Origin of the sequence: Kluyvera genomosp. 1 (genome assembly GCF_001266615.1) — a bacterium.
GTDB classification, from domain to species: Bacteria; Pseudomonadota; Gammaproteobacteria; order Enterobacterales; family Enterobacteriaceae; genus Kluyvera; species Kluyvera cryocrescens_A.
In genome coordinates, this window is record NZ_LGHZ01000003.1 from 57,672 (window position 1) to 112,330 (window position 54,659).

The window sequence follows — 54,659 nt, forward strand, 5'->3', positions numbered from 1 at the left end:
CGGTGGCGCACCTGCAGGTGGCGGCCAGCAGCAGCAGGGCGGTTGGGGTCAGCCTCAGCAGCCACAGGGCGGCAACCAGTTCAGCGGCGGCGCGCAGTCTCGTCCGCAGCAACAGTCCGCTCCGGCACCGTCTAACGAACCACCAATGGACTTCGACGACGATATCCCATTCTAAGATTAGTGCTTCGCTAATTTAGACGATGAAAACCCTGCCTTGGCAGGGTTTTTTTACTTATTCCTTCCAACGATCTTCGCACCATGAACCCCCATCAGCACCGTTTCGGTGCGCGAATTGCCTGCTTTAAAAAAACATCATAAGTAGTGATTTCCCGTAACATTAAGATAAATAAAGAAAATGATATCTGGCACGGTTTGTGCCTACATTGATGTATACACTCATGTAGGCAAGGTGACCGGCAATGACTCAGTACCAATCAGCAAAATGTATGCAGGGGATGGCTGTTGCGCCGCATGCACTGGCGGCAGAAAGTGCAGTGGCAGTGTTACGCGAGGGTGGCAACGCCATTGAAGCGATGGTCGCTGCGGCTGCTACCATTGCCGTGGTTTATCCCCATATGAATGGTATTGGTGGAGACGGTTTCTGGTTGATTTCTACGCCGGGGCAGGAGCCAGTGGCCATTCAGGCCTGCGGGTTTGCAGCAGAAAAAGCGAATATCGATTATTACCGTCAGGCGGGCTACACGCAGATCCCCGTACGCGGGCCGCTGGCAGCAAACACCGTGGCTGGAACGGTGTCCGGTTGGGAACGGGCGCTGTCATGGGCTGAGGAGAATACGGCGAATGCGCCGCTTCCTTTACCGCGTCTGTTAAAAGACGCCATTCACTATGCGCGCCACGGCGTACCGGTATCGCCAGGGCTGCATCAACAAATCAACTCGCGGTTGGATCAGTTGCGTCAACACCCAGGCTTTTGCGGCCTGTTTGCCCCAACGGGCGAAGCGCTGGATGTGAATGAGCTACTGCTGCAACCCGCGCTGGCAAATACGCTTGAGCGATTGGCGACCAACGGATTAGCGGATTTTTACCACGGTGAAACGGCACGCCTGATGAGCGCAGAACTTGAAGCCACCGGTAGCCCATTACGCTTTAACGATTTCGACCGTTTCCGTGCCGAGCAGGTCAAACCGCTGTCGCTGCATACGGATGTCGGCACGGTATACAACCTGCCTCCACCCTCACAGGGGCTGGTGTCGTTGCTGATTACCGGCATCATCGAGCAGCAACGCAAAAAGGGCGCGATTACCGATGAGGCCGACTTTATTCATCAGTGCGTGGAGGCCACCAAGCTGGCGTTTAATCTGCGCGACAGCCATATCACCGATCCGGCCCATATGACGATTGACCCGCAGTCCCTGCTGACAGCCGACAGTATTATCGAACTTAGCGCGGAAATAGCGCCTGACAGCGCGTTGCCATGGGGTAAAGGGCGTGGTCCTGCGGACACCATCTGGATGGGCGTCATTGATAGCTCGGGAACCGCCGTGAGTTTTATCCAGAGCATTTACCACGAGTTTGGTAGTGCGCTTATTCTGTCGGACAGCGGGGTCATCTGGCAAAACCGCGGCAGCAGTTTCTCGCTGGATCCGAATGCGACTAACCCACTTCAGCCGGGACGCCTGCCGTTTCATACCCTCAATCCCGCACTGGCGCGCCTCGCAGACGGTGGAGTGCTGGTTTACGGCAGCATGGGCGGCGACGGGCAGCCGCAAACGCTGGCGGCGCTCTTCGACCGTATTGTCTATCAGAAGATGACGCCACAGGCGGCCATCACCGCGCCACGCTGGCTTCTTGGCCGCACCTGGGGCGAAAGCAGTGACACTCTCAAGATCGAAAGCCGTCATAGAGCGGCGACTACCGACACCCTCAAACAGTACGGCCATGACGTCGAGATTTACCCTCCTTATGACGACCTCATGGGGCATGCCGGAGCCATCCTTCGGCATTGCAACGGCATGCTGGAAGGCGGCAGCGACCCACGCAGCGACGGCGGCGTAGCTCGCTGGTAGCCCCAGCTTTTTCCAAAAGAAACATTGCAGGAATGATGAGGTGCGCGATGCGCACCCGCTTTCTGGCGACTTTTTTTCGTCTATTGGAGCGTAATATGACCGTTCTTAGAGAACCTTTGGTAGCACCAAAATTTGGCAAATGGACGCAGTTGATCCTCGGTCTTATCTGCATGGCATCCATCTCCAGCCCGCAGTACGTCTGGACGTTGTTAACTAAACCGCTGACTGAAAAACTGGGCGTGGGATTACCAGAACTGCAGGTGACGTTCTCATTGCTGATTATTTTGCAGACCTTTTTCTCGCCCTTCCAGGGGCGGTTGGTGGAGCGCTTTGGCCCACGGCTGTTGATCTCCATCGGTACGGTCATGGCAGGGTTAAGCTGGGTGCTTTCCGCGCATATTAACGGCCTGATGGCGCTGTATCTGGTGTATGGCTGTATTGGTGGCCTGGGCACCGGGATTGTCTATATTGGCGTGGTGGGGCTGATGGTGAAGTGGTTCCCGCAAAACCGGGGTTTCGCGGCGGGCGCCGTGGCGGCGGGTTACGGAATGGGGGCGATATTAACCACTTTCCCCATCGCCATTTCGCTGGGCAGCTATGGCCTTGAGCAGACGATGACCGTGTTTGGTCTTATTTTTGCCGCCGTCGGCCTGCTGGCGAGCCAGGGGCTAAGCCTGCCGCCGAGTATGGCGGCGATGCCGGTCAGCCGCAAAGTGGCGCAAAGTACCCGCCAGTTTAATTCGCGGGAAATGCTGCGCCAGCCGCTGTTTTGGCTGATGTTCGCCATGATGGCGATGATGTCTACCTCCGGACTGATGGTGACGTCGCAGATGGCGGTGTTTGCTGAAGATTTTGGTATCAGCAAAGCGGTGGTCTTTGGTATGGCGGCGCTGCCGCTGGCGCTAACCATCGATCGTTTTACCAATGGCTTAACGCGCCCGCTGTTTGGCTTTATCTCTGACCGTTATGGCCGTGAAAAAACCATGTTCATCGCCTTTGCGCTGGAAGGTTGCGCCATGATGCTGTGGCTGGCCTGCCGTGAAGATCCGCTGCTGTTCGTGCTGCTTTCCGGCGTGGTGTTCTTCGGCTGGGGCGAGATTTTCTCCCTGTTCCCGTCCACCTTAACCGATACCTTTGGCAGCGAGCATGCCGCTTCTAACTACGGCTGGCTGTATATTTCACAGGGTATTGGTTCGATTTTCGGCGGCCCGCTGGCGGCGCTGCTGTACCAACACACGCAGGGGTGGCACGTGGTCTTTGGCTGTGCGATAGCCCTTGATTTCATCACTGCCGGGCTGGCACTGTGTGTATTAAAACCCTGGCGTGCGCGGTTTATCCGCCAACATAGCTAATAGCGGAGTTATCCATGACGGCAATGACATCTGAACCCACGCCGCTGCTGGCGCATTCGGAACGTGTGTACCTGCAGCTGCGGCAGGAAATTTATCAGTTCGTTCTCCTGCCTGGCGATCGCTTTACCGAGGTGGACATTGCCCGTCGCCTGGGATGCTCCCGCACGCCGGTGCGTGAAGCGCTGCTACTGCTGCAAAATGAAGGTCTGGTACGGCGCTGCTTGCGTAACGGCTGGGAGGTTTTCCCGATTGATTTCGATGTGTACGAGGATCTCTATGAAACGCGGGCGCTGATTGAAGTCAATTCGGTCAGGAGCCTATGCAGCTCGACATCACCGAAGGTTAATCGGGATGTGCTGGCGAGTCTTAAGGCTATCTGGCAGGTTGCCCCTGAAACCCAACTGCTGGAGTGTGACAATATCGCCTCATTAGATGAGCAGTTTCATCTTGCCCTGACCGAGGCGGCGGGTAATCGGGAGTTGGCCAATATCCTGACCAATATAACCAACCGTATCCGCATCATGCGTCGGCTCGATTTTGAGTATGAAACGCGAATCGCGCAAACCTACAAGGAGCACGCGGAGTTGCTGGGGGCGATTGAACAGCGGGATGAGGAAAAAGCGGTCGCGCTGATTTCTGCGCATATCAAAGATGCGTACAAAGGCGCCAGCACTATTACGCTACGGCGTTTGCAGGGGGTGAGGGTTAAAAACATACGCTAGCGTTTACCTGACGGCGCAGCGTATCGGCCCATCAGGTTTTCATATCAACCGCCGGAATGATCGGCGGTTTCCCCGTGATCGCCCGCTTACGGTTCAGCTCGTCGAGAACGAGTCGGTAGGCGATGTAGTATTTATAAATATTACTGACATAACTCACCGTTTCGCCGCCAATTCTCTCGGCTGCGAGGTTTTCAACGTTGCCAAACCAGATATTGGGGTTAAATCCGCGTTTTTGAGTTTCGGCCCGCAGTCGGGCAATGCGTGTAGGCCCCGCATTGTAAGAGGCGAACGTGAATAGAACCTTATCCAGCTGCGTCATCGGTTCATCGGCGTAGTAGCGGTCGATCATCCAGCGCATATATTTCACCCCAGCGTGGATGTTTGGGTCGAGCTGTTTGATATCGCCAACCTGTAGCTCTTTGCCGGTTTTCGGCATCACCTGCATCACGCCAATCGCGCCAACATGGCTACGCACCGACTGGTCAAGCCTTGACTCTTGATAGCCCTGGGCGGCCATCAGCAACCAGTCGACGTCGTAGCGATCGCCATATTTTCTGAATATTTCGACCATTTTCAGCAGTTTGCGCCGCTCTTTTTCGGCAGCGGCGTTTTTGACATAGTCGGCGTTCTTCAGATAGCGCAGCAGCAGTGTGTTGCCCAGCAGGCTACCCTGGCGGTGGTCTTTCACAAAGTGATTGAGTTCAGCCAGTAGCTGCGGGTTATCTTTGCGTACCGCCCAGGCAATGCTGCCATCGTCGCGGAGCGCTATTTCTTCATGCACTTCGATTTTAGGGAATACTTGTTTCCAGAACAGTGCCTTATGGCGGTCAACCACGGTGAGCGGGATAAGCCCGGCGCTAAGCATTTCCAGCAGGTCTTCATCCTCCAGCGCTTCAGGGGCAAGCTTGATAATGACTGGAGGGCGTTTCTCTTTGGCTAACCGTGCATTCAGCGCCAGCAGGCTCTCGTAGTAGCTAGATGAGCGGCGGACGAACACGGTTTTACCGGCGAGATCGCTCACCTTTTTCACTTTTGGTGAGCCAGGGCCGGAGATCACCAGCTCTTTAATCCCGGTATACAGGGGATTGGTGAAGGTCGCTTCCTGTTGGCGCGTGGACGTAACGGTCAGATTGGCAGCGGCGATATCGCCTTTTCCCTCGTTAAGCGCGGTAAAAAGCGCATCGCGCGCCACCGGGACGAAGATAATGCGAATCTTTAGATGGCGTTGTTTGAGTTTTTTGTCGTTAGCCAGTTGGGTATTAAGGCTGCGTTCGAAGGCGATAAAAATATCGTGGGTGGCCCCGCGCTGCTGGCCCTTATTGATAAAAAAGAACGTCTTGCTGTAGGTGGTAAGAACACGGATGACCCTTCGATCAAGCATGCCGGGGAGGTCACCTTTCCACGGCTGCATGAGGTTTTCGGTATTCAACTCCAGCGTGTCGGATGTCTCTTCTTTTGTTGGCGCGGCATAGGCCGGTAAAGCCAGCAGCAGGGCAGTAAGACAGGGGATAATCAAGCGATGAAAAGGGATGGCATTCATGATGCGACACTCCGCAGGGCGCATCCATTAATTTTAGTCGAGCGGAACTAAAAAGCCTGGGGTTGGCAGGGCTTTTTCTCGTGGGATTCAGGCAATAAAAAACCCCGATAAATCGGGGCTTATGCACGGTGGTCGGCGCTTAGTACATCGCGACAGGCCATTCCGGTGGGGCGTGGCTCATCACTTCAACCATCACATCTTTGATATTGTTTAAAATGGTTGAAATATCGACCAGCGTAATGCCCAGCAAACCGGTGGCAAACCAGCAGGCCGCCGCGACACCCAACATACCGCTGATGACCGCCAGCCCGGCGTAGTCTGATTTACGAAGTTGAATTTTCAGGGTACTGGCGATAAACATCAGTACCGCGCTGGTTAACGGCCAGCGTAACAGCGCGACGCCCGCGGTGATGGAAACCATGAAACCTTATCCTCAGAGATAAACAAGACATTGCCCTGACAGCGCATTGTTTATTGAGGCCCGAGGCGCTCTGGCTATCTGAAGGCATGCAAAGTGAGATGAAACGCTGTTTCTGTTTCATTCTATTTTGTGAACTATATCACGTTTGATGCTTTATTCACCAGAGGCAGGTGCAGGATTTTTGTCAACAGATTAACCACTATAATGAAGTGGTTAATGTCGCCGCGCATGAGGGCGGCGACAAGGTATTGATTCTGTTAGGCAGAGATTTGGTGACGATAGTCCGTTGGCGTACGGTCGAACTCACGACGGAACACGCGGGAAAACGTCTGCTGTGAGACATAGCCCAGATCCATGGCGATATCAAAGATCGGCCGCTGGGTCGTACGTAGCGCCTCGGCCGCCAGCAGCAGGCGTCGTTGGCGAATATAATCCCCCAGCGTCTGATGCATCACGGTGCGGAACATGCGCTGCAGGTACCACTTCGAATAGCCGGACTTTTTCGCCACGATATCGATATTAAGCGGTTGCTCGATATGTTCATCAATCCATTCAATTAACGTCTGAATAATTTCCCGATGGGACATAAGGCTCTCCCCGTTGTCTATTTTTGCGTCGATTTCTGTTCTGCTGGCGAGTATAATTCCTCAAGTTAACTTGAGGTAAAGCGGATTATGGAAAAAAAATCAACGCGCATAAAAACGTTGCTTTCACCCGGCGACGTAGCGAAACGAACTGGTGTTGCGGTGTCGGCGTTACATTTTTATGAGAGCAAAGGGCTTATTCGCAGCACAAGAAATAGCGGTAATCAGCGGCGCTATAAGCGTGATGTTTTGCGCTACGTGGCGATCATCAAAATCGCCCAGCGGCTGGGTATTCCGCTGTCGACCATCGGCGATTCTTTTAGCGTTCTGCCAGAAAACCATACTTTGGGGCCGAAAGACTGGAAGCATTTCACTACCCAATGGCGCGAGGAGTTGGATAAGCGTATTCATGCCATGGAAGCATTGCGCGATCAGCTCAACGGCTGCATCGGCTGCGGCTGCATGTCGCTGCGCGACTGTCCGTTGCGTAACCCTGGCGATAAGTTGGGCGAAGAAGGCACCGGCGCGCGTCTGTTAGAAGATGAATAACCCGCCGCGATCCCCGTCCGGGGATTGCGACATTTTTGCCATAGAATTGTTGCCAGATTGCGCATTCACGATAACGTTTGCGCATGGCTTGACCATTTCTTCATCGGCAATCGTTAATTTTGATTAAGCAGGGCAAACTTCTGTTGAAAAAGGGGGTGTAAAAGCCAGATAATCGTTTGCCTCGAATTTTCGGACGCATCTTACGTCGAAAATGACCTGGCTCACCTCATGGCGCAACCGCGCAAATGAGGAATTCCGATTCTCGTTTTGTCTGCGCGGAGTTAATCGTTTGCTTTTTTGTGGCTCCCCTATTGCCGCAATGTAGCACATGGAGATGACGCTTAGCTGAAAGTGGATGTTCCACCACGCAGACCAACGAATGATAAAAACTCTCAGGGGATGTTTTCTATGTCTACGCCTTCAGCGCGTACCGGCGGTTCGTTAGACGCCTGGTTTAAAATTTCTGCACGTGGTAGCTCCGTTCGTCAGGAGGTTGTCGCCGGTCTTACGACCTTCCTGGCGATGGTTTACTCGGTGATCGTGGTGCCTGGAATGCTGGGTAAAGCCGGTTTCCCGCCAGCGGCAGTGTTCGTGGCGACCTGTCTGGTTGCCGGTGTGGGGTCTATCGTGATGGGGCTGTGGGCGAACCTGCCTTTGGCCATTGGCTGCGCCATTTCACTGACCGCTTTCACCGCCTTTAGCCTGGTGTTGGGCCAGCAGATCAGTATACCGGTAGCCCTGGGCGCCGTATTCCTGATGGGTGTGCTGTTCACCGTTATCTCGGCTTCCGGGATTCGTAGCTGGATTTTGCGCAATTTGCCGCAGGGCATTGCGCACGGTACCGGCATCGGTATCGGCCTGTTCCTGCTGCTGATTGCGGCAAACGGCGTGGGCATGGTGGTTAAGAACCCAATCGACGGTCTGCCGGTGGCGCTGGGTCAGTTCGACAGCTTCCCGGTGATCATGACCCTGATTGGTCTGGCGATGATTATCGGCCTGGAAAAAATGAAGGTTCCCGGCGGTATTCTGCTGACCATCATCGGTGTCTCTATTGTTGGCCTGATTTTCGACCCGAACGTGCACTTCTCCGGTATCTTTGCGATGCCTTCTCTGAGCGATGAGAACGGGCATTCGCTGATTGGTAGCCTGGATATCATGGGTGCGCTGAACCCAGTGGTTCTGCCAAGCGTACTGGCGCTGGTGATGACCGCGGTGTTTGACGCCACCGGGACTATCCGTGCGGTAGCCGGGCAGGCCAACCTGCTGGATAAAGACGGCCAGATCATCAACGGCGGCAAAGCGTTGACCACCGACTCCCTGAGCAGCGTGTTCTCGGCGGTGGTGGGTGCGGCTCCGGCCGCGGTCTATATTGAATCCGCAGCGGGTACGGCGGCAGGCGGCAAAACCGGCTTAACCGCCGTGACCGTGGGCGTCCTGTTCCTGCTGATTCTGTTCCTCTCCCCGCTGTCTTATCTGGTCCCAGGCTACGCCACCGCTCCTGCGCTGATGTACGTGGGTCTGCTGATGCTGAGCAACGTGGCACGTATCGACTTCAACGACTTCGTTGATGCGATGTCTGGCCTTATCACCGCGGTGATGATCGTGCTGACCTGTAACATCGTGACCGGCATCATGATTGGCTTCGCGACGCTGGTTATCGGCCGTGTGGTTTCCGGTGAATGGCGTAAGCTGAACATCGGTACCGTGGTTATTGCGGCGGCGCTGGTCATCTTCTACGCGGGCGGTTGGGCGATTTAATCGCACATCCGTCGTCAAAAAACCCGCCCGTTGGCGGGTTTTTTGTCTGTGCTACCTGGCTGGACTTTTTTTCCATTTTCAGCCGCACCTCGTTTCCTTTTGCGTTACTCTGGTAGCCGTATAATAAGAAGCACGACGCTTCATGTTTTGAATAATAAGACAACGCAGTAAACAGGGAACGCATGGAAATATTCTTCACCATACTCATCATGACCCTCGTGGTTTCGCTGTCTGGGGTGGTCACGCGCGTACTGCCATTCCAGGTCCCACTTCCGTTAATGCAAATTGCTATCGGTGCGATGCTCGCATGGCCGACTTTTGGTTTGCATGTTGAATTCGACCCCGAACTGTTCCTCGTGCTGTTCATCCCGCCGCTGCTATTTGCCGACGGCTGGAAGACACCGACGCGCGAATTTATCGAGCACGGCAGGGAGATCCTCGGGCTAGCGCTGGCATTGGTGCTGGTGACTGTCGTGGGGATTGGCTTCCTGATTTACTGGATAGTCCCAGGTATCCCGCTTATCCCTGCGTTTGCGCTGGCGGCGGTGCTGTCACCGACCGATGCGGTCGCGCTCTCCGGTATTGTTGGGGAGGGGCGGATACCGAAAAAAATCATGGGCATTTTGCAGGGCGAAGCGTTGATGAACGACGCCTCCGGCCTGGTATCGCTGAAATTTGCCGTCGCGGTGGCGATGGGGACCATGGTCTTTACCGTTGGCGGTGCCACGGTGGAGTTCCTGAAAGTCGCCATTGGCGGCATCCTGGCGGGCTTTGTGGTCAGCTGGCTGTACGGGCGCTCAATGCGTTTCCTCAGCCGCTGGGGCGGCGATGAGCCGGCCACGCAGATTGTGCTGCTGTTCCTGCTGCCGTTTGCCTCGTATCTGATTGCTGAACATATTGGCGTATCCGGTATCCTGGCGGCCGTTGCGGCGGGGATGACCATCACCCGTTCCGGCGTGATGCGTACCGCCCCGCTGGCGATGCGCCTGCGCGCCAACAGCACCTGGGCGATGCTCGAGTTTGTGTTTAACGGCATGGTGTTCCTGCTGTTGGGCCTGCAGCTGCCGGATATTCTTCAGAGTTCGCTGGTGGCGGCTGAAGCCGATCCGAACGTGGAAACCTGGATGCTGTTTACCGATATCATCTTGATTTACGCGGCACTGATGCTGGTGCGTTTTGGCTGGCTGTGGACGATGCGCAAGTTAAGCCAGCGTTTCCTGAAAAAGAAACCGATGGAGTTTGGCTCCTGGACTACGCGTGAGCTGCTGATTTCTTCCGTTGCCGGGGTGCGCGGGGCAATTACCCTTGCCGGTGTGCTCTCTATTCCGCTGCTGTTACCGTCCGGCGACGTGTTCCCGGCGCGCTATGAGCTGGTGTTTCTTGCCGCTGGGGTGATTCTGTTCTCGCTGTTTGTTGGCGTGATTGCGCTGCCAATTCTGCTGCGTCATATCGAGTCGACCGACAATGTCCAGCAGCGCAAAGAAGAGCGGCTGGCGCGTGCGGCGACGGCGGACGTGGCGATTGTCGCTATCCAGAAAATGGAAGAGCGTCTGGCGGCAGATACCGATGAGAATATCGACAACCAGCTGCTGACCGAAGTCAGTTCGCGCGTCATCGGTAACCTGCGCCGTCGAGTGGATGGGCGTAATGATGTGGAAACATCGATGCTGGAAGAGCAGCTGGAGCGCCGCTTCCGTCTTGCCGCATTACGTTCTGAACGCGGTGAGCTTTATCACCTGCGCGCCACGCGGCAGATCAGCAACGAGACCTTGCAGAAGCTGCTGCATGACCTCGACCTGCTGGAAGCGCTGCTGATTGAAGATGCGTAGCCAACGGCTGATGTCGCGCCCACCGTGGCGCGACGGTTGTCCGGGTGAGGCCGTGATGCCGACCCCGGGCATCACTCCGGCAGCGTAAATCCCTCGCAGCACTTCAGCCATGCCTGGGCGCTGTGCGACATATACACTCCTTCTCGCCAAATCATCCCCAACTGCCAGCGCAGTTCGCTTTCTAGCGGCAGCCAGCGCAGGGTTTTTGCATCTAAACGTCGACAGATAGGCTCCGGTAAAATGGCGACGCCGACTCCCGCCTGCACCATGGCGGCGAGAAAATCCCATTGCCCGCTACGAACCGCGATCCGTGGTTTAACATCGTGACGCGCAAACAGCTGCATTAACTGACGGCTGAGGGCGAAATCTTCGTTATAAATCAATAGCGGATGGGCCGCTAACTGCTGTGGTGACACCGAGGTTTGCTCTAGCCAATCGCCGGAACGTGGCACCAGCACGCACAGTGGGTGGCTGAACAGCGGTCGGGTGGTGAGCATGCTCTCTTCTTCCACCGGCAGCGCGGTCATCGCTAAATCCAGTTCGCCGTTAATCACCGCCTGCTGCACGGTCAGGCCGCCAAACTCGGAAATCTTAAGCTCTACGCCGGGGTAGCGCTGGCGAAACAGGCCAATGGGTCCTGCCATTAGCATACCGACCATCGGTGGGATTCCCAGCCGCAGCACGCCTTTATTGAGGTGATTGATATCGCTGAGTTCAGCTTCCAACTGCCGGAATTCATCAAGAATCGCTAGCCCGCGCTCGAACACGACCTGCCCGGTATCGGTCATTAACAGCTTACGACCGTCGCGAATGAGCAGGGTGCAGTTCAGCTCATCTTCCAGATTTTTGAGCATCTTGCTGATGGTCGGTTGCGTCACAAAAAGCTTCTCCGCGGCGCGGGTAAAGCTCTGCTGACGCACAACTTCGACAAAGTAGCGCAGCGTTCTTATGTCCATGATTATGCCTCTAAACTATGCTACCGATGAGTTTAATTCATTTCTGTCATCATCGTTGCCTCACTATACTGTGCGCCTGTGATTTTTTCTGGACATCCCTCCATGGCCGAGGCCTTAGGGCGCGTAGTGCCCTCCGTTTTAAACCGTCTGCAAATTCCGGTACAGGTGCTGCTGTACGCCGGGCTGTTTGTTTTTGCTGAATATCTGGTGAGCTGGCTGAATCTGCCGCTGCCCGCCAACCTTGTGGGCATGATCCTGCTGCTGGCGCTGATTGTCTGCCATATCGTGCCGCTGAAATGGGTCCGCGCGGGGTCGCGCTGGTTACTGGCGGAAATGCTGCTGTTCTTCGTTCCGGCGGTGGTCGCCGTGGTGAACTACGCACAGTTGCTGATGATTGACGGCTGGCGGATTTTCCTGGTGATTGCGTTAAGCACGATGATGGTGCTGGGCGCGACCGCCTGGGTGGTCGACAAAGTCTATCGCTACGAAATGAAACGGATGCGCCATGACTAACTTTCAGCTCAGCGTCGCGTGTCTGGTGATTACGCTGGTGCTCTATTTTGCCAACAAGCGCCTGTATCGCCGTTTTCGTAAATTGCCGCTGATGCCGCTGGTACTGACGCCGGTGCTGTTGGTGCTGCTACTGGTGTTCGGCCATATCTCCTATCAGAACTATATGGGCGAGGCGCACTGGTTGCTGTGGTTGTTGGGGCCTGCAACCATCGCTTTTGCCGTACCGGTCTACGACAATCTGGCGATTATCAAACGCCACTGGATGTCACTTTCCGCCGGGGTGATTACTGCCACGGTGGTCGCAGTGACCAGCTCAGTGTGGCTGGCGCGGCTGTTTACCCTGCCGGATGAGATCCAGCGAAGCCTGGCGGTGCGCTCTATCACCACACCGTTTGCGCTGGCGGCGGCAAAATCCCTCGGCGGTCAGCCGGAGCTGGTGGCGCTGTTCGTGGTGGTGACCGGGGTGTTCGGCATGGCCATTGGTGACGTGCTGTTTCTGCGGTTATCGATTCGCGAAGGAATGGCCAAAGGCGCCGGTTTTGGTGCCGCATCGCACGGTGCCGGGACGGCGCGTTCGTATGAGTTAGGCCCGCAGGAAGGCGTGGTGGCCAGTCTGGTGATGATGCTTTCCGGCGTAGTCATGGTGCTGGTCGCGCCGATGGTTGGCTGGCTGATGTTTTAGGCCGTGGCTGGGTCGGCGCAAGGCGACCCAGCACTGAACGGCTTAACGATTCAAACGGCGAACAATACGCTCTACCTGCTGACGGAAATCGGCGGCAACCTGGGCGATAGGCCTGCCCTGATCAAGTTTCTCGCGGGCGGACATAAACTGATCGACTACCTGCAAATCCTCAATGTATGGCGTCGCGACCACGGTGGTGGGCAGCGATTGCGCCTGTCTTAAACCCGCAACAACCGGATCGTGAGGGTCAATCACCCCTTTCGCTGTTAACAGCGTTTCGGCGGTTTTACTCAATGGAATACCGCGCTCAAGACCCAGCGCTTCGATAGCCTGCGGATCGTTGAGCAGGAAATTCACCAGCATGGCCGCTTCTTGCGGATGCTTCGTCGACTTCGCCACCGAGAACATCTGTGCCGTCTTGAAGTAGACGCCGGACTCCGTTACGCCGGGCTGCATGATGTAATCCCCGAGCACCAGTTTGGCCGGTGGCGTGAGATTGTTGATATACATGCGGATAGAGATATTCCACGTAAAGGTCCCACCCCATTCGCCGTTAATCCACGGCTTCATTTCGTAAAGGTTACCTTTGCCGTAAGAGGAGAGTGTTTTCGGCGACGGTACCACGTGGTCATCGCTCAGACGTTTCACAAAGCGGAATGCCTCTTCCCATTGCGCATCGCTCCACGTAAATTTGCCGCGGCTGTCGAACATCGGTTTCTGGTATTTCTGCATCATGTAGGCGTTGAGCAGCAGGATGACGTCCTGATCGACCATGCTGTAGGGATAGTACGGATTCCCCAGTTTTTGCTGGAAGCTTTTTCCGGCCGCGAAAAGTTCATCCCAGGTTTTCGGATACGCCAGCCCGGCCTTTTTCCAGGAAACGTCGTTGTAGTAAAACACCGGGGCGTTGACCGAAATGGGCAGGCCGTTGAGCTTGCCGTTGATAGTGGTGGATTGCAAATCTTTGGCCTGATATTGGCTCAAATCCAGCTCATTTTTGAGTTTATTCAGATCGTAATAGCCCTCGCCATTTTTGGAAAAAACAATCAGCCACGGCCAGTTGGTTTGCATGACGTCCGGCTCGGTACCGCTGGCCATTTGGGTCGTCAGGCGTGAAAGATGCCCATCCCAGCCGGTGTATTCGGCTTTTACTTTGATATCGGGATGCGCCTTCTCAAAGGCCTCCAGCGCTTTCAGCGTCGCCTGGTGGCGGCTGTTGCCACCCCACCACGACATACGGAGTTCTACGGACTGTTGTGCCCAGGCAGAGGTACACGAAAGTAATAATGATGCGATGACACCTGATGCGATTTTATTCATTACATGTCTCCGGAAAGAGGCAGAAATAGTGTTATTAAACAGGTGAGTAACGGCATAATACTGACCATCTTTTCCGGCGCGGCTTCCCGCCGCGCCGGAACGAAGGGCTTAGCGTTTCGCCAGGCGGGAAACCAGTTCGAACTCCTTAAAATTCACCGGGCGCTGCTGCTGCATGGAAATATTGCCTGCAATCCCGGTGAGAATGGACATCGCACCGGCGCGGTGGTCGGCGGCGCGCTGCAACGGGTCGTTGCCCGGTTCACCGAATAAATCCGCCAGCATGGCGTTGTCGCCGCCGCCGTGGCCGCCTTCTCCAAGGTTGAATTGGGCTTCCCACGGCTCGGCAAACATTGGGAAGACGGTGATATCACACTGCTCCAGGCTGCCTTCGTTTTCGCGTTCACCGCCGGCGTTAACGTAGGATTTCTCGACGATTTTCATCTCCAGACGGCCTTCGGTGCCGTTAAACACCACGTTCAGCCCTTCCCATGGCAGATAGGCGTTCAGCGAGTAGGAAAGCTGGACCTGGTTTTGGTATTTCACCAGCACCGACAGGGTGTCTTCGATGGTGATACCGTCGCTAAACACGCTTTGATCGCGGAAATAGTTGTCTTCATGCTCGGCATCAAGATACAGCGCTTTGAGCTGTTCGTTGCCTGCCATATTCAGCGCGAAAGGATCGTTTTGGGCTTCGGCATAACCGTGGGTTCGCGGATAGAACTGCGATACGCCACGTTTTTCCGCATTCTCTTTGCCGTAAAATTGCAGACTACCTTCGGCGTAAACGCGCTCCGGATAACTGCCCAGCCAGAAGTTCATCAGATCGAAATGGTGGGTCGATTTGTGCACCAGCAGGCCGCCGCTATTGCGTTTTTCACGGTGCCAGCGACGGAAATAGTCCGCGCCGTGCTCGGTGTTGAGCAGCCACTCAAAGTGAACGGATGTGACATTGCCAATTGCGCCCTGCATCAGCAGTTCGCGCACTTTGCTGTGGTGCGGCGCATAGCGATAGTTGAAGGCCACGCGCACGGTGTGCCCGGTTTCTTCGATGGCGTCGAGAATACGCAGAGCGCGTTTTTCGTCGATAGTCATTGGTTTTTCGGTGATCACGTCGCAGCCAGCCTGCAGCGCCCGGACGATGTAATCATCGTGGGTACGGTCCATGGTGGTAACAATGATGATATCCGGGCGAGTTTCGCGGATCATCTCTTCAAACTGCGCCGCTTTCCAGGTGGAAACCGGTTCGGCACCTTCTTTCTGCAGCAGCTTATTGGCGTAATTCATTCGGGTCTGGTTGGTATCACAAAACGCGACCATTTTGGCATTATCACGCCAGGTTCCACCAATGGCGGAAATATATAAACCTGCACGACCTCCAGTACCGACCAGAGCATATTTTTTCATGGCATCCTCGATTAAGATATAAATTCAAATATCAGCAAGGCGACGCAATGAAACGTATTCCGCATCAATTGATGGAGCTGAATAGCACTTTTATTTGGCACTGGCCCTGGTTTATTCAGGGCGTTAAAAGCGCGAAACAGCACGGTTTCACCGGCATCATCCTGCACCAACAGGAACTGCTGTCTTTTCTTGCTACGCCCTCGCCGTTAAGCCAAAAACTCAACGTCGAGAACCTGATTCATCAACAAAATTACGCACTGCAATATTTAAAACGTGTCGACCAATATCTGGCGGAAAATAATTTATCGTTTTGGCTGCAGGGCGAAGCCGCGCCGAGCGACGATATAATTAAGCGTAAATTTCCCGAACTGACTTTCGATGAAAAAAGTTCGCCTGATTTCTGGCAGCATTTTTATGCTGCGATATTGCATCCGCTACTTCACTCGCTGCCACATCTCAGCGGCTTGATTCTGAGCCTGACCACCCCGGACTTTCAGACCGCCCGCTGGCAGCAAAGCCTGCACGATGTCTGGAGCCTGCTGCGCGCCCAGGGTAAAAAGCTGGTGCTGCGTGACTATATTGATGACAGCTGGCCCCGGCAGCAGCTTTCTAACCTGCTGGCGACCCTGCCCGACGATGTCCGCGCGTCGGTCAAAGCCACAGAGCTGGACTATCATCCCGGTTTTGCTAATCACCCGCACATTGCTACGTTGCCGGGGCATAAAAAGTGGATCGAGTACGATCTCTTTGGCACCGGCTACGGCTGGACCGCGCTGCCGTGTTACCTGGCCGATGAGATCCGCGGCCGGTTAAGCTGGGCGCTGAGTGCCGCTGAAAACGAAATTGAAGCCATCACCTCTCGCGTGAGCTGGCAGTGGTTGCCCGATAGCCGTGTGATGGACTCCGCCAACGCCGTTAACCTTTTCGGACTCTCCGCGGCCAACCAGACTGCAGAAGAGTCTCAGCCTTCCGCCTTTGAACGCTGGGCGGAGAATCAGCAGCTCGGCTTTCGCTCACAGCAGGACAAACACCAGCTGTCGGCTATCGTGCACGGTAGCTACGACTGGCTGTGCAAAACGCCGAACTTCCTTGGCCGCCGGTTGCACTATCAAAGCCAGATCCCGGAAAGCGTGGCTCAAGCCCAGCAGCTTTTGCACATGGACACTCGCAGCGCAAACTGGATGCATGCCTGGCAACCGCTGATGCCAACCGACGATCCCGTGTTGGGCAAAGAGCAGCGCGAGCGGGTGGTGCTGGAAAAAGAAGCCGCCTGTTTTTTAGCCTCGCACACGGTACAAAACCTGCGTGAGCTGATGCCGCGTATTACCTGTCCAAACGACTCGCTGGAGATCCTGCTGGCCGCCTGGCGCAGCGCGGAGGTCTACAGCCAGATGTTTTCCCGCGTCGCTGCTGCGATGACCGATGTTTTGTGGATCGATCGCTACGGCCCGCAAAGTCTGCCCGCGAATGTACTGCAAACGCACCAGCAGCAGATGTTGCGCTACTCCGACACACTGGAGCGCTGGCTGGTCAATCCGCCGGCCAGAGGCCCGCTGTTTTTGCCGCTGCTGCTAAGCCCGGAGCGCTTGACTCGTTTTGCCAACAGCCTGAGCAAGTCGCTGTGAATAAAGAATAAAAACTGCGGTGGGGATTGTCTGCAAACGTCGTAGAGGTAAAACCGAGGATGGGTGTGAAAAGCGAAAAAGCGTGATTGCCTTCGCGAATCACAGATAAACCCTGTGATGCGCGTCGGCTTTTATCATTTTGATGACGTGATAAACATCACCTGAAGGGACAAAAAATGTGATCCCCGACCGGCGGTCGGGGAGGGGATTTTAGTGTGCACGGCCCTGGTCGATGCCCAGACCGGTCTGCGAGCGGATAAACTGCGCGCGGAACTGGTCACGTTCGAGGTTGCCCGCTTCAGAGTTATCGGTCGCAGAGAAGAACCAGATACCGATAAAGGCGACGGCGATAGAGAACAGCGCCGGATATTCATACGGGAAAATCGCCTTTTCGTGGCCGAGGATGGTGACCCAAATGGTTGGGCCAAGGATCATCAGCACCACCGCTGTCAGCAGGCCCAGCCAGCCACCAACCATCGCCCCACGCGTGGTCAGCTTCGACCAGTACATGGAGAGCAGAATGATCGGGAAGTTACAGCTTGCTGCGATAGAGAACGCCAGACCCACCATGAAGGCGATGTTCTGATTCTCAAACAGAATGCCCAGCAAAATGGCAACCACGCCCAGCACCAGCACGGTGATTTTGGAAACCTTCAGCTCCTCACGTTCGGTAGCACCTTTCTTAAACACGTTAGCGTAGAGATCGTGAGATACCGCCGAAGCCCCTGCCAGCGTCAGACCCGCGACCACCGCCAGGATGGTGGCGAAGGCGACTGCAGAGATAAAGCCGAGGAACAGGTTGCCGCCGACCGCATCGGCCAGGTGTACTGCCGCCATGTTGTTGCCACCGATAAGCGCGCCCGCCGCATCTTTAAACTGCGGATTTGCGCCGACCAGCATGATGGCACCAAAGCCGATGATAAAGGTCAGGATGTAGAAGTAACCCATAAATCCGGTGGCGTAGAACACGCTCTTACGCGCTTCTTTGGCGTCACTTACGGTGAAGAAACGCATCAGAATGTGCGGCAGACCGGCAGTACCGAACATCAGGCCAAGACCGAGCGACAGCGCGGATATTGGATCTTTCACCAGCCCCCCAGGGCTCATGATGGCCGCCCCTTTCGGGTGAACCGCCATTGCTTCGGTGAACAGGTTATTGAAGCTAAAGCCGACGTGCTTCATCACCATGAAGGCCATAAAGCTTGCGCCGAACAGCAGCAGAACCGCTTTGATAATCTGTACCCACGTGGTGGCGAGCATGCCGCCAAACAGCACGTACATCACCATCAGCACGCCAACCAGGACCACGGCGACGTGGTAGTTGAGGCCAAACAGCAGCTCGATAAGTTTACCGGCACCCACCATCTGGGCAATCAGGTAAAGCGCCACCACCACCAGTGAACCACAGGCGGAAAGCACGCGAATCGGTCCCTGTTTGAGGCGATAGGACGCCACATCGGCAAAGGTGTAGCGGCCGAGGTTACGCAGACGTTCGGCAATCAGGAACAGAATGATTGGCCAGCCGACCAGGAAGCCGAGCGAGTAAATCAGCCCGTCGTAGCCGGAGGTGTAGACCAGCGCGGAGATGCCAAGGAACGACGCGGCCGACATAAAGTCACCGGCGATCGCCAGGCCGTTCTGGAAACCGGTTATGTTGCCACCCGCGGTGTAGTAGTCGCTGCGTGAGCGAACCCGCTTGGAGGCCCAGTAGGTGATGTAGAGCGTCAGAAGGACGAAAATCAGGAACATGATAATCGCCTGCCAGTTGGTCGGCTGGCGTTCTACGTGACCGCTTATCGCGTCTGCCGCGTTGGCCGCTAAAGGAAGTGTGGCGGCGAGCGCCGTCAGGACTTTCTTCATGATGCTTTTACCTCGCGCAGTACGGCCTTGTTCAGGCGATCAAATTCGCTGTTAGCCCGCCAGACGTAAATGCCGGTCAGGATAAAGGAGATAACGATAATGCCAATCCCGATTGGGATACCACGCGTGACGCTAGTGCCCGGGTGCAGCGGCGTGCCAAGCCAGCCCGGGGCAAAAGCGATGAGTAAAATAAAACCGACGTAAACCACTAACATGATCAGCGATAAGAAGGTGGCAAGCCGTTGCCGTTTTTCAACCAGCTCCCTGAAATGCGCACTATCTTCTATCTGCTGACAAATTTGATCATTCATCACAGAGTCTCCAGAGGTTCTTATTGGTAGTGTTTTTTGTGCAAATCAGAACACCGTACGCTTCCTTCTTCCGAGGGAAGAAGGATAGGGCGAGGGGCGGTGTACGGTAATGACACCCTCACCCCGGCCCTCTCCCGGTAACAGGAGAGGGGGAAGTCTTCGCTTATGACGGCATCGCGATGGACTGCTTCTCTTCCAGCAGTTTATCCACCACGCCCGGATCGGCGAGCGTTGAGGTATCGCCCAGATTGCTGGTGTCGCCCGCGGCGATCTTGCGCAGAATGCGGCGCATGATTTTGCCTGAACGGGTTTTTGGCAGCGAATCGGTCCAGTGCAGCACGTCTGGCGTCGCCAGTGGCCCAATCTCTTTACGCACCCAGTTACGCACCTCGGTGTAGAGCGCAGGGGTTGGCTCTTCACCGTGGTTCAGCGTGACGTAGGCGTAAATCGCCTGGCCTTTGATGCTGTGCGGAATCCCGACAACCGCGGCTTCGGCAATCTTCGGATGGGAAACCAACGCTGATTCAATTTCCGCTGTGCCTAAACGGTGGCCGGAGACGTTCAGCACGTCATCGACGCGGCCGGTTATCCAGTAATAGCCATCTTCGTCACGACGCGCGCCGTCGCCGCTGAAGTACATGTTTTTGAAGGTGGAGAAGTAGGTCTGCTCAAAGCGTTCGTGATCGCCAAACAGCGTACGCGCCTGGCCCGGCCAGGAGTCGGTGATGACCAGGTTGCCCTCGGTAGCGCCTTCCTGCGGATGGCCTTCATTATCGACCAGCGCTGGCTGCACGCCGAAGAACGGACGGCTGGCGGAGCCGGCTTTGAGCTCAATGGCACCCGGCAGCGGGGTGATCATGAAACCGCCGGTTTCGGTCTGCCACCAGGTATCCATCACTGGGCACTTTTCGTTGCCGATTTTCTGCCAGTACCATTCCCAGGCTTCCGGGTTGATCGGTTCGCCAACGGAGCCAAGAATACGCAGGGAGGAACGATCGGTTCCGGTGATGGCTTTATCGCCTTCGGCCATCAGCGCACGAATAGCCGTCGGCGCGGTATAGAGAATGTTAACTTTATGTTTATCAACGACCTGACACATACGTGCTGGGGTTGGCCAGTTTGGCACGCCTTCAAACATCAGCGTCGTCGCGCCGCAGGCCAGCGGGCCGTACAGCAGATAGCTGTGTCCGGTAACCCAGCCCACATCGGCGGTACACCAGTAGATGTCGCCCGGATGGTAGTCGAAGACATATTTAAAGGTGGTGGCGGCATACACCAGATAGCCGCCGGTGGTGTGCAATACCCCTTTCGGCTTGCCGGTCGAACCGGAGGTATAGAGGATAAACAGCGGGTCTTCTGCGTTCATCTCTTCCGGTTGATGCTGGTCGCTGGCCTTCTCTTGCAGGTCGTGCCACCACAGGTCGCGACCTTCTTGCCAGTCAATTTTTCCGCCGGTACGCTTGAGCACAACGACGTTTTCGATGGTTTTAACGTTCGGGTTTTTCAACGCGTCGTCGACGTTTTTCTTCAGCGGCACGTTACGGCCAGCGCGGACGCCTTCATCAGACGTGATCACCAGACGCGCGCTGGAGTCGATGATACGGCCAGCAACGGCTTCCGGTGAGAAGCCGCCAAAGATAACGGAATGGATAGCACCAATGCGGGCGCAGGCTAGCATTGCTACGGCTGCTTCCGGCACCATTGGCATATAGATAGCGACCACGTCGCCTTTCTTCACGCCCAGAGAGAGCAGGGTGTTTGAGAAACGGCAAACATCACGATGCAGTTCACGATAGGTAATGTGCTTGCTTTGGGTGGCATCGTCGCCTTCCCAGATGATAGCGGTCTGATCGCCGCGTTCGTGTAGATGGCGGTCAAGACAGTTGGCGGCCAGGTTCAGGGTGCCGTCTTCGTACCATTTAATTGAGACGTTACCCGGTGCGAAAGAGGTGTTTTTAACTTTGGTGTAAGGCCGCATCCAGTCGAGGATTTTGCCCTCTTCAGCCCAAAATGCATCAGGGTTGGTGACGGACTGCTGGTATTTGGTCTTGTATTGTTCCGGGTTAATCAGGCAGCGTTCTGCAATATTTGCAGGAATAGAGTGTTTGTGAATTTGGCTCATGCTTTTTTTCTCCATGTAAGATGTTAATAATATGTCTCATAAAAGTTAATAACAGAGGGAGAAGAAGCTTTGTTTACTATTTGCGCGGCAGATCACGCAATAGTGGAATTGTTCAAATAACGTTCATTTGATTCTTTGAACAGAAATAATTGCGGAAAGGGATTTATAGAATTCGGCGGAAATTTTTTGTTTTTATAACAAAAACTTATAAATAATTATTGGTAGAAATTAGTAGTAATATCAAATTTTGTGGTGAAAAGCCCTGTTCTGAAAGGGTTGCACGAGACACCGTACAGATGATACTGATACTGCGCGTTAAAAACCTCTAAAAGTAAACGCAACACAAATCACCCCCTTTCAAATGGATACCATTCCCGTTCGGTATGGTATTTTTCATTGAGGAAGTCTGCAGTTATGAAAAAAACACGAATCAGCCTTGCGTGGCAAATTCTCATTGCCCTGGTGCTAGGTATTATTCTGGGTAGTTATCTTCATTATCATAGCGATAGCCGCGAATGGCTGGTTATGAATCTTCTGTCTCCTGCTGGCGATATTTTCATCCATCTGATTAAAATGATCGTCGTGCCGATTGTTATTTCAACGCTGGTCGTGGGAATAGCGGGTGTCGGTGACGCAAAACAGCTTGGGCGAATTGGTGCTAAAACCATTCTTTATTTCGAAGTGATCACCACGGTAGCGATTATTATCGGTATTACCATGGCGAATGTCTTCCAGCCTGGGTCAGGGATCGATATGTCACAGCTGGCGACGGTGGACATTTCGAAATACCAAAGCACGACCGCCGAAGTACAAAGCCATGCCCACGGGTTGATGGGAACTATCCTGTCGCTGGTGCCGACCAACATCATCGCGTCGATGGCCAAAGGCGATATGCTGCCGATTATCTTCTTCTCGGTACTGTTCGGCCTCGGCCTCTCTTCGCTGCCTGCGACACACCGCGAGCCCCTGGTCACGGTATTCCGTTCTATTTCAGAAACCATGTTTAAAGTGACCCATATGGTCATGCGCTACGCACCGGTTGGGGTATTCGCGCTGATTGCCGTGACGGTGGCAAACTTTGGTTTTGCTTCCCTGTGGCCGCTGGCGAAGTTAGTGCTGTTGGTTCACTTTGCGATTCTGTTCTTCGCGCTGGTGGTGCTGGGTATTGTGGCGCGCATCTGCGGGTTGAGCATCTGGATCCTGATTCGCATCCTCAAAGACGAGCTGATTTTGGCGTATTCCACCGCCAGCTCCGAGAGCGTGCTGCCGCGTATTATTGAGAAGATGGAAGCCTATGGTGCGCCGGCGTCGATCACCAGCTTTGTGGTGCCAACCGGCTACTCCTTTAACCTCGATGGTTCTACGCTGTACCAGAGTATTGCAGCTATCTTTATTGCCCAGCTGTACGGTATCGACCTGTCTATCTGGCAGGAAATCGTGCTGGTGCTGACGTTGATGGTGACCTCGAAAGGTATCGCGGGCGTACCAGGCGTCTCCTTCGTGGTACTGCTGGCGACGCTGGGCAGCGTAGGGATTCCACTGGAAGGCCTGGCGTTTATCGCCGGCGTTGACCGTATCCTTGATATGGCACGTACCGCGCTGAACGTGGTGGGTAATGCGCTAGCGGTGCTGGTCATTGCCAAGTGGGAACACAAGTTCGACGTTAAAAAAGCGCGCGCCTATGAGCGCGAGATGCTCGGCAAGTTTGATAAAACGGCCGATCAATAATAGAAAGAAAAACAACGCCGGGATTTCCCGGCGTTGTTGTTTTGGGGAGGGGGAGCAGCGAATATTTACTCTGCGCTCGCCTTATCAAATTCTTCGCAGCCAGTATCAAACCCTTCGGTACAGCTCAGATTCAGCCACTGTAGCGCCTTCTGTTTGTTTGGTGCAATAAAGCCTTTCTCACCGTTCAGGAACATCATGCCGGCCCAGTGTTCGGCATAGCCGGTACGCGACAGCGCCGAACTGTTTTTGAAATAATCCGTCGCCTTTTCATCATCTTCTTTCACGCCGATTCCGTTGGCGTAAATCAGCCCCAGCAGCATTTGCGCATCAACGGCAAAATCGCTTTCCGCGTTGGTGGATGCCTGCTCGAGCAGGGTTACCGCGCGTGGATAGTCGGTTTGCCCCGACTGACTATTGATAAGAATACGCGCAAGGATGACTTCGCCTGCTCGGCTACCCGCCTTTGCGGCTTTCTCCGCCAGCGTTTTGGCCGCCGGATAATCGAGATCCACCGGGTTGGTAATTTTAATCTGCGCCAGCAGTGCGCAGGCATCCGCATCACCGCTGTCGGCGGATTTCTGCGCCCAGAATTCGGCTTTGCTCAAATCGCCCGAACTAAACCAGGTATCCGCCAGATAGTACTGCGCACGAGCATCTCCGGCTTCTGCGGCTTTTAAATATTGGCTACCCGGTTCTTCCGCATGGGCGAACAGCGCAACCAACCATAGCAATGCAAAAATGTGTTTCATTTTATTGTGTAGGTGACCGAGGAAGTGGGCAGTATAAAGATAAAGCGAGGATAAAAAAACGCCTCCGAATGGAGGCGTTGAAACGAGTCCGCTTAGCCGATTGCGCTTTCGCGCAAACTGGCCTTCAGCTTCGTATACTCATCAATCACATACTGCTCGGCGGCGCGTTGGTCGGCAATCGGCTCAACGTTGACGGCGCAGTACTTGTACTCAGGCGTTTTGGTAATCGGACTCAGGTTCTCGGTTACCAGCTCATTACATGCACCAATCCACCACTGGTAGGTCATGTAAATCGCTCCTTTGTTTGGACGATCGCTCACAGCTGCACGAGTGATGACTTTGCCCTTACGGGAGTTCACCCACACCAGCGCTTCATCTTCAATGCCTAAACGGGCGGCATCGGCGGTGTTGATCTGGGCATAGCCCGGTTCGTCCGCCAGCGCGGCCAGCGCTGCACAGTTGCCGGTCATGGAGCGGCAAGAGTAGTGGCCGACTTCACGGACCGTCGACAGTACCATCGGGTACTCTTCGGTCAGTTTGTCGATAGGCGCAACCCAGTCACAGGTGAAGAACTGCGCCAGGCCGTTCGGGGTGTCAAACTTCTCTTTAAAGAGGTAAGACGTCCCCTGGTCAGCGTCAGACTCATCGCGACATGGCCACATGACATAGCCCAGTTCGCCCATTTTGTCGTAGGTGGCACCGTAGAAGTCAGGGCACAATCCGCGCAACTCATCCCAGATTTCCTGGGTGTTGTTGTAGTGCATTTTGTAGCCCATACGGGTGGCGATTTCACTGATGATCTGCCAGTCCGTTTTCAGGTCCCACTTCGGCTCAACGGCTTTAAAGAAGCGCTGGAAGCCACGGTCAGCGGCGGTAAAGACGCCTTCATGCTCGCCCCAGGAGGTAGACGGTAAAATAACGTCTGCGGCCGCAGCGGTTTTGGTCATGAAGATATCCTGGACGATAACCAGTTCCAGATCTTCGAAGCCTTTACGAACCGCAGAGAGTTCGGCATCGGTCTGTAACGGGTCTTCACCCATGATGTACGCCGCGCGCACTTCGCCATGCGCCGCACGGTGCGGCAGCTCGCTAATGCGATAGCCGGTGTGCTCAGGCAGACTGTCGACGCCCCAGGCTTTGGCGAACTTCTCGCGGTTTTCCGGGAACTTCACGTACTGATAGCCTGGATAGGTATCCGGCAGCGCACCCATATCACACGCGCCCTGAACGTTGTTCTGGCCGCGGACTGGGTTAACGCCAACGCTTGGCTTACCGAGGTTACCGGTGAGCATCGCGAGACTGGTCAGTGAACGCACGGTTTCCACGCCCTGATAGAACTGGGTAACACCCATGCCCCATAGGATGGCGGCGTTGTTTGCCGAGGCATACATACGGGCGGCCTGGCGGATTTCCTGCGCGCTAACGCCGGTAATCGCTTCGACGGACTCCGGCGTATAGCCTTCGACAATCTTACGGTACTCTTCATAACCTTCAGTACGGGCAGCGACAAACGCTTTGTCGTACAGGTTTTCTTCAATAATGACGTGCCCCATGGCGTTGAGCAGCGCGATATTCGAGCCATTTTTCAACGCGAGGTGCATGTCAGCAATGCGCGCGGTTTCAATTTTGCGCGGATCGCAGACGATGATTTTCGCCCCGTTACGTTTAGCGTTAATCACGTGATTCGCCACGATAGGGTGGGAATCCGCCGGGTTGTACCCGAAAATAAACACTAAATCGGTATTATCAATTTCGTTAATCGCATTACTCATTGCGCCGTTACCGACCGATTGGTGCAGACCTGCAACCGAAGGGCCGTGTCAGACACGAGCGCAGCAGTCAACGTTATTGGTACCAATAACGGCGCGCGCAAATTTTTGCATTACATAGTTGGTTTCATTACCCGTCCCGCGTGAGGAACCGGTAGTCTGAATAGCATCTGGGCCGTATTTCGCTTTGATCGCGCTTAAGCGGTCAGCAACGTAATTTAGCGCTTCATCCCAGGAAACGGATTCCAGTTTGCCGCCGCGTTGGCGACGGATCATTGGGGTCTTCAGGCGCGGGGTCAGGATCTGGGTATCGTTAATGAAGTCCCAGCCATAATAGCCCTTCAGACACAGAGTACCCTGGTTGGTTTTCCCCTGCGCCGCCTCAGCCCGGACGATTTTACCGTTATCGACCACCAGGTTGATTTTGCAACCTGATGCGCAATACGGGCAAACCGTGACGACTTTTTTCATCGGTCTCGCTCCAGTTAATCAAATCGCGCATACGCGCTGTCGCCCTCAGTATGCATCTTTTATGCCACTTTTTTATTGTGGGCATTCCCTGATGTTACGGGCAAAATTTGGTCAAAACCCTGACGAAAAACAGGCCATCGTCATATTTGACGTGTCGAAATGATAAGCCGCGTGACATTTATCACGCGGCGAGAGGATTAATGAGAGGACACCGGAGCCTGATAACCGCCGCCGAGCGTTTTGATGAGCTGAATACTTTGCACAACGCGTTGCGTATCCAGTACCAGCAGCGACATTTGCTCAGAAAGTACCGGTAGACGAGATTCAGTGGCCTGTAACCGGCTACCGAGCCCCCGATGAAAGGCCGCTTCGGCAGCGTTTTGGCCAAATTGGCTGGCCTCGACACGCTCAGCCTGCATTTCTCGCTCTTCGTTCAGCGTTTGCAGGCGTGTACCGTTTATTGCCACATCACGCACGGCATCCAGTACCGACTGGTTATAGCGCTCAATCAGCATATTGCTGGTGGCGCGGATGTTTTTCAGGTTGGCGTTCAGACGACCGCCGTCGAACAACGGCAGGCGGAGGCCGGGGATAAAGTTAATCTGCTTGCTGGGGCCTTTGAACAGATCGTCTATATGAATAGCGTCCAAACCGAAGAACACTTTGATGTCGAAGCTGGGATAAAACAGCGCTTTTGCGGCATCAACCTGATCGAGCGAAGCCTGCACGTACCAGCGCATCGCCTGCAGATCGGGGCGGCGGGCGAGCAGATCGTAGGAGAGCGTGGCAGGAATCCCCGTCTGAACCTGCGGCAGTGCGACCGGTTTGATCTCTGCCAGTTCGTTACCGTTGGCACCAATGAGTGCGCGCAGCGACTCGCGCGTCTCTTTGATTTGCCCTGTGGCGGCGGCAATTTGTTTTTCTACCGCCAGCATTTGCGCCCGAGCGCCGTGGTAAGGCACTTTAGCCTCTAGCCCTTGCGCCACTTTGCTCTGATGCGCCTGAACCGCGTAGTTGATCACGTCGCGGGTTTGCTCGAGTAAATCAAGCATCTGATAGCTGGCCTGCATGCTGTAGTAGAGCTGCGCCACGCCGGTTGAGATGGCAAGTTCTACCGCTGCGGTTTCAGCCAGTGCGGCATTCTGTGCGCCAATTGCCGCCGCAACGGCTGAACGATGAACGCCCCACAGATCGAGATCCAGCCCAGCAACTAGCCCAACGGTTGCCTCCGTATAGTAAGGGCCGTCCATGCCGATCCTCGGTGCATCGAGTGCATAAGGGCCGAGGAAACCGTTGGCAGATGCGCGCTGGCGGTTAATCATTCCGAGTGCCACCATCTGGAGCTGCGATCCCGCTTCCAGCAGATCGGCTTGCGACTGTGCTTTCTCTTCGCGCAGCTTTGCTTCGGCAAGGGTATGGGAACCGGACAGCGCTTTATCGATAAGTGAACGGAGTTGAGGATCGTTAAACTGCCGCCACCACTGCGCCTGCGGCCAGCCCTGGCTTGCCAGATGAATATCGTCAGCCAGCCTGATTTGCGTGGGCTGTAGCTGGGAATGGGCGGCAGAGTCGTTACGGATCAATGCGCAGCCGGAAAGCGTTGTGGCGCTGCCGATAAGGCCGCACAAGAGAATGCGGAAAAAGTGACGGGTCATTGTAATGTGGCTCCTTGCGCCTGGTTCTCGGCGATGGTGGTCGCTGGACGAGTCCAGTCGGGTAAACTGGCTATCTGCCGTATAACGCGCTGTGTCTGTGCGGGTAATGTGGAAGACATTTCGCTGGGCAGTGATAGGGGCGTAGCCTCGCCGTTTTCCAGCCCAGCGGCATACTGCTCCAGCGCCTGGGCGAGGGAAGGATTTGGCATCGTGGTGCCGTCACTGGCGTAGAGAATTTCCCGGCCACATTGAAGCGTGCTTCTGCTGAGGGCGAGAAGAGAGTTGCGCTGGTCATTATCAAGCTGCCGCTCTAGCGTCACGCGGTCACACATCTCTTCGCATGCATTGAAGGCGGCATGACAGCCGATACGTAGCTGAAGGTAGGCGCGTCGATCGGTAGGATCCTGTTGCGGGATGCGCAGCAGTTTTCCCAGCATGTTTAGTGCACTCGCCAGTTTCTGTGGCAGAGCTTTCGCTTCGCTTTCCGGCCAGATAAAGGTAAAGATTATCGCCGAGACGGCGGTGCCGATCAGGATGCCAACGGCACGATCGCGGATCTCGACCAGATCGTAAACCGGGCCAAAAACGTTCTCGAGGGTCGCCAATGAAAACGTGACGATGAGCTGCGTACCAATATAGGAGGATCGCTCCGATCCGGTGGCTATCCACGCGCCGAGCAGGAAAATAGGCGACAGCACGCACAGCAGCTCCACGATGTTATCCAGCCAGGGCATGATGAAAATGGTCATCAACAGCGCCAGCATGGCGCCAATGAATGCGCCGCCAAAACGTAGCACCATTTTCTGGCCGGTTGAGCCAATACTGGGGTTAGCCACGATGATGCAGGTTAGCATGCAGGTATGGATGCCTTCCCAATCGACGCCGGAGTAGAAGATGTAGCAGATCATGCAGGCAAGCAGCGTTTTCAGCGCGTAGTGGATATACGCCGGGTTGCTAAAAGCATCGGGCACCATCGACGACTCTTTCACGGCGGGAGAAGGTGGCGTTTTGGGGTCCATATGACCCAGTTGAATCAGCCGTTCACAGAGATTTTCCAGCCCACATTCCCGGGCAGCGATTCGCTCTTCGTCGCAAAGCTGCCATGGGGTTTGCCAGATCTCTCCTTGCGCAATAGCCCGCTGTAGCACCGTGATTTCATACCGCAGCTTATGTGCCAGCGCCGGATGCCTGGCGGCCTCGTCGTTATAACGGTTGAGAGTGGAGTACAGGTAACTGACGGTGGCAACGCAATTTTTCCACCAGGCGCTATGCGCTTTCCAGTCGGCATCATCGGCCATGCAAAATGCGTTAAGTTTTTGCAGCGCGAGTACTTCACGTTCAACGTATTTTTCCACAAGCGGAGGCGTTGGTGTTGTCAGGTGCCTGAGTGCGTCATCCAGACGCGCGCACAGCGATTTCTGCATTTGCCTTCCAGCTCGGTTGGGAAACCAGATCACGCCGATCAGTACCATGAGCAGCGTAGGGTAAAGCCCTACGACGATACACCACAACGTGAGACGGACAATCACCTCTGGATAATCAACCATACCGGGAAAAGTCTGACCGTATACGGCAACAATCGCGAGGGCAAAAAACACCAGCCCCAGCTTATGAGTACGCATCATAAACATGCTGCCAAGGACAATCAGGCTGGCAACGATCAAGCGGATCAACGGGTAACTGTACGACCATTTGTAGATCAGAAATAAGCAGCCAATCTCCATGATCGTCGCGGCGATAAACAGGATTGCCACCACTTTGGTGTAAAACGCGTTCGACTGTACACCGTAAAACAGCACCGTCAGCGAGATGGCCAGAAACGGGATCTCAAAGGTCATGGAGATGATCGTTACCAGCAGGCAGCTTACCCACAGCTGAAGTATTTGCGACTGCCGTCCGGGACGCTTTTCGCTCAGTTCGTCATGCAAAAACGCCAGTAATCGAACCAGCGGTAGCGGCAGATAATTGAGCGCGTTCATTATTGTGACTCAAGGGTGGCAACCGCCGAAGCGCCGATGCGGAACATCTCCGCGTCCGGTTTATCGACCATAATTTTGACGGGGAAGCGCTGGGCAACGTGCACCCAGTTAATTGAACGGGCGACGCGCGGCAGGCCGCCCAGTACCAGGCCGCCATCGTCTGGCATCACGCCAAAGCCAATGGAGTCAACTTTGCCGCTAAAGGTTTTACCACTGTCGCTCATCAGTCGCAGGGTAGCTGGCGAACCCGTGTGGATATTTTTCAGCTCGGTTTCGCGGAAATTGGCGATGACGTACCAGTGGCGCGTATCGATCAGAGTAAAGATAGGGCGCATTGCAGAAGCGAACTGACCAATCGAGGTTTTAAGCGACACCACACGGCCGTCAAACGGCGCGCGCACGGTGGCCATTTCCAGCTGTAACTGAGTCAGGGCGATGTCCGCCTGTACCGCGACGCGCTGAGCGACCAGTGCATCAACGCCGCTAACGGCGGTGGCGGCCTGCTGAGCCTGCAGCAGCACGGCATTGAGGTCGGCTGCGCTGGCGCGCTGTGCGGTACGCGCGCGATCAACATCTTCCGCCGAGACGAATCCCTGCGACAGCAGCGGCGCTGTGCGGTTAAGCGTGCTGCTAGCCTGTTTTTCTGCTGCTCGCGCTTTGTCGACCATCGCCTGCACGGAGTTGGCGGCCAGCTTCTGCGCGTCCACGCTGCGCTGCGTCAACATGATTTGCTCATCGAGGGCATGTAGCGAGGCTTGTGCTTTCGCCAGGTTGGCTTCATACGGCCGAGGATCGATGCGAAATAGCAGGTCGCCCTGCTTTACCTGCTGATTATCCTTAACCGCCAGTTCAACGATACGTCCACTCACTTCGGGAACAACATCTATCGTGTCGGCGGAGGCGTAGGCATCGCTGGTAGACGGTGAGCTATCCAAACGCCAAATGACAAAAACCATTACCACGAGGGCGAGTATGACCAGAAACAGGGCCGGTATTTTGTGATGAGGAACTTTTTTCTGCGAGCTTTCCATGAGCGCATCTCAATGTGAGTTAAAAAAACACCAGCCAGAACAGCATGGAGTAAAGGGCAAAGAGGGCGGTATAAATCACGCCAGCGAATGAAATCACGTTATATTTGTGCAGCATGAGCCGTCGGGTGATGAGCACAAGAATGACGCCGGCAATGATGCAAAAAAGCCAGCCGGGATAATAAGCGCCTATGACGGGAATAGCCGGTGGGAGCGAGCACCCTGACAGTAGCGTCGCGAGCGTGAGCCAGCCATATTTTTTCAGCGGCATCACCATTCTGGATTTAACTATTTGCATAAAGAAGGACATCCTGTGTATTGCGAACAATATCCGGGGTGAATGTAAAATAGAATCAGAAATATCAGTATGGCGATTTTTTAGCAGGAGAAATATAGTTTTATTTTGATACCGCATTCATAACTTATTTATTTTAATTATTTATTATTGATGTTTATTTTCTAAATGAATAAAGAGTTCAGGAATGCTTTAAGCTGTGGGTTGTGGTCGGGTGATTTACGCCGTTTCACGGCTCCTGACGTGATGTGCAAGCAGTAGAGTGTAGTAAGAATCATGATGCTGCGAGATGTATTTTATATTTCTGGATTAATGTCAATATAACCTAATATTGATATCCAATATGTTTGTCGCGGATTATTCATCGATTAACGCATCGTGACTTTAAAAAATAATGACCTATATGCACAGCTTCGATAATTAATAAAATAATTATGTTGGACTTAAAATTTAAGTTCATCCTGGAAGATGCCTTGGGCAGGAATTGAGATTCCTCCGCTACCCGCCGAATGTGCGTCGCCCTTAATCTATCGCCAGCCCCCTTGACGCGACTGGCTTTATGAAACGTTATCTGACCGTTTTTTTCTTCTGTGCCGTGTCGCTGATGACCAGTCACGCGGCGCGCGCTGATATCATTGATGATGCCATTGGCAATATTCAGCAGGCCATCAACGATGCCTATAACCCGAGCAGCGATCGTGCCAGTCGCGATCGCGACGATGACGATCGCAGCTGGGACGATCGACGCAGTAGCAGCCCGAGTCAGCAACAATATAACGATCGGCGACGCCAGTTAGACGATCGTCGTCGTCAACTCGACGATCGTCAGCGTCAGTTGGACCAGGAGCGACGTCAGCTCTCTGACGATGAAAATCGACTTGATGATGATTACAACCGTTAGTCCAGGGTGATTTGCTGCCCGTCGTAGCCCGCTTCAATACCTGGCGGTAAAAGATGGCTCATCATCCATTCATCAAACTGGTGGCTGATATGCGTCAGAATCACCCGTGGGCAACCAATGATGTCGTTTAATCCCTGAATCGTCGCTAAATCGCTATGATTACGCGGGGTCTGTTCGCGCGGTGCGTGGCTGCAATCAATGACCATCAGCTGTGGACGGTTGTTGCTTAAAAAAGTCAGCGTTTTGTCCGGCAGTCCCGCGGTGTCGGAGAGCCAGGCGATACGGCTATGGGGCGTTTCCAGCAGGTAGCCAAAGGTCAGTTTTGAATGCGCCAGCGGCACAGGTGTCACCTGTAATCCCTGCAGGCTGAAGACCACAAACGGCTCAACGGTATGGCTAAAATCGAGCAGGCCGGGGTGTTTAAACAGATCGTCGCAGCCCTGTTCATCGGGCGGGCCGTAAACCGGCACGCTATCACCTATTCCCCAGCGCAGCGGGAAAAGTCCCTGAACGTGATCCATATGGTAGTGAGTGAGCAAAAATTGCTGGAAAGATCCGGCGGGCCAGCGGTCGGTGAGATCGTGTAATCCGGCATCGATTAGCGTTATCGCATCGTTAAATCTCACCACGCCGCTACAAGCTTTACGCCGATACTGCGGCGCGCGTCTGGCACGCGTACAGGCTGGGCAGTGGCAGCCCCAGGCGGGCACGCCCTGCGCGCCGCCGGTCCCGCTGAGAGTCAGTGTCAGGCTCATAGCGTTTTGGTAAAACGGATGTGGCTTGGCGCATAGCCTTCACGCTGATAAAAGCGGTGCGCATTAACGCGTTGGGTGCTGGTCGATAATTCCGTCATCTCCGCACCTCTTTCCCGCGCCGTCTCTTCCGCCCACGCTAGCAGCTGGCTACCGATCCCTGAACTGCGCACTTTCGGCATGACCACCAGTTCCTGAATCTCGCCAATCCAGTTGGCGTGATGTAGATGGAACTGCAAATGCAGGCTAATCATCCCCACGACGTTGTTGCCCTGCAGGGCCAGCTGATAGTGCAGATTACGATCCTCAAGGTTCGCAGCGAAGCCGGTATAAAAGGCGTCGCGATCGTATTCGGCTTGTTTCAGCTCGCACATCAATGCATAAACATCGTCGATATCTTCGAACGTGGCGTGGCGCAGTTCACACTCAGGCATGGCTTCTCTCCTTTCGTCCCATCAGGGTGAGTAATTTATCCACCGACTGTAGCAGACTTCCGTCGTTATTGAGCGTATGGCATTCCGACGGGGTATAGCGCGCCGCGCGCTCCAGGCGTAGGGCTATCTCGGCGCCGTTTTCCCGCCCACGTGCCTGTAAGCGTTCGCGCAGAATCTCCGGGGAGACCTGTAAACAGACCGGTAGCAGCGCGCTGGCATAGCGCGCTTTCGCTTGTGCCAGATGGGCCCGGGAACCGTTCACCACCACGTCAAACCCGCCGTGCAGCCAGAGATCAATCTCCACGCCCACGCCGTAGTACAGGCCGTTGGCATGCCAGCTTAGAGCGAGCAGATTTCTCCCGGCGCGGGTGAAAAACTCCTGTTCACTGAGCGCGATATGGTTTTCACAACCCGCGCTGGCCGGTCGGGTGATATAGCGGTGTGCGACCAGAAGGTCGCTATGCTCCTGCTGGCGCAACACTTCCAACAGGCTATCTTTGCCGGAGCCAGAAGGCCCCATCAACCAGAGCAGTTTACCCATGATCAGAACACCCTTTTTCCTTGACGCCAGACGTGGTCGATATGAATGTGCTCGCCTTTGCGGTGCGCCAGCACCAGGTCGGCACGCTTGCCTTCGGCAATGACGCCGCGGTCGTGAAGGTTCAGCGCATGCGCGGGGTTTTTGGTGACCAGATTAATGGCCTGCGCGAGGGTAAACGCGTTTTGCTCGTCATCCGCCACGCGGAAGGCTGCATCCAGCAGGCTCGCGGGGTAATAGTCGGAGGAAAGAATATCCAGCAGCCCGAGACCCGCAAGCTGATGTGCCGCAACGTTGCCGGAGTGCGAGCCGCCGCGCACGATATTTGGCGCTCCCATCAGCACATTCATGCCGTGGCGGCGCGATGATTCAGCCGCTTCCAGCGTGGTCGGGAACTCGGCAATCACGCTGCCTAACAGGTGTGATTCCACCACGTGATCGTGGGTGGCATCATCGTGGCTGGCTAGCGCAATTTGGCGTTCGCGGCACATTCCCGCAATGGCGGTACGGTTAGGCTGCGACCAGCGGGCCGCCAGCGCGAGCTGCTCTTCTTCGTACTCACGCATCTGCACGTCGGTCAGCGAATATTTGCCTTGATAGTATTCCCGGTATTTTTCGCGGTTGGCGAACTGACGCTGGCCCGGTGAGTGGTCCATCAGGGATACCAACGACACCGGCTCGCGGCTCACCAGTTTTTCAAACAGTGGTAGGGTGGTGTGATGCGGCAGTTCGCAGCGCAGATGCAGGCGATGCTCAGCGCGGTTGAGACCGCGTTTTTGCGTCTCCTCGACGGCGTTGATCATTTTCTCCAGATTTTCCAGCCGATCGCCGCCGTCGCGCACATCGCCAATGGCCACGGCATCCAGCACGGTAGTGATGCCGCTGGCAACCATCAGCGCATCGTGGCTGCTCATCGCCGAGTGGGCCGGCCAATCGACTTTGGGACGGGGGGTAAAGAATTTATCCAGATTATCGGTGTGCAGCTCAATCAGCCCCGGCAGTAGCCAGCCGCCTTCGCCATCCATCGCTTCCGGCAGACGGCTCTGGCTATCGGCAAAGGCGCGAATCTCGCCGTCCTGAACTTCCAGTGACCCGTGAACGACATCATTCTCAAGAACCAGCTTTATATTATTGATAATCATGCAGGTGTACCCATGGGATGGAGGCGGTCTGCGACCTGGTTACGGACGGCTTCATCGTGGAAAATACCGACAATGGCCGCGCCGCGGGCTTTGGCTTCATGAATCAGGCTGACGACCGCCGCGCTGTTTTTGGCATCCAGCGAGGCGGTGGGCTCGTCGAGCAATAAAATGGGGTAGTCGACGATAAAACCGCGGGCGATGTTGACGCGCTGCTGTTCGCCGCCGGAAAAGGTCGACGGTGCAAGATGCCATAAACGTTCCGGCACGTTCAGGCGGGTCAACAGCTGAGCGGCTTTAGCGGCACAGGCTTCGCGCGGCACGCCGGTATTGAGCAGAGGTTGCATGACCACTTCCAGCGTGGAGATACGTGGGATCACGCGCAGAAACTGGCTCACCCAGCCGACGGTGGCTTTGCGGACTTCCACCACCTTGCGCGCTGGGGCGCTGACTAAATCCACCCACTCATCGCCGTGTTTAATATGGATATGCCCTTCGTCCGGCAGGTAGTTGGCGTACAAGGAGCGCAGCAGGGTCGATTTGCCACTGCCGGAATGGCCGTGAAGTACGACGCATTCCCCGGCGTTGACCGAGAGCGAGGCGTTACGTAAAACGGCAAGCTGGACGCCATTTTGTTGGTGAAGAACAAAGGTTTTACTCACATTTTCGACGCGGATAGCGTTCATTTTTCGCCTCTTTTACATATATGCGTCCGAGAACCTGATAGCGCTTCGCTTATCAGGCTGACAACAGTCAGTTCTGCAACACCGACGACACCAGCAACTGGGTGTACGGATGGTGCGGGTCGTCGAGAACCCGGTCGGTTAACCCACTTTCCACCACCTGACCTTGCTTCATCACCAGCAGACGGTCGGCCAGCAGTCGCGCGACGCCCAAGTCATGGGTCACAATCACCACCGCCAGGTTTAGTTCCACCACCAGGCCGCGCAGCAGGTCGAGCAGACGCGCCTGTACCGACACATCCAGCCCGCCGGTGGGTTCATCCATAAACACCAGCTTTGGATGGGTGACCAGGTTGCGGGCAATCTGCAGGCGCTGCTGCATACCGCCGGAGAAGGTGGTCGGCAGGTCATCAATACGCGACGCCGGGATCTCTACCTCTTCCAGCCAGCGCTGAGCGGTGGCGCGGATCTCGCCGTAATGCCGTGCGCCGGTGGCCATCAACCGTTCGCCAATATTGCCGCCCGCTGAGACCTGACGGCGCAGGCCATCCATCGGATGCTGGTGCACCACGCCCCATTCGGTGCGCAGCAGGCGACGGCGTTCGGCTTCGCTCATGGCGTACAGTGAACTGTCCTGATAGCGGATGGTGCCTTCTTGTGGTGTCAGGCGCGCAGAAATGGACTTCAGTAGGGTGGTTTTACCGGAGCCGGATTCGCCGACGATGCCCAGCACCTCGCCTGGCCACAAATCAAAAGAGACGTTGCTAAAACCTTTGCCCGGCGCGTACAGATGGGTCAGACGGTCAACGGAAAGTAAGGGCTGGCTCATGGCTTTTTGGCCTCGCTCTGTTGGCGGCAGTAGTCGGTATCGGAGCAGACAAACATCCGTTTGCCGCTATCATCCAGCACCACTTCATCGAGATAGCTGTGGGTGGAGCCGCAAATAGCGCACGGCTCGTCCCAACGCTGCACGGTGAAGGGATGGTCGTCGAAGTCGAGGCTCTCGACGCGGGTATACGGCGGCACGGCGTAGATACGTTTTTCACGTCCGGCACCAAACAGCTGCAGTGCGGGCATCATGTCCATTTTTGGGTTATCGAATTTTGGGATCGGCGACGGGTCCATCACGTAGCGGTCATTCACTTTCACCGGGTAGGCATAGGTGGTGGCGATATGGCCGAAGCGGGCGATGTCTTCATACAGCTTCACCTGCATCACGCCGTATTCCTCTAGAGCGTGCATGGTACGGGTTTCGGTTTCGCGCGGTTCGATGAATCGAAGCGGTTCCGGGATCGGTACCTGGAAGATCAGGATCTGATCCTCAACCAGCGGCGTCTCGGGGATCCGGTGGCGAGTCTGGATAAGCGTCGCCTCTTCGGTGCATTCGGTCGTGTTGACCCCAGTGACCCGCTGGAAGAAGTTGCGGATCGACACGGCATTGGTGGTGTCATCCGCCCCTTGATCGATAACCTTCAGCACGTCCGCTTCACCGATCACGCTGGCGGTAAGCTGAATGCCGCCGGTGCCCCAGCCGTAGGGCATCGGCATCTCGCGGCCGCCGAACGGTACTTGATAGCCGGGGATCGCTACCGCTTTCATGATGGCGCGGCGGATCATGCGTTTGGTTTGTTCATCGAGGTAGGCAAAGTTATAGCCGCTGAGATTAGCCATTTATCTGCTCCCGTTGCAGGCGTTTCAACAGTTCCAGCTCGGCCTGAAAATCGACGTAATGAGGGAGTTTGAGGTGCGAGACAAAACCGGCGGCTTCGACGTTATCGGCATGGGCGAGGACGAACTCTTCATCCTGGGCTGGGCCGACGGCGTGCTCACCGTATTCCGGTGCCTGCAGGGCACGGTCAACCAGCGCCATCGCCATTGCTTTTCGCTCGCTCATGCCGAACACCAGGCCATAGCCGCGGGTAAAGTGCGGCGGCTCGTCCACCGGGTCGACAAAACCGTTGACCATTTCGCATTCCGTCATCAGCAGTTCGCCGACGTTTACCGCAAAACCTAGCTCTTCTGGCACAATTTCAACGTTAACGTAGCCACTGCGAATTTCCCCGGCGAACGGGTGATTACGCCCGTAGCCGCGCTGGGTGGAGTAGGCCAGTGCCAGCAAATACCCTTCGTCGCCGCGCATCAGCTGCTGTAGGCGAGACGAGCGCGAGCACGGGTAAACCGGCGGCGTGCGGGTGATATCGTCCGGCGCTACGCCGTTATCTTCTTCCACCTTCGCCAGGCCTTGATGGGCCAGCAGACTGAATACATGCGGCGACGGCGATGGCTCGCCGTCTTCGGTTTTCAGCGTCGGGGCTTCGCCGTTGGCCAGCAGAGTGAAATCCAGAAGACGATGGGTGTAATCGTAGGTGGGGCCAAGCAATTGCCCGCCGGGGACGTCCTTGTAGACGGCGGAAATACGGCGTTCCAGGCGCATTTTCCCGCTATCCAGCGGCTCGCTGACCGCCAGTTTTGCCAACGTCGTGCGATAGGCGCGCAGCAGGAAAATCGCTTCAACGTTGTCACCGCTGGCCTGCTTTAGCGCCAGCGCCGCCAGTTCGCGGTCGGCAATGCCGCCTTCGGTCATGACCCGGTCCACCGCCAGGTTTAACTGTTGCTCTATCTGGGCGACGCTCAGCTCGGGGAGGGAGGTGTCGCCCCGGCGTCGGTTTTCCTGGAGCTGGTGGGCGGCGGCAATCGCCTTCTCGCCACCTTTCACGGCTACGTACATCAGCAAACCTCCACGTGGGTGGTGCGCGGAATAGCCAGCAGGCGTTCGCCGCAGGTGAGGATCAGATCCACGCCAAGCGGGAATGGGTGCGGGCGTTCGGTCAGTTCATGCAGAATGCACTCCGGCAGCTGCGGGGCAATCATGCGTTCATCCTGAATGCCCGCGCCGGTCAGGCGCAGCATGCGGCCACCGCTGAGGCTGGCAACCTGCACAATCAGCGTGGCGCTGGTCTCTGGCGCCACGGCGCTGCCGGTACACAGCGCGTCGAGCTGCTCGCGGCTGATAGCGTCATTCGACACCGCAAAAGTGGCCTGCTGTGGCTGCTCAACCAGCGGCGCGTTGGTGTGAAAACGCAGACTCTGGCTAACGATATCGTTATGCAGTGTGCCCGCCAGCCAGACCGGTGTATCGTTGTCGGCCAGCGTCAGCAGAACGCTGGTAGTGGCGATGTTCAGCGGCTGCCAGCCGTGTTTGAGTTGATGCAGCGCAACAATCACGCCCGGCTCGCTCATCGCTTTTAGCAGACGACGAAAACTGTGTTGGGCATCCTGCACAGGGAGGGAAAAAGCGGTTTCCAGGGTCATGCGTTGTCTCCGCGAACCAGCGTAAAGAAGTCGACCCGGCTGGCGTTGATCTCGGCCTGACGTGCGGCAATGCGCGCCGTACGGTCGGCTTCCAGCGGGGCAATGAGGGTTTCTAATAATGTTGGGTAATGGGTAGGCTGCTGGAGCAGGGCGTCGAGCAGCGCACAGCGTTCGGCATGCGCTTTGTTGCGCCCCAGTATCCAGCTGTAGCCCAGCGTGCCGTTGCTTAAGCGTACGGCGGCGCGGGTGAGGGTGGCGTCTCCGGCAAAAAAGCGTTCACCGGTACCGCCCATACGGCCCTGTAGCTGAACCAGCCCGGTTTCCGCCGCGCGGATGGTTTCGTATTCTGCAGTGATATTCAGGGTGGCCATTTTTGCCGCGAGGCTGGCCGGGTCGCAGTGGGCCAGCACCGACATCCAGTGCTGGCGGGTCGCGTGATTAGCGTCCATTAGTGCTCCATAATAAATTCAATCATGTCGGCGCGGGTCAGGCTGACGGAGTACTCCATCACCTGGTCATCGCCTTCACGGTGGTTCAGGGTGCGCACGCACAGCAGGGGCGCCATGTTGGGAATTTCTAGCCGTTGGCTCTCTTTGGCCTGCGCCCGGCGCGCGCTGATGCGGGTCTGGCTCCGCTTAAGCGCAATGCCGGACTGCTCGCGTAGAAAGTCGTGCAGCGATCCGCTGCTAAAGCGTTGTAGCGTTGGCCACAGGCTGAGCTCGGCAAAGTAGTGGTCTATCAAACACAGCGCCACGCCGTTGACCCGGCGCAGCGTGCGCAGGTGGATAACGTTGTCACCTTCGTTAATCCCCAGCGCGTCGGCGATATGCCCAGAGGCCGGGCGCAGTACCGACAGCAGTTTTTCGCTGGTGGGGTGGCTGCCCTGATCGAGCAGATTCTGGCTAAAGCGTGCCTGGGCGTTGAGCGGGTAATCGAAGGGGCGCATCAGTACCAGCACGCCAATTCCCTGACGGCGCTGCACCCAGCCTTTTTCGACCAGTTGATCGATGGCGCGACGTAGGGTGTGGCGGTTAACTTCAAACCGTGCCGCCAGCTGATGCTCGGCGGGCAGGTAGTCGCCGCAGCGATAGTTCTGCCGCAGCTCTTGCTCCAAGCGAGCGGCAATCTCTTGATAACGCGTAGGATAACTGGTCGGATGTGTAGACAAGTGCATAGTCATCAAGACCTCGCTAATCAGATAAAGTGCTTACGCAAACGCTGAGAGAGAAAATCCAGCAGGCTGACGGTGATGATAATGAGCACCATCAATGCGCAGGTTTGCTGGAACTGAAAGCCGCGAATCGCTTCCCATAAGGTCACGCCGATACCGCCAGCGCCGACCATCCCCACGACGGTGGCAGAGCGGACGTTGGACTCAAATCGGTACAGTGAATAGGAGATGAGGAGCGGCATCACCTGCGGCAGGACGCCGTAGATAATTTCTTCAATTTTGTTGGCGCCGGTGGCGCGAATGCCTTCGACCGGGCCGGGCTCAATGGCTTCTACCGCTTCGGATAACAGCTTGGAAAGCACCCCAGTGGTATGAATAAACAGCGCCATCACCCCAGCAAATGGACCTAACCCCACGGCGACGACGAACAGCATGGCGAAGACCATTTCGTTGATAGCACGGCAGGCATCCATCAGGCGGCGCATCGGTTGGTATACCCACCATGGCACCAGGTTTTCGGCGCTCATCAGGCCAAAGGGAACGGAGAGGACAACTGCCAGCGCGGTGCCCCAGACGGCGATTTGCAGGGTCACGGCCATCTCTTTGAGATAGTCCTGCCACAGGCTAAAGTCTGGCGGGAAAAAGTCGGCGGCGAAGGTCGCCATGTTGCCTGCATCGGTGAACAGCGCCACCGGGTTCATTTCTGCCCCTTTCCAGGAGACAGCGAGCACCGCCAGCAAAATGGCCCAGCTCATCAGTGAGAACCAGCTGCGCTTCGGCGGGGGAACGGTGATGGTGTGTTGCATGGTTTGCTCCGTGTTGAATTCCCCCTCTCCCTGTGGGAGAGGGCCGGGGTGAGGGCATCAGCGTGCACTATTCCCCCTCACCCTAACCCTCTCCCCATAGGGGAGAGGGGATCAATTACTGCACCGCTTTGGTCACCGAGGTCATCGCGCCAATCGCTGCGGTGGTACGATCAAGGTCGTTCAGGCGTGCCTGAATATCGGCAGTCTTCGTGGCCTTTTCATCGGCGTTCAACGTGCCGTTGCCTTTCACGGTCTGCATCTCTTTAAACAGCGTCAGCTGGCGAATTGGCAGCAGCTGCAGATCGCTGGAGGCGCGGAACGGCGCCCAGCCCAGACGTTCCAGCACGGCCTTTTCTTCCGGCGTCTTGCCGTAGTTCATAAAGAAGCTATAAACCTTGTCCTTGGTGGTTTCGGACAGATTCTTACGCCACACGATTGGGTCACCGGGGATCAGTGGCGACTTCCAGATAACTTTCAGCTCTTTGAGCTTGTCCGGCGCCGAGGTCTTCAGCTTGTCGAGGTTTTCGGTGTTGTTGGTGGCCACGTCGACCTGCTTGTTGGCGACGGCCAGCGCGTTGGTTTCGTGGCTGGCGTTAACGGTGCGCTTGAAGTCGCTGGCGGAGGCGTTGTTCTTGGCAAAGACGTAGTAGCCTGGGACGAGGAACCCGGAAGTGGAGTTCGGGTCGCCGTTGCCGAAGGTCAGCTCTTTGCGCTTGGCGAGCAGGTCATTGAGGTTGTTGATTGGGCTGTCTTTGTTGACGATCAGCACGCTCCAATAACCTGGGGAGCCGTCGGCGGCGACGGTCTGGGCGAACACCTGGCCGTTCGCGCGGTCAACTGCTTCCATGGCAGAGAGATTGCCGTACCAGGCGATATCGACTTTATTAAAACGCATCCCCTGGATGATCCCGGCGTAGTCTGGGGCGAAAAAGGCATTCACCTTAACGCCCAGCGACTTTTCCATGTCCTTCAGGAACGGTTCCCATTGTGGCTTTAAGTTTTGCTGTGATTCCGTCGAAATAATGCCGAAGTTCAGCGCTTTTTCCTGCTCTTCGGCGTGCGCCGGGGTCAGCAGGGTGCTGAGACTGAACATGCTGGTAAAGGCCAGCGCGGCAACCGTCTTATAGCTCATTTCCATTCCTCATTGTGGGGAGTCAGGCAGCCTGCGCGTTCTCTTCGACGCGATTAATGCTGCGGTAGAGATGATCAAAACGTTCGTTATCAAACTGTTGGCTGCTACCGTCGTAGAACACGTGTCCTTGACGCAGCGCGACGATGCGTTCGCAGTAGCGCAGCGCATAGTCGACCTGATGCAGCGTCACCACCACGGTGATGCCGTCGGTCTGGTTGATGTCGCGCAGGGTATCCATCACGATGCGCGCGGATTCAGGATCCAGTGAGGCGATAGGTTCATCGGCGAGGATCACTTTGGCCTGCTGCATCAGCGCCCGGGCAATCGCCACGCGCTGCTGCTGGCCGCCGGAAAGGGTTGAAACGCGCTGATGAGCCATGTGCGCCATCCCCACGCGGGTCAGCGCCTGTAGGGCACGTTGCTTTTGCTCGCGGGTAAACCAGCTAAAGCAGGTGCGCCAGAACGGGGTGCTGCCGAGCGCGCCAATCAGCACGTTCTCCAGCACGCTCAGGCGATTGACCAGGTTGAACTGCTGGAAGATGTAGCCGGTATGGGCGCGGCTTTTACGGATGTCGCGTGCCAGACGGCCCGCCTGCTGGACGGTTTTACCGAGCAGCTCGACCCTGCACTCCGGCGTTTTATCGCCGACGATCAGGCCGCTTAAATGACGTAAGAGGGTGGATTTGCCAGAACCGGATGGCCCAAGCAGAGCGACCATCTCACCGGCGTGCACGTTCAGGTCAATGGCGTGAAGCACCTGATGCTGATTGAACGTCTTGTTGAGCTTTTCAACGCGAATAATCGTTTGCATGCTGGAACCCCTTCAAAAAAGTGGCCCCATCGTGGCGAATTAATGTGACGTTTCGGTTAAGCAATGATTGCTTGGGGATGAATTCTTGGCGGGAATTTGATGACAGAACGGGAGGCTGTGCCTCCCGTCGGGTTAGAGTGTAGGCTCCTGCTGTTTGACAACGTTAATCATCCACGGCACGCCGTAGCGATCGACGACGCGGCCAAAACCGTGTGCCCAGAAGGTCTCCTGCCAGGGCATCTCAACCTTGCCGTTGGCGGCGAGATTATCGAACCAGCGCTTGCCTTCCTTCACGTCCTGGGTGTCGAGCACCAGCGTAAAACCGCCGTAATGAAGGTTATCAGCCGGGACGGAATCGCTCAGCATGATGTCGCTGCCCGCAATATGAAGATTGGCGTGGGCGATGGCGCTGTCGGGGAATTGGAGACCGGATGGGCAGCCGCCTTCATCATCCATGGCGGAGGGGGGCATTTCGCCAAAGCTGATTTTGTAGCGTAGCTCCGCGCCTAGCGCCTGTTGGTAATAGGCGATAGCGTCGGCGCAGTTGCCGGAAAACGCGAGATAGGGACTTAAAGGCATGATCGTTACCTCAGGTAAGGATAGCCCATTAAGTGTAGTGCGAGTCGGTGCAGGGAGCGAAGCGTGGCGGGGGCGTATTGCCGGATAAACGTAGCGTCATCCGGCAATACTCATGCTTAAATCAGTTCTTTTTCACGAACTCAGATTTCAGCTTCATTTGGCCAAAACCGTCGATTTTACAATCGATGTTGTGGTCGCCTTCGACCAGGCGGATGTTCTTCACTTTGGTCCCGATCTTCAGCATGGAAGAGCTACCTTTGACCTTCAGATCTTTCACCACGGTGACGCTATCGCCATCGGCCAGCAGGTTGCCGTTGGCATCTTTGACGATCAGCTCATCGCTGTCGTGCGCAGGTTCAGCATCGTTCCACTCGTGCGCGCATTCCGGGCAGATGAACATGCCGTTGTCTTCATAGGTGTATTCGGAATTGCATTGTGGGCAATGGGGTAATGACATGGGAGATATCCTCAAAAGTGCAGTGCGAAAGGCAAGGGCCTGTAAAACGGCAAATCGCCGAAAATGGCCTTAATGATACAACAAAACCCTGCATTTGTCGGTGTTATCCCGGAGATGGACGGAAGAAAGAGAGGGGAGGAACGTAAACCCCCCTCGGGCAAGGGGGGGAAAGGATTAGTGGTGAGCGGCTTGCGATACGGCCTGTGCTTCTGTTTCAACCGGCTTCGGCGCACCGTAACGTTTGGCATACAGCGCGGTAATAATCGGTACCAGAATCGCGGTGACAATGACGCTGGCGGCCACCAGTGCAGTTGCGGAGGCAGCAACCGGTGCGAACGACGGATTAATCTGCGCGATGATGACCGGGTTGGCGACCGCGGCACCGGCAGCGGAGGACGCCGCTACGCCAGCAGTACCGTTACCCCCGCCAATCACACGGTCGGCAATAATCAGTGGGATACCGGTGATAACGATAACCGCCACGCCCAGCACGATACCCAGCAGGCCGGTGTCGAGGATAACGTTCAGGTTGATGGTGTTACCCAGCGCGAAGCCGAAGAATGGAATCAGTACTGGCGTTGCTTTGCTGAAGAACGAACGCAGATCGTGATCGAGGTTACCCAGCGCGAAGCCAATCAGGAACGGCAGGACAGCACCGATGAAGTGGTGCGGTTCAAAAGAGGCCAGACCTGCGGAACCGAGGATCACCATGGTCATCAGCGGGCCAGATTCCAGAGACATCAGTACGAATGCGCCAGACTCTTCTTTGGTGCCGTACTGATTCATCAGGCTGGCGTACAGACCGCCATTGGTCATATCCATCGCGGACACAATCGCCAATACGGACAGACCCGCGAAGAATCCGGTCTGAATTCCGGTGTCAGGAATAAACGTTGCGGCAATCATTGCCACGACCCAGGCAACGGCAATTTTGGTCAATACCAGCGTCCCGGATTTGCGTAATACGGTGCCGGTAGCGCGTAAATCAATAGATGCCCCAATACAGAAGAACCAGACAGCCAGAATAGGTACTGTTCCACCGATCATTCCCTTGGTGAATGAACCGAAATATTCACCGGTTGTGGGAGCGAATGTATTTAACACTGCACCTAACAGTAACGGGATAAGCATCATCCCGCCAGGGATTCGTTCCATTGTTGCTTTAATTTTCATGAGGCGTCCTCGCTTCGTATCACCGCACGGTGACAGAAGAGGTTAAGTATAATAATTTCAGCCTGTTAGGCTGCTATCATCTGGTGTTTTTATCCCAGTAATCACCCGAGGTGGGCGGCGTTTTCTGGCATCTTTAACGCGCTTTCGGACGCTATAATGCATTTGCTGGAATATCTATTCAATGAAAATGAAACGATGTTTTAGTTATATGGATCACATATTTCATAAGTGAAATTTTGAATCTAATGAGAAATAAAAAAGCTGTGAATCTTTTGTGAAATGTTTTGAAATAAATCTAAGTTTAAATGGGTGAGAAATGGAGGTGGTGGGGAGGCGGTGAGACGCAGGGTAACGACGGAATCAGCCTGCAATTGTCAGGGAAATATTTCGGGCTGGTAGCAAGCGTCAATGTTTTGTTAAGTTGATCACAATATTAATCGCTGTTAGGGTAAATAGGATTCTCCCTCAATCGGTCATTTTTTGAGGGTGACTTTTTTAACTGACTCGCCATCAGGCTCAACAGGTTTGATTGTCTGGAGAAACATCCTCCAGCGAAGACATGCAAACCTGCTACGCTTGGATAAACGGAACCAGCATATCCACGGTTCCCTTTACGCACCCTCGCAAATGCTGTGCTGTTTGCCGCCACTGGGTGTGCGTTCAAGGCGAAATTGAACAAGGAAAACCATGCTTAGAAGGAAAAAAGTAAAACCGATCACGTTACGTGACGTCACCATCATCGACGATGCCAAACTACGCAAAGCGATTACCGCAGCCTCATTAGGTAATGCGATGGAGTGGTTTGACTTCGGGGTTTATGGATTTGTGGCTTATGCGCTAGGTAAAGTCTTCTTCCCGGACGCCGATCCCAGCGTACAGATGATTGCCGCTCTAGGGACATTCTCCGTTCCCTTCCTGATTCGTCCGCTTGGCGGTCTGTTCTTCGGGATGCTCGGGGATAAATACGGTCGACAGAAGATTCTTTCCATCACCATTATCATTATGTCGCTCAGTACCTTCTGTATTGGTCTTATTCCATCGTACGAGACAATCGGTATCTGGGCACCGATCCTGCTGCTGCTGTGTAAAATGGCGCAGGGCTTCTCGGTAGGCGGTGAATATACCGGGGCGTCTATCTTTGTTGCTGAATACTCACCTGACCGTAAGCGTGGCTTTATGGGCAGCTGGCTGGACTTTGGCTCGATTGCTGGGTTTGTGATGGGGGCTGGACTGGTTGTTCTGCTGTCTACCGCCGTCGGTGAGGCAAACTTCCTTGATTGGGGCTGGCGTATTCCGTTCTTCGTTGCGCTGCCGCTAGGGATTATCGGTCTTTACCTGCGCCATGCGCTGGAAGAGACGCCGGCGTTCCAGCAGCACGTAGATAAGCTCGAACAGGGCGACCGCCAGGGTCTGCAGGAAGGGCCAAAAGTATCGTTTAAAGAGATTGCGACCAAACACTGGCGTAGTCTACTGGCTTGTATTGGTCTGGTTATTTCAACCAACGTTACCTATTACATGCTGCTGACCTACATGCCGAGCTACCTGTCGCATAACCTGCACTACTCGGAAGATCACGGCGTGCTGATTATCATCGCCATTATGATTGGTATGCTGTTTGTTCAGCCGGTGATGGGGCTGCTGAGCGACCGCTTTGGCCGTCGCCCGTTTGTTGTGGTGGGGAGCATTGCGCTGCTGGTGTTCTCTATTCCGGCCTTCGTGCTGATTAACAGTAACTCCATTGGCCTGATTTTCTCCGGTCTGCTGCTGCTGGCGGTGATCCTCAACTGCTTCACCGGGGTGATGGCATCATCGTTACCGGCGATGTTCCCGACGCATATCCGCTACAGCGCGCTGGCGAGCGCCTTTAACATCTCGGTGCTGATTGCGGGTCTGACGCCGACGCTGGCCGCCTGGCTGGTGGAGTCGACTCAGGACCTGATGATGCCAGCTTACTATCTGATGGTGGTGGCGGTGATTGGTTTGATTACCGGCGTGATGATGAAAGAGACCGCCAACCGTCCGCTGAAAGGCGCAACACCTGCGGCATCGGATATAGCTGAAGCGAAAGAGATCCTGCAGGAGCATCACGACCACATCGAACACAAGATTGAAGATATCGATGCGGAGATTGCAGAACTGCAGGCGAAACGTTCGCAGCTGGTGATGCAGCATCCGAAGATTAACGAGTAATAAAGAAAAACCCGGCTTACCGCCGGGTTTTTTATGTTTAGCGTTCGCGGAAGGCTTCAGCTCTTGCCCGCAGAATCGGCTTCAGTAGATAGGCCAGAATGGTTTTCTTGCCGGTAATAATGTCCACTGATGCCACCATCCCCGGAATGATAATTAGCGGTTTCTCATCGCTGCCGAGATGGTTCTTATCAGTTCTCAGGCGAATTACGTAGAAGCTTTTGCCGTCTTTATCGGTCACCGTATCCGGGCTTATCTGCTCCAGCTTGCCTTTCATCCCGCCGTAGATGGTGTAATCGTAAGCGGTAAACTTGACGATGGCTTCCTGGCCTGGACGTAAGAAGGCGATATCCTGCGGACGAATTTTGGCTTCAATCAGCAGCGTGTCGTCCAGCGGAACGATTTCGACCAGATCGTTGCCCGGCTGAATAACGCCGCCAATGGTATTAACCATCAGTTGCTGGACGATACCGCGCACCGGAGAGGTGACCAGCGTACGGTTAACGCGGTCATCAATGGCTTTTCCGGTCGCTTCGATTTTACTGAGATCGGTACGCGCTTCGTTAAGCTGGGATAACGCATCGCTGCGGTAGCGTCCACGGGTTTCGTTGACCTTGCTCTCAATCTCCTTAATCGCCGCCTGCGCTCTTGGCACTGCCAGGGTGACCGATTCTAGCTGTCCACGGGTTTCCACCTCAGAGCGACGCAGACGCAGCACCTCAACGCGCGAAATCGCGCCTTTGGCGACCAGCGGCTCGGACATGCCAATCTCCTGCTGCAACAGCCCCAGACTGCGGCGGTACTGCGCAGCTTTTGCCTGGAAGTCCAGTAGCTCCTGCTTCTTCTGCACCAGTTGCTCGTTTAACCCGGACAGCTCGCCCTGAATCCGCTTGTTGACGCTGGCAAACAGCTCCATTTCGCCGTTGGCGATATCCGGTGATTTCTCGAGGATATCCGCTGACAGCGTCAGCGTCTCTTTGTCGGCCAGCTGTGCGGTCAGGCGTTGAATCCGGGCTTCCAGCGCAAAGCGGTCTGCTTCAGATTCACCGGCGTTGGAACGAAAGCGGGTGTCATCGAGACGCAGCAACGGCGCGCCGGCCTTAACCACTTCCCCTTCATGGACGAATACCTCGGCGACGATACCGCCCTCAAGGTTCTGGATTTTTTGCAGACGCGAAGACGGAATCGCTTTACCGTCACCGCGCGTTACCTCATCGATTTCAGCCAGTGAAGCCCAGGCAATCATGATGATGAAGAAGCCGAGAATCGCCCACAGCGTGATGCGCACGACCCGTGGCGAATCGTCGAGTAACGCTTTGTTGACCTCATTGGTGGTCATCGGTGCGCCGTTCTTATCGCCAAAGAGCCACTTCAACAGGCGGGTAAGTTTAGCGTTGCGCATGAATTTGTCCTTTTTTCAGTGCCGTCATCACGCTTTCTTTTGGACCATCTGCGATGATTTTACCGTTATCGAGGATGATCAACCGGTCAACCAGCGACAGCAAAGAAGCGCGGTGCGTCACCAGCAGCAGCGTTTTATTGCTTACCATTGGCGTCAGCGCTTTCTTAATCAAGTCTTCGCTGGTGTTATCCATCGAGCTGGTCGGCTCGTCCATCAGCAGTATGGGTGGATCGAGCAACAGAGAGCGGGCGAGGGCGACGGCCTGTCGCTGTCCGCCGGAGAGATTCATCCCACGTTCGCCGACCTGCATGTTGTAGCCGGAAGGGTGGCGACGGGCGAATTCATGCACGCCTGCAACGGTTGCTGCGCGGATCATGGTTTCATCATCCACGTAGCCAGCGCCGCTTAACAGGTTATCGCGCAGCGTGCCGCTGAACAGGTGGATGTCCTGCGGGGCGTAACCGATATTGTGGCGTACGTCGTTAACGTCCAGCTGACGGGCATCAATACCGTCAATAAGGATTGTCCCGCCATCGGGCTGATAAAACCCAACCAGCAGTTTTGCCAGCGAGCTTTTGCCCGATCCGCTGCGGCCGATAATGCCCACTTTTTCGCCCGGCTCAATTTTGAGTGAAATGCCGTTCAGCGACACAAACTGGTTTTGTGGATAGCGGAAGGTGACGTCGCGAAACTCAATGGCCCCGGACAGCGTCTCGCGCTTCAACGGGACCTCGCCGTCCTGAACTTCCTGCTCAAGAGCCATCATACGGTCGATGGTGGCTTTGGTCATTTTTGCGCGCTGATAGCGGGTTATCAGACTACAGAACTGACCGATTGGCATCACCGCGCGGCGATTTAACAGGTAACAGGCAATAAGCCCACCCATGCTCAGGTTGCCGGCAATAATGCTGTAAACCCCGAAAACAATCAGCGCTACGCCGCTAATTTGCTGGATCCAGGCGGTAAAGTTAACCGCCACGTACGAGAGGGATTTTACCCGCAGCTCAAGCTTGCTGAGCTGGCCGATAATTTGTTCCCACTGATACTGGCGTTCGCTCTGTGCGTTATTGACCTTAATTGCATCCAGACCGGCGACCGTCTCAACCAGCATGGCCTGGCGTTCGGTAGAAAGAAGATAGGTTTTATGCACCTGTTCCAACAGCGGCTTTTGAATCAGCCAGTTGACCAACAAGGCTATCGGGTAGCAGAGCAGGGGAATAAAGGCGAGCGGGCCGCCGATAATCGCAATCACCAGCAGAATTAACAACGTGAACGGGAAATCAATCAGCGCCGTTAAGGTCAAAGAAGAGAGAAACTCTCTGACCGACTGGTACTCCTGGAAGTTCTGCGCAAAGGCACCTACCCGATGAGGACGTACCTTCATTTTCATCCCCAGTAGCCGTTCAAACAGCGCTGCCGAAACGATGAGATCGGTCTTTTTACCCGCGAGATCGAGGCAGATTCCGCGTAATATCTTCAAAATAAGATCAAAGACAAACGCGATAGAAATACCGATAGCCAATACCCACAGGGTGGCGGTTGCCTGGTTTGGCACCACGCGGTCATAGACGTTCATTACGAACAGCGGCGTGGCGATAGCGATAATGTTGATGATAAAGCTGGCCACAACCGAATCGAGATAGAGATATTTCGACAGTTTTAAGGTGTCTTTAAACCAGGATTTGGTCTGCGGAATGGTGGCCGTGGGCTGATTGTCGAAAGCGTGCCCAGGCTGAATAAAAATAGTTTTACCGCTGTAGCTTTCATCCAGCGCTTCGCGCTCCAGCAGGATTTCCCCGCCTTCCGTCTCCGTGGACAGTAAACGCGCGCGCTGATGGTCATCCCAGCCAATCAGCACCGCTGCCTGATCGTTTTTAAGCAGAACAACCGCTGGCAATGACAGCGGGGAGATTTTTTCCAATGGGCGCTGAAGGACTCGCGCTTTCAGGCCTGCGCGTTGCGCTGCGCGTGGAAACGCACTCAGGGTCAGCAGGTTCGCCTTTAGAGGCAAGCCGGCGGTTAAGACGTTACGACTGGTAATGATGTTATGCAGCTTGCAGACGATCATCAGCGAGTCGAGCAGGGGGTCGTCATGGTTTTGACGCGGATCGTGCCTGATGGTGTCATCAGTTGCGGGGGTGGCTTGCTCAAGTGGATCAGTATAAGACGCCATAGTCAGACCTTATAAACCAGCGAAAAACTCGCACAGGCTAAAGAATATAAGGGTTATCTCACCGGATGATGAGATAACCCGTAGGCCCAAAATCTGTTACTTCAGTTCAGGTAAGTTGCTGTGTGCAGTTTGCTGCACCTCTACCGGCTGCGCTGCCGATGGCGCCTGAATATTAAGCTGTTTTAACAGATCGCCAATTCGCGCGTTGATGCGGTAGGTGGTAAACATCTCCGTAAACTGCATCTCAACGTAGCGACGCTGGGCGTTGAACACTTCGTTTTCGCTGTCGAGCATATCGAGAAGACTGCGCTCACCGATACTAAATTGTTCCTGATATGCGGTACGCACCACGGCGCTGCGGTCGGCGTAGTCTTTAGCAATCGGAACCTGTTGTTTGGCGTTCTGCCAGGCGTTCCAGGACAGACGCAGCTCTTCGTCGAGCTGGCGTAGCGCATTGCGTTTAACGTCCTGGGCTTCCTGCATTTTGTACGCGTAAGAAGACAGCTGTGCCTTATCGCTACCGCCGTTGAACAGGTTGTAGTTCATTCGAACCATCGCCTGCCATTCCTGGTCGTGGCCGCGCGTGCCGTCGACGTTATTATCCATACGGCGCCCAACATCGACATCTACGCTGGGATAGAAACGCGATTTTGCCGCTTCATACTGCTGGCGGGTCGCATCAACATCAGAGTCTGCCTGTTTCAACAGTGGGCTATTATCCAGCATCTGCTTACGGGCTTCGGCCTGAGTGGCCGGGATTTTGGTAGTTAGCGGCATGGAGAGACTGTCGGCCTCTTTACCCACGACGCTGTAATAATTTGCCTGGGCGTCTTCGAGGTTAGTTTGCTCGGTCAGCAGGTTGTTCTTTGCCTGTGCCAGACGCGCCTGAGCTTGTTCATAATCAGCGGTACGCCCGACGCCCTGTTCGGTACGCAGACGGATCTGATCAAAAATACGTTCGTGGTTTTTCAGGTTATCTTCGGCCAGCTTCACCATACGCTGGCGCATCAGCACGTCGAGATAGCTTTGGATTGCCGTCAGCGCCGTGACTTCACTGGTGTTCATCACCGAGTAGGCGCGAGAGTTAACGGTCGCCGTCTGGCGAGCGACTTCACTGGTGGTGGCAAAACCGTTAAACACGTTCTGGCGCAAATTAATGCTGGACTCACTGCGGTGCAGGTTACGACGGTGATCGTCGGCAGCCCGCGTGCTGGCGTTATCGGTCTGCTCCCAACCGGTACCGGCAGAGAGATCTAACGATGGCAAATACCCGCCTTTTGCAGCGCGTAAATCCTGGTCGGCAGAGTAGCGGCTGTTGACTGAAGCGCTGACCTGCGGATGCCAAAGTAAACTGTCCTTGACCGCCTGCTCTAATGAGGCTGCATTGACGTTGCTTGCGAACAACAGTGGCAAAGAGATGCCGGTTAATACCCGAATGTGTTTATTCATCATGTCGTCCTTTCCTTACGTTCATTTCCTTGGTTTGTGATGTTGTCCACCAGAGGCAATGTCTTCAGACAAAAAAATAAAAAAGCGCTGTCTTTTACGAGGACAATAACGTCCCCAGAGCGTGGCTCATAATATCACTTAGATCTATTGCTTCATCATGACTAATAATGGTGGTTTTTTATTCACCACCCTGGGTCAGGTGACGTCATGGCGCCTTGATAATCCCCTATCAACGGGTGATAGCTCACGGGTTGATCGTATGTCTGGTGCTGCTGGTAGAGAAAAAGGGCCGGCTTTCGCCGACCCTTAGGTCTTAAGAGTCCGTATCTGGCTGGGCAATCAGATGATCCAGCTCTGCGCCGTCCGATGCGCTCCAGGTGTCACCGCCTTGATCGCCTCCGCTTTCTGCCGGTACATCCTGAACCTCGCCTGCCGTTTCGGCATTCTCCGTTGCATCAGGAACCTGGATCAGCGAACTGAGATCTTTGCTGTCATCATCATGGATGATATCGCTCAGATCGAGTGTGCTTTCCTGGTCAGACTCAGAAGTCGCCGTCGCTGATGTATCCGCCTGCGATTCCGTACTCTGGGTACTGTCGGCTTCCGCGAGTTGAGTATCAATGTCACCCAGCAACAGGTTTAGCGAACTCTCTGGGCTCTCTTCGGCAGTAGACAGCTGACTGTTGTCGCTATCTACCGCGCTCAGGTCGAGGTGATCGTCATCAACCAGCAGACTGGCGCCATTGTCGTCCGTAGACGTCTCGTCGTCGGTTGAACCGATATCCTCCGTCTGATCCGTCTGATCCGTTGACTCGGTATCTCCAGTCTGGTCAGTCGTATCCGATTCGGACGTATGATCGCCGCTCTGATCGGCTCCATCAGCATCTGCGGTATTGCTATCGTCGGCCTGATCCGTCGAGCTGCTATCCTCAGCATGATCGGTAGAAGAGGTCTCTTCCGTGTGATCCGTCGAGTTTGCCGTATCGGTGTGCTCGGCCGTGCTATGGCTCACATCGTCCGCGACATCCAGCGTATTCACCATATCGTCGCTGTGTGTCTCCTCTCCCCCGGCAATCGGGAAAGTGTGCGTGGCATCATCATCGATGACAGGACCGGATTCGTGCTCCGTTCCGTCCACTTCCACGGTGACATCGACATTGATCGGGTGATCGCCCGTGATTTCAGTCGGTGAGGTGACGGTCAGGTTCATATCGAGATTGGCGTTATCACCCACGTCAATTGTGATGCCATTGGTGTCTTTCACCTCGATGCTAACAGTATGACCGTCGGCATCCGTGTAGCTCACCACGGAGCCCACAGGCAAACCGTTCAGCGTTATCGACTTAATGTGGTCGCCTTCCGCACCGCCGTTCAGATCAGCATCGATATTCAGGTCGTACTGCCATGACGTCTTGGTATCTGAATGACCTGGGTCCAGTTTTTCTTCGCCATTTCCGGAAATAACATCAGTTAACCGGTTGTTACCTTGATAGGTTTTGCCGCCGATGGTGACGTTAATACTCTCGAAATAGTTGATGTTGCCATTTTGGTTAGCAGAACCATAATTCGCGGATGAATTCGACGACCCGGCGACAAAGATATAGTCATGCGCGTCGCTGCTGGCTGGCTCCCGGTTACCGTTTACCGCATTCATCGCGTGTTGCGTGTTATCGCCTTGCGTGTAGGTGCTGTTCTCATGCAGCACGAAGACGTCCGACTTACCTTCGGTCCCTTGGGCATTACCTTGGGTATAGATATGGATATTTTCTTGCGGGATATCTTCGGAAACGTATTTACCAATATCGTCTGCCGACACCCACAGCACGACGTTCTCGCCGACCGAAACAATCTTGCCGCTTTCATCCACATCAAAGCCATTAGGATTTGAACTGCCGCCGTTGACCTCGGTAATTTTTGAACCACCCGACACGTCAAACTTCACGTCGAGATTGATATCTGAGTCGGAGTCGGCATCGGCGTCTGCATCCGCATCGGCATCGGCGTCAGAATCGGCATCAGCGTCCGCATCTGCATCCGCGTCCGAATCAGCATCGGCATCTGCATCGGCGTCAGAATCAGCATCGGCATCGGCATCGGCATCGGCATCAGCATCCGCATCGGCATCCGCATCTGCGTCGGAATCGGCATCTGCATCGGCGTCAGAATCAGCATCGGCATCCGCATCGGCATCGGCATCCGCATCGGCATCCGCATCTGCATCCGCGTCGGAATCTGCATCGGCATCGGCGTCCGCATCTGCATCTGCATCGGCATCCGCGTCGGCATCGGCATCCGCGTCGGAATCGGCATC

At 55.2% G+C, this 54,659-nt stretch carries 49 protein-coding genes (1 of these 49 only partly in view); 13 read left to right on the forward strand and 36 right to left on the reverse strand.

The window, feature by feature from the left end; all coding sequences use genetic code 11:
• The 4 genes from ssb1 to KP80_RS01675 all read left to right on the forward strand — a co-directional run.
• Nucleotides 1–175, forward strand: the final stretch of a protein-coding gene (gene ssb1 / locus KP80_RS01660) for a single-stranded DNA-binding protein SSB1 (RefSeq protein ID WP_035896752.1). Its footprint begins 353 nt before the window's first position; only the last 175 of its 528 coding nucleotides appear in the window; its start codon lies beyond the left edge, outside the window; its stop codon occupies nucleotides 173–175.
• Nucleotides 176–419: 244 nt separating this feature from the next.
• Nucleotides 420–2,027, forward strand: a complete 1,608-nt coding sequence (locus tag KP80_RS01665) for a gamma-glutamyltransferase family protein (protein ID WP_231625897.1) — start codon at nucleotides 420–422, stop codon at nucleotides 2,025–2,027.
• 47 nt (nucleotides 2,028–2,074) lie between these two features.
• Nucleotides 2,075–3,379 carry an oxalate/formate MFS antiporter gene (oxlT, locus tag KP80_RS01670; RefSeq protein WP_197276128.1) on the forward strand — a complete coding sequence of 435 codons (1,305 nt, stop codon included), beginning with the start codon at nucleotides 2,075–2,077 and terminating at the stop codon, nucleotides 3,377–3,379.
• Nucleotides 3,380–3,393: 14 nt separating this feature from the next.
• Complete coding sequence (locus tag KP80_RS01675) at nucleotides 3,394–4,101, forward strand: GntR family transcriptional regulator (RefSeq protein ID WP_197276129.1); 708 nt, start codon at nucleotides 3,394–3,396, stop codon at nucleotides 4,099–4,101.
• Nucleotides 4,102–4,132: 31 nt separating this feature from the next.
• Here the strand turns inward: KP80_RS01675 and KP80_RS01680 are convergent, their stop codons facing one another.
• The 3 genes from KP80_RS01680 to soxS form a co-directional block, all read right to left on the reverse strand.
• Nucleotides 4,133–5,641 carry a lytic transglycosylase F gene (locus tag KP80_RS01680; RefSeq protein ID WP_052281843.1) on the reverse strand — a complete coding sequence of 503 codons (1,509 nt, stop codon included), beginning with the start codon at nucleotides 5,639–5,641 and terminating at the stop codon, nucleotides 4,133–4,135.
• Between the two features lie 139 nt (nucleotides 5,642–5,780).
• Nucleotides 5,781–6,062: a YjcB family protein gene (locus KP80_RS01685; RefSeq protein ID WP_052281844.1), complete on the reverse strand. Its 282-nt coding sequence runs from the start codon at nucleotides 6,060–6,062 to the stop codon at nucleotides 5,781–5,783.
• Between the two features lie 257 nt (nucleotides 6,063–6,319).
• A complete protein-coding gene (soxS, locus tag KP80_RS01690) occupies nucleotides 6,320–6,649 on the reverse strand; it encodes a superoxide response transcriptional regulator SoxS (RefSeq protein WP_052281845.1) in 330 nt (109 codons plus the stop codon).
• An 87-nt stretch (nucleotides 6,650–6,736) separates the two neighbouring features.
• Here soxS and soxR point away from each other — a divergent pair, with 87 nt between their 5' ends.
• From soxR to KP80_RS01705, 3 genes are all read left to right on the forward strand, one after another.
• Nucleotides 6,737–7,195 (forward strand): redox-sensitive transcriptional activator SoxR, encoded by a 459-nt coding sequence (gene soxR / locus KP80_RS01695; protein ID WP_052281846.1) that lies wholly within the window; start codon nucleotides 6,737–6,739, stop codon nucleotides 7,193–7,195.
• 408 nt (nucleotides 7,196–7,603) lie between these two features.
• Nucleotides 7,604–8,953 (forward strand): NCS2 family permease, encoded by a 1,350-nt coding sequence (locus KP80_RS01700; protein WP_052281847.1) that lies wholly within the window; start codon nucleotides 7,604–7,606, stop codon nucleotides 8,951–8,953.
• A 182-nt stretch (nucleotides 8,954–9,135) separates the two neighbouring features.
• Nucleotides 9,136–10,782, forward strand: a complete 1,647-nt coding sequence (locus tag KP80_RS01705) for a Na+/H+ antiporter (RefSeq protein ID WP_052281848.1) — start codon at nucleotides 9,136–9,138, stop codon at nucleotides 10,780–10,782.
• Nucleotides 10,783–10,853: 71 nt separating this feature from the next.
• Here KP80_RS01705 and KP80_RS01710 read toward each other — a convergent pair whose 3' ends face one another.
• Nucleotides 10,854–11,738: a LysR family transcriptional regulator gene (locus tag KP80_RS01710; protein ID WP_052281849.1), complete on the reverse strand. Its 885-nt coding sequence runs from the start codon at nucleotides 11,736–11,738 to the stop codon at nucleotides 10,854–10,856.
• A gap of 102 nt (nucleotides 11,739–11,840) precedes the next feature.
• Between KP80_RS01710 and KP80_RS01715 the strand changes: the two genes are divergently transcribed.
• Both KP80_RS01715 and KP80_RS01720 read left to right on the forward strand, forming a co-directional pair.
• A complete protein-coding gene (locus KP80_RS01715; protein WP_052281850.1) occupies nucleotides 11,841–12,251 on the forward strand; it encodes a CidA/LrgA family protein in 411 nt (136 codons plus the stop codon).
• The gene (locus tag KP80_RS01720) at nucleotides 12,244–12,933 is read left to right on the forward strand and encodes an LrgB family protein (protein WP_052281851.1); all 690 of its coding nucleotides are present in this window, start codon (nucleotides 12,244–12,246) and stop codon (nucleotides 12,931–12,933) included. Before KP80_RS01715 ends, KP80_RS01720 begins: the two co-directional genes overlap by 8 nt.
• Nucleotides 12,934–12,975: 42 nt before the next feature.
• Here the strand turns inward: KP80_RS01720 and KP80_RS01725 are convergent, their stop codons facing one another.
• Entirely contained in the window at nucleotides 12,976–14,253 is a 1,278-nt protein-coding gene (locus KP80_RS01725; protein ID WP_052281852.1) for an ABC transporter substrate-binding protein, read from the reverse strand.
• A 108-nt stretch (nucleotides 14,254–14,361) separates the two neighbouring features.
• A complete protein-coding gene (locus tag KP80_RS01730; RefSeq protein ID WP_052281853.1) occupies nucleotides 14,362–15,657 on the reverse strand; it encodes a Gfo/Idh/MocA family protein in 1,296 nt (431 codons plus the stop codon).
• A gap of 47 nt (nucleotides 15,658–15,704) precedes the next feature.
• Here KP80_RS01730 and KP80_RS01735 point away from each other — a divergent pair, with 47 nt between their 5' ends.
• Nucleotides 15,705–17,282 (forward strand): hypothetical protein, encoded by a 1,578-nt coding sequence (locus KP80_RS01735; RefSeq protein ID WP_052281854.1) that lies wholly within the window; start codon nucleotides 15,705–15,707, stop codon nucleotides 17,280–17,282.
• Between the two features lie 210 nt (nucleotides 17,283–17,492).
• Here the strand turns inward: KP80_RS01735 and actP are convergent, their stop codons facing one another.
• The 3 genes from actP to acs form a co-directional block, all read right to left on the reverse strand.
• Nucleotides 17,493–19,142 carry a cation/acetate symporter ActP gene (gene actP / locus KP80_RS01740; RefSeq protein ID WP_052281855.1) on the reverse strand — a complete coding sequence of 550 codons (1,650 nt, stop codon included), beginning with the start codon at nucleotides 19,140–19,142 and terminating at the stop codon, nucleotides 17,493–17,495.
• Nucleotides 19,139–19,453, reverse strand: a complete 315-nt coding sequence (locus KP80_RS01745; protein WP_052281856.1) for a DUF485 domain-containing protein — start codon at nucleotides 19,451–19,453, stop codon at nucleotides 19,139–19,141. The genes actP and KP80_RS01745 overlap by 4 nt, the downstream gene beginning before the upstream one ends.
• Nucleotides 19,454–19,616: 163 nt before the next feature.
• Nucleotides 19,617–21,575: an acetate--CoA ligase gene (gene acs / locus KP80_RS01750; protein WP_052281857.1), complete on the reverse strand. Its 1,959-nt coding sequence runs from the start codon at nucleotides 21,573–21,575 to the stop codon at nucleotides 19,617–19,619.
• Nucleotides 21,576–21,989: 414 nt separating this feature from the next.
• Between acs and gltP the strand changes: the two genes are divergently transcribed.
• On the forward strand, nucleotides 21,990–23,303 hold the full coding sequence (gene gltP / locus KP80_RS01755; protein ID WP_052281858.1) for a glutamate/aspartate:proton symporter GltP: 1,314 nt from the start codon (nucleotides 21,990–21,992) through the stop codon (nucleotides 23,301–23,303).
• Nucleotides 23,304–23,368: 65 nt separating this feature from the next.
• Here the strand turns inward: gltP and KP80_RS01760 are convergent, their stop codons facing one another.
• The 6 genes from KP80_RS01760 to KP80_RS01790 form a co-directional block, all read right to left on the reverse strand.
• Nucleotides 23,369–24,052, reverse strand: coding sequence for a tetratricopeptide repeat protein (locus tag KP80_RS01760; RefSeq protein WP_052281859.1), 684 nt, complete (start codon nucleotides 24,050–24,052; stop codon nucleotides 23,369–23,371).
• A 92-nt stretch (nucleotides 24,053–24,144) separates the two neighbouring features.
• Nucleotides 24,145–26,292, reverse strand: a complete 2,148-nt coding sequence (fdhF, locus tag KP80_RS01765; RefSeq protein WP_082221706.1) for a formate dehydrogenase subunit alpha — start codon at nucleotides 26,290–26,292, stop codon at nucleotides 24,145–24,147.
• Between the two features lie 197 nt (nucleotides 26,293–26,489).
• On the reverse strand, nucleotides 26,490–27,947 hold the full coding sequence (locus KP80_RS01775) for an MdtP family multidrug efflux transporter outer membrane subunit (protein ID WP_052281861.1): 1,458 nt from the start codon (nucleotides 27,945–27,947) through the stop codon (nucleotides 26,490–26,492).
• Nucleotides 27,944–29,926, reverse strand: a complete 1,983-nt coding sequence (gene mdtO / locus KP80_RS01780; RefSeq protein ID WP_052281862.1) for a multidrug efflux transporter permease subunit MdtO — start codon at nucleotides 29,924–29,926, stop codon at nucleotides 27,944–27,946. Before mdtO ends, KP80_RS01775 begins: the two co-directional genes overlap by 4 nt.
• A complete protein-coding gene (gene mdtN, locus KP80_RS01785) occupies nucleotides 29,926–30,957 on the reverse strand; it encodes a multidrug transporter subunit MdtN (protein ID WP_052281863.1) in 1,032 nt (343 codons plus the stop codon). The genes mdtO and mdtN overlap by 1 nt, the downstream gene beginning before the upstream one ends.
• Nucleotides 30,958–30,976: 19 nt before the next feature.
• Nucleotides 30,977–31,252: a YtcA family lipoprotein gene (locus KP80_RS01790; protein WP_052281864.1), complete on the reverse strand. Its 276-nt coding sequence runs from the start codon at nucleotides 31,250–31,252 to the stop codon at nucleotides 30,977–30,979.
• A gap of 556 nt (nucleotides 31,253–31,808) precedes the next feature.
• On the opposite strand from KP80_RS01790, the gene yjdP reads away from it, so the two are divergent.
• Complete coding sequence (gene yjdP, locus KP80_RS01795) at nucleotides 31,809–32,150, forward strand: DDRRRQL repeat protein YjdP (protein ID WP_052281865.1); 342 nt, start codon at nucleotides 31,809–31,811, stop codon at nucleotides 32,148–32,150.
• Here yjdP and phnP read toward each other — a convergent pair.
• From phnP to kdgT, 17 genes are all read right to left on the reverse strand, one after another.
• The gene (gene phnP, locus KP80_RS01800) at nucleotides 32,147–32,905 is read right to left on the reverse strand and encodes a phosphonate metabolism protein PhnP (protein WP_052281866.1); all 759 of its coding nucleotides are present in this window, start codon (nucleotides 32,903–32,905) and stop codon (nucleotides 32,147–32,149) included. The two genes, yjdP and phnP, sit on opposite strands and share 4 nt — an antisense overlap.
• Entirely contained in the window at nucleotides 32,902–33,336 is a 435-nt protein-coding gene (gene phnO / locus KP80_RS01805) for an aminoalkylphosphonate N-acetyltransferase (RefSeq protein WP_052281867.1), read from the reverse strand. Before phnO ends, phnP begins: the two co-directional genes overlap by 4 nt.
• Entirely contained in the window at nucleotides 33,329–33,880 is a 552-nt protein-coding gene (gene phnN, locus KP80_RS01810) for a ribose 1,5-bisphosphokinase (RefSeq protein WP_156315556.1), read from the reverse strand. Before phnN ends, phnO begins: the two co-directional genes overlap by 8 nt.
• A complete protein-coding gene (phnM, locus tag KP80_RS01815) occupies nucleotides 33,880–35,016 on the reverse strand; it encodes an alpha-D-ribose 1-methylphosphonate 5-triphosphate diphosphatase (RefSeq protein WP_052281869.1) in 1,137 nt (378 codons plus the stop codon). The genes phnN and phnM overlap by 1 nt, the downstream gene beginning before the upstream one ends.
• Nucleotides 35,013–35,699, reverse strand: a complete 687-nt coding sequence (phnL, locus tag KP80_RS01820) for a phosphonate C-P lyase system protein PhnL (protein ID WP_052281870.1) — start codon at nucleotides 35,697–35,699, stop codon at nucleotides 35,013–35,015. Before phnL ends, phnM begins: the two co-directional genes overlap by 4 nt.
• Nucleotides 35,700–35,766: 67 nt before the next feature.
• Nucleotides 35,767–36,525 carry a phosphonate C-P lyase system protein PhnK gene (gene phnK, locus KP80_RS01825; protein ID WP_052281871.1) on the reverse strand — a complete coding sequence of 253 codons (759 nt, stop codon included), beginning with the start codon at nucleotides 36,523–36,525 and terminating at the stop codon, nucleotides 35,767–35,769.
• Complete coding sequence (gene phnJ, locus KP80_RS01830; RefSeq protein ID WP_052281872.1) at nucleotides 36,522–37,367, reverse strand: alpha-D-ribose 1-methylphosphonate 5-phosphate C-P-lyase PhnJ; 846 nt, start codon at nucleotides 37,365–37,367, stop codon at nucleotides 36,522–36,524. The genes phnK and phnJ overlap by 4 nt, the downstream gene beginning before the upstream one ends.
• Nucleotides 37,360–38,424, reverse strand: coding sequence for a carbon-phosphorus lyase complex subunit PhnI (locus tag KP80_RS01835; protein ID WP_052281873.1), 1,065 nt, complete (start codon nucleotides 38,422–38,424; stop codon nucleotides 37,360–37,362). Before KP80_RS01835 ends, phnJ begins: the two co-directional genes overlap by 8 nt.
• Nucleotides 38,424–39,008 carry a phosphonate C-P lyase system protein PhnH gene (gene phnH / locus KP80_RS01840; RefSeq protein WP_052281874.1) on the reverse strand — a complete coding sequence of 195 codons (585 nt, stop codon included), beginning with the start codon at nucleotides 39,006–39,008 and terminating at the stop codon, nucleotides 38,424–38,426. Before phnH ends, KP80_RS01835 begins: the two co-directional genes overlap by 1 nt.
• Complete coding sequence (gene phnG / locus KP80_RS01845) at nucleotides 39,005–39,457, reverse strand: phosphonate C-P lyase system protein PhnG (RefSeq protein WP_052281875.1); 453 nt, start codon at nucleotides 39,455–39,457, stop codon at nucleotides 39,005–39,007. The genes phnH and phnG overlap by 4 nt, the downstream gene beginning before the upstream one ends.
• Nucleotides 39,457–40,182, reverse strand: a complete 726-nt coding sequence (gene phnF / locus KP80_RS01850) for a phosphonate metabolism transcriptional regulator PhnF (RefSeq protein ID WP_052281876.1) — start codon at nucleotides 40,180–40,182, stop codon at nucleotides 39,457–39,459. The genes phnG and phnF overlap by 1 nt, the downstream gene beginning before the upstream one ends.
• A 20-nt stretch (nucleotides 40,183–40,202) precedes the next feature.
• Nucleotides 40,203–40,985 (reverse strand): phosphonate ABC transporter, permease protein PhnE, encoded by a 783-nt coding sequence (gene phnE / locus KP80_RS01855; protein ID WP_052281877.1) that lies wholly within the window; start codon nucleotides 40,983–40,985, stop codon nucleotides 40,203–40,205.
• Between the two features lie 115 nt (nucleotides 40,986–41,100).
• A complete protein-coding gene (gene phnD / locus KP80_RS01860; RefSeq protein ID WP_052281878.1) occupies nucleotides 41,101–42,117 on the reverse strand; it encodes a phosphonate ABC transporter substrate-binding protein in 1,017 nt (338 codons plus the stop codon).
• A 22-nt stretch (nucleotides 42,118–42,139) separates the two neighbouring features.
• Complete coding sequence (phnC, locus tag KP80_RS01865) at nucleotides 42,140–42,928, reverse strand: phosphonate ABC transporter ATP-binding protein (RefSeq protein ID WP_052281879.1); 789 nt, start codon at nucleotides 42,926–42,928, stop codon at nucleotides 42,140–42,142.
• Between the two features lie 132 nt (nucleotides 42,929–43,060).
• Nucleotides 43,061–43,507, reverse strand: coding sequence for a VOC family metalloprotein YjdN (yjdN, locus tag KP80_RS01870; RefSeq protein ID WP_052281880.1), 447 nt, complete (start codon nucleotides 43,505–43,507; stop codon nucleotides 43,061–43,063).
• A 121-nt stretch (nucleotides 43,508–43,628) separates the two neighbouring features.
• Nucleotides 43,629–43,964 carry a zinc ribbon domain-containing protein YjdM gene (locus KP80_RS01875; RefSeq protein WP_052281881.1) on the reverse strand — a complete coding sequence of 112 codons (336 nt, stop codon included), beginning with the start codon at nucleotides 43,962–43,964 and terminating at the stop codon, nucleotides 43,629–43,631.
• A 174-nt stretch (nucleotides 43,965–44,138) separates the two neighbouring features.
• On the reverse strand, nucleotides 44,139–45,137 hold the full coding sequence (gene kdgT, locus KP80_RS01880) for a 2-keto-3-deoxygluconate transporter (RefSeq protein ID WP_052281882.1): 999 nt from the start codon (nucleotides 45,135–45,137) through the stop codon (nucleotides 44,139–44,141).
• Between the two features lie 687 nt (nucleotides 45,138–45,824).
• Here kdgT and proP point away from each other — a divergent pair.
• Nucleotides 45,825–47,327 (forward strand): glycine betaine/L-proline transporter ProP, encoded by a 1,503-nt coding sequence (gene proP, locus KP80_RS01885; protein WP_052281883.1) that lies wholly within the window; start codon nucleotides 45,825–45,827, stop codon nucleotides 47,325–47,327.
• A 37-nt stretch (nucleotides 47,328–47,364) separates the two neighbouring features.
• On the opposite strand, the gene KP80_RS01890 is transcribed toward proP, so the two are convergent.
• The 4 genes from KP80_RS01890 to KP80_RS23205 form a co-directional block, all read right to left on the reverse strand.
• Nucleotides 47,365–48,663, reverse strand: coding sequence for an HlyD family type I secretion periplasmic adaptor subunit (locus KP80_RS01890; RefSeq protein WP_419772947.1), 1,299 nt, complete (start codon nucleotides 48,661–48,663; stop codon nucleotides 47,365–47,367).
• A 49-nt stretch (nucleotides 48,664–48,712) separates the two neighbouring features.
• Nucleotides 48,713–50,899 carry a type I secretion system permease/ATPase gene (locus KP80_RS01895; protein WP_052281885.1) on the reverse strand — a complete coding sequence of 729 codons (2,187 nt, stop codon included), beginning with the start codon at nucleotides 50,897–50,899 and terminating at the stop codon, nucleotides 48,713–48,715.
• A gap of 96 nt (nucleotides 50,900–50,995) precedes the next feature.
• A complete protein-coding gene (locus tag KP80_RS01900) occupies nucleotides 50,996–52,348 on the reverse strand; it encodes a TolC family outer membrane protein (RefSeq protein ID WP_052281890.1) in 1,353 nt (450 codons plus the stop codon).
• A 313-nt stretch (nucleotides 52,349–52,661) separates the two neighbouring features.
• Nucleotides 52,662–54,659: hypothetical protein (locus KP80_RS23205; RefSeq protein WP_197276130.1), on the reverse strand; the 1,998-nt coding region annotated here is incomplete at its 5' end.

What these genes read in the sequence shown, in the direction of transcription:
- KP80_RS01730 (WP_052281853.1), bottom strand. Translation starts at nt 15,657, where the DNA reads ATGAAAAAATATGCTCTGGTCGGTACTGGAGGTCGTGCAGGTTTATAT.
- KP80_RS01890 (WP_419772947.1), bottom strand. Translation starts at nt 48,663, where the DNA reads ATGACCACCAATGAGGTCAACAAAGCGTTACTCGACGATTCGCCACGG.
- phnM (WP_052281869.1), bottom strand. Translation starts at nt 35,016, where the DNA reads ATGATTATCAATAATATAAAGCTGGTTCTTGAGAATGATGTCGTTCAC.
- yjdP (WP_052281865.1), top strand. Translation starts at nt 31,809, where the DNA reads ATGAAACGTTATCTGACCGTTTTTTTCTTCTGTGCCGTGTCGCTGATG.
- phnG (WP_052281875.1), bottom strand. Translation starts at nt 39,457, where the DNA reads ATGGACGCTAATCACGCGACCCGCCAGCACTGGATGTCGGTGCTGGCC.
- phnJ (WP_052281872.1), bottom strand. Translation starts at nt 37,367, where the DNA reads ATGGCTAATCTCAGCGGCTATAACTTTGCCTACCTCGATGAACAAACC.
- KP80_RS01760 (WP_052281859.1), bottom strand. Translation starts at nt 24,052, where the DNA reads ATGAAACACATTTTTGCATTGCTATGGTTGGTTGCGCTGTTCGCCCAT.
- KP80_RS01680 (WP_052281843.1), bottom strand. Translation starts at nt 5,641, where the DNA reads ATGAATGCCATCCCTTTTCATCGCTTGATTATCCCCTGTCTTACTGCC.
- acs (WP_052281857.1), bottom strand. Translation starts at nt 21,575, where the DNA reads ATGAGCCAAATTCACAAACACTCTATTCCTGCAAATATTGCAGAACGC.
- KP80_RS01675 (WP_197276129.1), top strand. Translation starts at nt 3,394, where the DNA reads ATGACGGCAATGACATCTGAACCCACGCCGCTGCTGGCGCATTCGGAA.
- mdtO (WP_052281862.1), bottom strand. Translation starts at nt 29,926, where the DNA reads ATGAACGCGCTCAATTATCTGCCGCTACCGCTGGTTCGATTACTGGCG.
- proP (WP_052281883.1), top strand. Translation starts at nt 45,825, where the DNA reads ATGCTTAGAAGGAAAAAAGTAAAACCGATCACGTTACGTGACGTCACC.
- KP80_RS01900 (WP_052281890.1), bottom strand. Translation starts at nt 52,348, where the DNA reads ATGAATAAACACATTCGGGTATTAACCGGCATCTCTTTGCCACTGTTG.
- actP (WP_052281855.1), bottom strand. Translation starts at nt 19,142, where the DNA reads ATGAAGAAAGTCCTGACGGCGCTCGCCGCCACACTTCCTTTAGCGGCC.
- mdtN (WP_052281863.1), bottom strand. Translation starts at nt 30,957, where the DNA reads ATGGAAAGCTCGCAGAAAAAAGTTCCTCATCACAAAATACCGGCCCTG.
- phnH (WP_052281874.1), bottom strand. Translation starts at nt 39,008, where the DNA reads ATGACCCTGGAAACCGCTTTTTCCCTCCCTGTGCAGGATGCCCAACAC.
- phnC (WP_052281879.1), bottom strand. Translation starts at nt 42,928, where the DNA reads ATGCAAACGATTATTCGCGTTGAAAAGCTCAACAAGACGTTCAATCAG.
- KP80_RS01895 (WP_052281885.1), bottom strand. Translation starts at nt 50,899, where the DNA reads ATGGCGTCTTATACTGATCCACTTGAGCAAGCCACCCCCGCAACTGAT.
- yjdN (WP_052281880.1), bottom strand. Translation starts at nt 43,507, where the DNA reads ATGCCTTTAAGTCCCTATCTCGCGTTTTCCGGCAACTGCGCCGACGCT.
- oxlT (WP_197276128.1), top strand. Translation starts at nt 2,075, where the DNA reads ATGCGCACCCGCTTTCTGGCGACTTTTTTTCGTCTATTGGAGCGTAAT.
- gltP (WP_052281858.1), top strand. Translation starts at nt 21,990, where the DNA reads ATGAAAAAAACACGAATCAGCCTTGCGTGGCAAATTCTCATTGCCCTG.
- KP80_RS01725 (WP_052281852.1), bottom strand. Translation starts at nt 14,253, where the DNA reads ATGAATAAAATCGCATCAGGTGTCATCGCATCATTATTACTTTCGTGT.
- KP80_RS01775 (WP_052281861.1), bottom strand. Translation starts at nt 27,947, where the DNA reads ATGACCCGTCACTTTTTCCGCATTCTCTTGTGCGGCCTTATCGGCAGC.
- KP80_RS01705 (WP_052281848.1), top strand. Translation starts at nt 9,136, where the DNA reads ATGGAAATATTCTTCACCATACTCATCATGACCCTCGTGGTTTCGCTG.
- phnO (WP_052281867.1), bottom strand. Translation starts at nt 33,336, where the DNA reads ATGCCTGAGTGTGAACTGCGCCACGCCACGTTCGAAGATATCGACGAT.
- KP80_RS01700 (WP_052281847.1), top strand. Translation starts at nt 7,604, where the DNA reads ATGTCTACGCCTTCAGCGCGTACCGGCGGTTCGTTAGACGCCTGGTTT.
- KP80_RS01790 (WP_052281864.1), bottom strand. Translation starts at nt 31,252, where the DNA reads ATGCAAATAGTTAAATCCAGAATGGTGATGCCGCTGAAAAAATATGGC.
- KP80_RS01665 (WP_231625897.1), top strand. Translation starts at nt 420, where the DNA reads ATGACTCAGTACCAATCAGCAAAATGTATGCAGGGGATGGCTGTTGCG.
- KP80_RS01720 (WP_052281851.1), top strand. Translation starts at nt 12,244, where the DNA reads ATGACTAACTTTCAGCTCAGCGTCGCGTGTCTGGTGATTACGCTGGTG.
- KP80_RS01835 (WP_052281873.1), bottom strand. Translation starts at nt 38,424, where the DNA reads ATGTACGTAGCCGTGAAAGGTGGCGAGAAGGCGATTGCCGCCGCCCAC.
- KP80_RS01875 (WP_052281881.1), bottom strand. Translation starts at nt 43,964, where the DNA reads ATGTCATTACCCCATTGCCCACAATGCAATTCCGAATACACCTATGAA.
- KP80_RS01710 (WP_052281849.1), bottom strand. Translation starts at nt 11,738, where the DNA reads ATGGACATAAGAACGCTGCGCTACTTTGTCGAAGTTGTGCGTCAGCAG.
- KP80_RS01715 (WP_052281850.1), top strand. Translation starts at nt 11,841, where the DNA reads ATGGCCGAGGCCTTAGGGCGCGTAGTGCCCTCCGTTTTAAACCGTCTG.
- soxS (WP_052281845.1), bottom strand. Translation starts at nt 6,649, where the DNA reads ATGTCCCATCGGGAAATTATTCAGACGTTAATTGAATGGATTGATGAA.
- soxR (WP_052281846.1), top strand. Translation starts at nt 6,737, where the DNA reads ATGGAAAAAAAATCAACGCGCATAAAAACGTTGCTTTCACCCGGCGAC.
- phnD (WP_052281878.1), bottom strand. Translation starts at nt 42,117, where the DNA reads ATGAGCTATAAGACGGTTGCCGCGCTGGCCTTTACCAGCATGTTCAGT.
- phnK (WP_052281871.1), bottom strand. Translation starts at nt 36,525, where the DNA reads ATGAGCCAGCCCTTACTTTCCGTTGACCGTCTGACCCATCTGTACGCG.
- phnL (WP_052281870.1), bottom strand. Translation starts at nt 35,699, where the DNA reads ATGAACGCTATCCGCGTCGAAAATGTGAGTAAAACCTTTGTTCTTCAC.
- phnF (WP_052281876.1), bottom strand. Translation starts at nt 40,182, where the DNA reads ATGCACTTGTCTACACATCCGACCAGTTATCCTACGCGTTATCAAGAG.
- phnE (WP_052281877.1), bottom strand. Translation starts at nt 40,985, where the DNA reads ATGCAACACACCATCACCGTTCCCCCGCCGAAGCGCAGCTGGTTCTCA.
- kdgT (WP_052281882.1), bottom strand. Translation starts at nt 45,137, where the DNA reads ATGAAAATTAAAGCAACAATGGAACGAATCCCTGGCGGGATGATGCTT.
- phnP (WP_052281866.1), bottom strand. Translation starts at nt 32,905, where the DNA reads ATGAGCCTGACACTGACTCTCAGCGGGACCGGCGGCGCGCAGGGCGTG.
- KP80_RS01745 (WP_052281856.1), bottom strand. Translation starts at nt 19,453, where the DNA reads ATGAATGATCAAATTTGTCAGCAGATAGAAGATAGTGCGCATTTCAGG.
- KP80_RS01685 (WP_052281844.1), bottom strand. Translation starts at nt 6,062, where the DNA reads ATGGTTTCCATCACCGCGGGCGTCGCGCTGTTACGCTGGCCGTTAACC.
- KP80_RS01735 (WP_052281854.1), top strand. Translation starts at nt 15,705, where the DNA reads ATGAAACGTATTCCGCATCAATTGATGGAGCTGAATAGCACTTTTATT.